Raw genomic sequence first — 57,278 nt, forward strand, 5'->3', positions numbered from 1 at the left:
ATTACGACTTTCATGTGACAACAATGAAGCTCGTTCAATTGCTGCTAAAAAGACCGATGCATTTAGTTCAACCGTCGTATCAGAAGTATCGGGAATCAAGCGCGTTGTGTCCGGATAGTTTCCTTCCAATAAGCGTGAATAAAAGAGGGTGTCGCCTAATAAGAATAAGACTTGATTGTCAGCAATGCGTAATTGAATTTCTTTACGATTATCATCAATCATTCTTGATAATTCTTGTAAACTCTTACCAGGAATAATGACATTATAAGTTTGCGAAACTGCGGTTGGGAGATTAATTTTTCGTTGTGCTAATCGATGACTATCAGTAGCGACCGCCACTAATTGATTTTCACTAAGAATTAAATGAATCCCCGTTAAGATAGGACGACTTTCTTGAGTTGATACAGCTAAGACGGTTTGCCCAATCACTTCTTTTAAGACATCACCAGCTAAACTAATCGTATTTTCGCTATCAATTTCTGGTAAATGTGGGTAGTTGTTGGCATCTTGACCATTAATGGTAAATGAAGCAGTCCCGGAAGTAATTTGGGTTTGGAACCCATCGGTAACTTCAATGGTGACTTGCTTGTCCGGTAATTTTTTAATAATTTCACTGAAGAAACGAGCTGGTAAGACAATTGAGCCGGCAGAAGCAATTTCTAATTCCATTTTTTCATCAGAATTACTTAATACTGATTCAATTGTAATATCAGCATCACTACCAGTTAGGGTTACATCTTCATCAGAAACTACTAGTTTAATTCCAGTTAATATTGGAATCGTAGTCTTTGATGAAATAGCTCGTAAAACATCATTTAACTTATTGATAAAGGTGGCACGGTTAATTGTGAATTTCATGAATTCTAATCCTCGTCAGTCTATATATAATTATATTTAAAAACAGTAGAAGTAGTAGGCCCTGTTCATACTGTGGAAAAGTAAGGATGGGCTTGTTAAATCAAGTGAAAAAGCTTGTTGATAACCTGTGGATAACTACCTGCGTATTCCACAAGTTTTCCACAATTACGGCTTAAGCTCTATTTTAAGGTTTTGTACGTCTTCTTGCAAATTAGCGTTGGTTTTAATTTCGGCTTCAATTTTATCAATTGAATGTAAAACGGTGGAATGATCCTTACCACCAAAGGCATCACCAATTTTAGGGAGTGAATAATCGGTTAAATCACGGGCTAAAAACATGGCAATTTGGCGAGGAACAACGATTTGTTTAACCCGTTTTTTACCACGTAAATCAGCAACCGATAAACTATAGTAGGCAGCAACTTTTTCTTGAATTACTTCAACGGTTAAGGTTTGGACCCCTTCTAGTTTTAAAGCCTTTAGTGAGTTTGCCGCTAATTCAGTGGTAATACTTTTTTTCATTAAGTGGGAATAAGCTTGAACCCGTGATAAAGCCCCTTCAAGTTCACGAACATTGGAATCAACTTGGGACGCAATGTAAGTCAAGGTATCACTGGGAATATCGATATGATCAGCTTGGGCCTTACTACGTAAAATCGCAATTCGGGTTTCTAAATCGGGGGTGGTAATATCAACCGATAGGCCCCATTTAAAGCGGGAAACTAGTCGATCTTGCAATTTCGGAATTTCATTGGGTAAGCGATCCGAAGTTAGTACAATTTGTTTGTTTTCTTCATATAAGGCATTAAAGGTATGGAAGAATTCTTCTTGCGTTCCTTCTTTATCAGCGAAGAATTGAATGTCATCGACTAATAGGAGATCTAATTGACGATATTCTTGGCGAAATTGTTCTTGTTGTCCGGTTTGAATGGCATTGATGAAGTCGTTCGTAAAGGCTTCACTGGTGACGTATTTGACGCGCGTATTGCTATTGGCTTCCATCATTTTGTTACCAATGGCGTGCATCAAATGAGTTTTTCCTAAACCAACCCCACCATAAAAGAACAGTGGATTATACATTTTACCAGGTTCTTCTGAAACCACTAAAGCGGCGGCATGAGCCATTTGATTACCTTTACCAATCACGTAGGTATCAAAGGTATAACGTGGATTTAACGCGGTATCGACCTTAAAGGAGCGGGTATCTTTAGATGGAACATGGTTAGTTGGTTGATCACTTTCTACTATGTAATAGGGAGTGACATTCTTTCCAATTTCTTTAAAAGTATACTGTTGAACTTTGGGGGTTAATGATTTTACCCAATAATCTTTGTGGAACGTCGATGGTAATTCAATCGTTAAAAGATCGTCGTCAAAAGAAATAATTTTAGCGGGGTCAATTAAATTGTTATAAGTCACACTAGTGACGTCATTCTTAAAAGATTCTTTAATTTTGTTCCAAAATGACTCTAAATCAGTCAAGGCAAGCCCTCCAGTTATAAAAATACTCTATTTAGTTTAGCATGCACGGAGCGAGTTTTCCACAGGGATGTTGAAATCTTTTTGTAATAATGAACAACGCTGTGTGTAAAATGTCCACAAGGATGTGGAAAAGCGAAAAGAAACGGGGCGTTTTCAGGTTATCCACAAAAAGTAAGTGGAAAAAGAGGTAGATATTTAAAGGGTTTAGGGCACTTATCCACAAGCAAAAACCAAATGTGGATAACTTTATTGACAAGCTGTGGATATGTGGAAAAATAAGGGATAACCCTGTGGAAAACCCAAAAGTATCCACAGATTGAAAAGCAACGCTGTGGATTATTTGTGGAAAATGAAGGTAAATAAATATTTTTTCTTCTAATTTGGGTGTTTCTTCTGTTTTAACTTTGTGATAAAATTGTAGGGTATTGTTTGGAAAGGTCGATTCGATCGACTAAATATATAAAAATAACATCCTAATAAGGAGGTGCTAAATTATGAAAAGAACATTCCAACCAAAGAAACGCCATCGCCAACGCGTACATGGCTTCCGTCAACGTATGAGTACAAGTAACGGCCGCAGTGTATTAGCACGTAGACGTCAAAAAGGTAGAAAAGTATTGTCTGCATAAGAAGGCCACTATCAAGTGGTCTTTTTTTCTGAAATAAATTTGAGGAAGATCTAATGAAAAAATCGTACCGTGTGAAGAAGGAATTGGACTTCCAAAAAGTCTTTGAAACACACAACTCGGTCGCCAATCGAAAATTTATTATCTATCAATTAGAGAAACCAGGACAAAAGCATTTCCGGGTTGGTATCTCAGTAGGTAAGAAAATTGGGAATGCGGTCCATCGTGTTTGGGTTAAACGGAGAATGCGACAAGCCTTGTTGGAATTGAAACCACAGATTAAATCTGAAGTTGATTTTATCATCATTGCGCGACCATCAACGGACCAAATATCAATGGATGAAGCAAAGAAGCATCTGACGCACGTGTTAAAACTAGCACAATTAATCGATGATGAAGTGGAGGACTAAAGAGTGAAGAAGAGGTTTCGAAAATATTTAGCCTTAATCAGTGTCTTGGGATTGACTGTCTTTTTGGCAGCGTGTTCTAATGCCCCGGTTACTAGTAAAAGTACGGGTTTGTGGGATCATTGGATTGTTTATAATTTCTCACGAGTTATTATTTGGTTATCACACCATTTTGGTGGTTACGGTTTTGGGATCATTATTTTTACCATTATTGTAAGAATTATTATCCTCCCATTGATGATTTACCAAACAAAATCAATGCGGAAAACGCAAGAAATTCAACCTAAGATGAAGGCGCTGCAAAAGAAATATTCATCAAAGGATATGGAGACGGTTCAGAAATTACAAGAAGAACAAAAGAAATTGTATTCTGAAGCTGGGGTTAACCCATTTGCGTCAATGTTACCGTTACTAGTTCAGATGCCAGTTATTTATGCTTTGTATGCTGCTATTTGGCGGACTGATGCATTGAAGCATGGATCATTTTTATGGCTTGAATTAGGTGATAAAGATCCATATTTCATTTTGCCAATTTTGGCTGCCGTCTTTACGTTTATGAGTTCATGGTTATCAATGGCCTCAATGCCGGAGAAAAATGGAATGACTTCAATGATGACTTATGTAATGCCAATCTTTATTTTCTTTATGGCTGTGAATATGTCATCAGCGATTTCGTTGTACTGGAGTGTGACCAATGCATTCCAAGTAGGCCAAACGTTGGTTATTCAAAATCCATTTAAGATAAATCGTGAACGAGCCGAAAAAGTTGCCGAAGAAAAAGCGAAGAAAAAAGCGATTGAAAAGGCCAAACGAAAAGCGGTTAAGGGTAAAAGATAACAAGTAAATTATTAATTAAGGATTGATATTATCTGTAGTTTGGATAAAATCGATCTTTTTTTGTAATGAAAAACCGGCAATAATGCGAAAAATTTTGAGCATGATATAATTAGTTGTGAAGCTAAACAAGGAGGCCAGCAAACAATGGCAATATTTACTGGTAAGACGGTTGCAGAAGCAATTGAAAATGGGTTAATTACCCTTAAATTAACCAAAAGTGAAGCAAATATCAAGGTTTTAAATGGGCCTAAACAAGGCTTATTTGGCCGTGTGCGAAAAGAAGCGGAAGTTGAAGTTCTACCGATTAATTCCCGCTATCATGCGATTGGTACTGATTTAATGAGTGAAGATGAAAGCGAAGTGTCAATCGAATCACTGCCGGAATCAGGGGAAATGACTAATGAGCAAGTTCGGGCGATGCTAGTTTCTAGTCTGTCGCGCGCAACGGCAGAATACGTTAAAGAACTAGCGGCAAAAAAAGATATTATTCTTTCATATGAAATTAAAATTAATCATGATGACTGGGTAATCAATTTAAAAACGAATAATGAAACGAAATTAATTGGAATTAAAGGTGCAACCATCAATGAATTTCAAGATTTAGCTAATCAATACGTCAGAGAAGCCCGCCTAGATGATATTGAAGTCATGCTGGATACGAATGATTATCGAGCCAAACGAAGTAAAATTTTGAAAAAAGTGGCCAAGCAAGCCGTTAACGAGGTAATTAAGTCTGAAGAAGTTGTGGTGTTTGATCCGATGCCGGAAGGTGAACGGGCACAAATTCATGAATTTTTAAAAGATAACCAGCAAGTTCGCTCATATTCCGAAGGTAAAGGAAAGCAACGAGTGGTTGTCGTTGCCCCACGCACCAAACTAAATGATTGACATTCTGGTGAATCCATTTTAAAATATCGTAGTTAGAAATAAATCAGATAGTAGGCATTTACGTTAGTTTAAGTAGCGTAAACGAAAGACTTATTATTAAATTAAATAGGGTAAAAGTAGTGAAAGTACTTTACCACGTCTGCAAATTGTAGGCGTGGAGTAGGTGCTTTTTTTGTTTGTCGGAAAGGGGTATTAACTTGGCAAATTCAGAATTTGATACAATTGCAGCAATTTCGACACCAGCTGGTGAAGGTGGAATTTCAATTATTCGCATTAGTGGTGAACAGGCCTTGCCAATTGCACAAGTAATTTTTAAAGGGAAGTCGTTAGCATCGGTCGCTTCGCATACGATTAACTATGGACATGTAATTGATCCAATTTCGCGAGCAGAAGTTGATGAAGTGATGGCTTCAGTTATGTTAGCCCCAAAAACCTATACTAAAGAAGATATTGTCGAAATTAATTGTCATGGTGGGTTAGTGGCGACCAATCAAATTTTACAATTACTATTGAGTAATGGCGCACGGTTAGCCGAACCAGGTGAATTTACCAAGCGCGCTTTCTTAAATGGGCGCATTGATTTGTCACAAGCGGAAGCCGTGATGGATTTAATTCGCGCCAAAACTGATAAATCAATGAAAGTGGCACTTAATCAACTTGATGGTAATTTGTCACGCTTAATTAAACAATTACGGCAAGATATTTTAGATGTGTTAGCCCAAGTCGAAGTGAATATTGATTACCCTGAATATGATGCGGTTGAAGAAATGACAACCAAGTTATTACAAGAAAAAGCAGCTGAACTACAACAAATTATTAAACAATTATTAAAGAGTGCCAAGCAAGGGAAGGTCTTACGTGAAGGATTAGCGACTGCCATTATTGGTCGCCCTAACGTTGGTAAATCAAGTTTATTAAATAACTTATTACATGAAGACAAGGCAATTGTCACCGATATTGCGGGAACGACGCGGGACGTGATTGAAGATTATGTCAATGTAAATGGAGTTCCATTGAAGTTAATTGATACAGCGGGAATTCGAGAAACAACGGATCAAATTGAAGCAATTGGGGTTGAACGAAGTCGTAAAGCAATTGCAACGGCCGATTTAGTTTTACTATTATTGAATAATAATGAAGCCTTAACTGATGAGGATCGTGGCTTAATTGACGATACTAAGGATGTTAAGCGGATCGTTATTTTAAATAAAACCGATTTACCAACTAAATTAGATCATGCTGAACTGACTGACTTAGTGGATGCTGCAGATATTATTGAAACCTCGATTGTGAATGATGATGGCATGGATCAATTGGCTAACCGCATTAGTGACTTATTTTTCGGTGAAGGAATCGAAACTAATTCTAATAGTGTGATGGTTACCAATGCCCGCCACATTGGGTTGCTAAATCAAGCCGATGCCGCTTTAAGTGATGTGCAACAAGGAATTGCGGCTGGGTTACCAGTTGACCTAGTTCAAATTGATATGACACGTAGTTGGGAATTACTTGGTGAAATTACCGGTGATAGTTATCAAGATGAATTATTGGATCAACTATTCAGCCAATTTTGTTTAGGAAAATAAATTAAGTTAAAAAGTGTTATAAGGAGAACAAATTATGGAACAAGCCTTACCATATACAGGAAAAGAATATGATGTAATTGTTGTTGGCGCGGGGCATGCTGGTAGTGAAGCTGCTTTGGCTGCTGCCCGGATGGGAAATAAAACCTTATTAATGACGATTAATTTAGATATGGTTGCATTTATGCCTTGTAATCCTTCGGTTGGGGGCCCAGCCAAAGGGATTGTAGTGCGTGAATTAGACGCACTTGGTGGCCAAATGGGTCGCAATATTGATAAAACATATGTCCAAATGCGGATGCTTAATACTGGTAAAGGACCAGCTGTCCGTGCTTTAAGAGCGCAAGCTGATAAGCATGCCTATCATGCCGAAATGAAGCACACGATTGAAAATGAACCGAATTTGACGTTACGGCAGGGAATGGTTGATGACTTAATCGTTGAAGATGGTGTTTGTAAGGGTGTAATTACCAGTACTGGTGCACATTATGCCGCTAAAAGTGTTGTATTAACCGTGGGAACCGCGGCCCGTGGAAAGATTATTATTGGTGAATTACAATATGAATCCGGTCCAAATAATTCTCAAGCAGCCATGAAGCTCACGAAAAATTTAGCTGATTTAGGCTTTGAAATTGAACGCTTTAAAACGGGAACCCCACCACGGGTGGATGGAACTACGATTGATTATAGTCAGACCGAAGAACAACCCGGTGATGAAGCGCCTAATCACTTCAGTTTTACAACGCCGGATAGCCAATATTTACTACTTAAAGATCAACTTTCATGTTGGTTAACTTATACGAACGAATCAACACATAAAATCATTCGGGAAAACTTAGATCGGGCACCCATGTTTTCAGGCACCATTGAAGGCGTTGGACCACGATATTGTCCATCGATTGAAGATAAAATTGTGCGTTTTGCTGACAAACCGCGCCACCAACTATTCTTAGAACCAGAAGGTCGCAAGACGGAAGAATGGTACGTACAAGGCTTATCAACGTCAATGCCGGAAGAAGTTCAACAAAAGATTTTACACTCCATCAAGGGCCTAGAAAATGCGGAATTAATGCGTCCGGGATATGCGATTGAATATGATATCGTATCGCCTTACCAATTAAAGCCCACGCTCGAAACTAAGTTAATCAAGAACTTATATACGGCGGGTCAAACTAACGGAACCTCTGGCTATGAAGAAGCGGCGGGACAAGGAATGATTGCCGGTATTAATGCCGGATTACGGGCATTAGATCGTGGCCAGTTTACCTTGAAGCGTTCCGATGCTTATATCGGGGTAATGATTGATGATTTGGTCACTAAAGGAACGACGGAACCATATCGTCTATTAACTAGTCGGGCCGAATATCGTCTAATTTTACGCCATGATAATGCTGATTTACGTCTGACGGAAATGGGTCATGAGCTTGGCTTAATTGATGAGACCCGGTTTGCCGCCTTTGAAAATAAGCAAGCGGCCGTTAAAGCAGAATTAAAGCGATTAGATACCATTCGAATTAAACCAAATGATGAGATTGATGCCTTTTTAGTGGCGCGTGGTGAAAAGCCATTGAAAGATTCATTGTTGGCGAGTGAATTTTTACGGCGCCCACAAGTTAACTATGCGGATGTCCTTAAATTTATTGCTGCTCCAGCTGAACCATTAGATCGCCAAGTAATTGAGCAAATTGAAATTACCATCAAATATGCCGGTTATATCAAAAAGGCGGAAGCACGGGTTGAACGCCTTAAAAAGATGGAAGCCAAAAAAATTCCAGATCGACTAGATTATGATGATATTGATAGTTTAGCTACGGAAGCACGGCAAAAATTAAAGAAAATTCAACCAGAAACGATTGCGCAAGCAACCCGAATTAGCGGGGTTAACCCAGCGGATATTGCAATTTTAAGTGTCTATATTCAGCGTGGTCGAATTGCTAAAATTTAATGATATTGGTAAAAACTTTTAGTAGTGATGATGTTTTGGCCGATATTTAACGTAATCAGAATATTTATTTGTTGATTGAGCGACTCATATTTAAAATATGGGTCTTTTTTTTGTATAAATATGAATAATTTAACAAATTATTTTAAAATCGTTCGTGTTTATTTCTTATATTTATATCTTGACCATCTATAACTACTCAATTAATATTAAATTACGAACTTTGGTAATGTTGCTGGTAAAAGAGAGGGAGTTCATCTTGAAATTAAATAAGTATACAGTCGCTACGGCCGGCGTCACGTTTCATTTAATGTTGGGTTCAGTTTATGCTTGGAGTGTTTATGTCACTGCAATTGCGACCAAAACACATTGGGCAGAATCAGCCATTACCTTTGCATTTAGTTTAGCCATCTTTTTTCTTGGAATGTCGGCGGCGTTTATGGGTCGCTTAGTTGAAAAATTTGGTCCCCGCGTGACGGGAACAATTTCTAGTTTTTGTTATGGGATTGGGACAATTATGACCGGATTGGCAGTTCATTCAAATCAACTTTGGCTATTGTATTTGGCCTATGGAGTGATTGGTGGAATTGGGTTAGGTTCCGGATATGTCACCCCAGTTTCAACCATTATCAAATGGTTTCCAACGCGGCGGGGATTTGCAACCGGCTGCGCCATCATGGGCTTTGGATTTGCGGCAATGATTACAAGTCCAATTGCCCAACAATTAATTAGTACGGTGGGAATTGAACGAACTTTTTACATTTTAGGCATTTTCTATTTTATCGTGATGGTAACGGCAGCCCAATTTATCAAGCCACCAAAGAGAATTGAAACGGTCGATGAATCGTTACAACCAGGAGTAAGTTTAACTAGTGGTCGTCAAATGACCGCCAATCAAGCGGTTAAAACGCCTGAATTTAAGATGTTATGGGTGATGCTATTTATCAATATCACCTGTGGAATTGGCTTGGTTTCAGCCGCGTCACCAATGGCGCAAGAGCTTACCCATATGACGGTGGTTAAAGCCGCTTGGATGGTTGGGGTGGTTGGGATTTTTAATGGCGCGGGTCGCTTAGCCTGGGCTAGTATTTCAGATTATATTGGTCGCCCTAATACCTTTAGCTTAGTGTTTATCATGGAAGGTTTACTGTTGTTTGGTCTATTAGGAGTTAATTCAACGTCGGTTTTTACCGTGGTAATGTGTGTGATTATTTCAGGTTACGGTGCTGGGTTTTCAGTAATTCCAGCTTATCTCAGTGATGTGTTTGGCACCAAAGAATTAGGGGCAATTCATGGTTACGTGTTAACTGCTTGGGGTCTAGCCGGTCTGGTTGGCCCATTAGTGTTATCAATGTCCCATCAGATTTTACAAAGCTATAATCTGACCTTAATTTTCTTTGGTATTTTAGAATTATTAGCATTAGTAGTTTCATTCGCAATTCGTAAACGATTCAAAGTTGTACAAACTAAATTAGAACAAGAATAAAAAATAACCGATCATAACTGAATTTTTTTCAGCCATGGTCGGTTATTTTGTGGTTCAGGGTAATTACCATAAATATTTAACGGTTGCTTCAAAATATTTTTGATAAACGTCTTGGCAAATTACCATTTGGTCAGGAGTTAGGGCTGGTAGTTCAGCCGCCTCAGTATTGGCATTAATTTGATTGGCGTTGCTAGCGCCCGGAATGATTGTTGAAACGGCATCAAACATCAAAATCCAGCGGAGTGCCGTTTGAGCTAACTGATCAGTACCTAAACGTTGTGTTAATTCAGTGGCGGCTTTCACGCCAGTTTCATAGTCAACACCGGCAAAAGTTTCACCTTTATCAAAGGCTTCACCGTGACGATTGAAATTACGATGATCATTTTTACCAAATTTAGTGCCGAGCGTATATTTACCCGTCAGTAAACCACTAGCTAATGGAACGCGGACAATGACACCCACGTTATGTGCTTTGGCTAATTTGAAAAATAAATCAGCTGGTTTTTGGCGGAAAATATTAAAAATAATTTCAACGGCTGAAATATCATAGTCCATGGCTTTAATGGCTTCTTCAATGCGTTCAACGCTGACACCATAATGTTTAATACGACCGTCAGCTTTCATTGCATCTAAAGTATCAAAAATTTCTTTATGATAATAAGCATCAGTTGGTGGGCAATGTAATAAAATTAAATCTAAACTGTCAGTTTTTAAATTTTTAAGCGATTTATCGACAAAGGCTTCCAAATTTTCTTTGGTATAACTATCAATTGTATGTGGATCAAGGGCCCGGCCCATTTTTGTCGAGACGGTAATTTTTCGTTCGGGATGAGCGGCTAAAAATTCGCCGATGGCTTTTTCACTTTCCCCATCTTGATAAATATCAGCAGTATCGAAGAAGTTAACCCCCGCTTGATAGGCCGCTTCAAGTGTATCTTGGGCTGCTTGTTGATTAAATGGATCACCCCATTTAGAGCCTAATTGCCATGTACCTAATGAAATTTCACTAATTTTGTAACCAGTTTTACCCAAAATACGATATTCCATGATTGACCTCCAAAGTGTCTTTAATAATGAAATCTTAACACTAAAGTTATCGGATAAGAAGTTGTTAGATATTTCTCCTTTGATATCGGGTGAATAAGTATTAAAATGGGATTATCAACGTTGAGAGGATATTATGGAAATGAAAGCAATGAAAGAGATTCTTAGTTGGATAGTTCCAATTGTAATTGGGTTATTGGTTGCTTTATTAATTAAGCAATTTGTATTTCAATTAGTTCGGGTTGATGGTCCTTCGATGGATCCCAATTTGAGTGATAATGAACGGGTAGTGGTTCTTAAGCAAGCAACGATTCACCGTGGGAGTGTAGTCGTGTTCCAAGCTCAAGGAGTTGATCCAACTGCAACTACCAAAACAGATTATGTTAAACGGGTAATTGCATTACCAGGTGATACGGTTAAGTCAGAAGATGGTAATATTTACGTTAATGGTAAAAAAGTTAAACAAAATTATATTAGTTCTGATGAACGAACCACGGGGACAGGTAATTGGACCTTGGCGAGTCTTTCAAATGACCATGCGTGGTTAAAAAATACTGATGCGACTAAGGTGCCAAAAGGTAAATATTTTGTCCTTGGTGATCATCGTAGCGTTTCAAATGATGGCCGTTATTGGGGCTTTGTGCCAAAGAGTAAAATCTTAGGGGTAGTTAAAGTGCCATTCTGGGGATCAGATAAAACCGCTAAGAAAAACATTAACACGGAATGGAAAAATTATTTCGAATAATTAAAAGCGAGTAAACAAAAATTAATTTTTGTTTACTCGCTTTTTTAATGATGTAATTTATTTATTAAGGGCTCGTTTAATGGTGTTATCAACCAAAATAGACTGGGCATCCGCAACCAAAAAATTGTGATCGGGCGCTTTTTCTTGGGCCAGTGAAAGTTCAGTACAGCCAAGAATGGTAATATCAACCTGTAATTCGTCGTGCATTTGCTGCAAAATATGATGATAACGATCATGGTTAACGATTCCATCACCCTTAATATCGTCAAAAATTAATTTATTGGTTTCAGCTAATATTTTAGTTGTGGGATGAACTACTTCATAATTATGGGTAGTTAAAAATTGATCATAAATCCCAGTAGTTAAAGTTCCTGGAGTACCCAAAATTCCAACTCGTTGGGCGGTGGGATTAATTTTGGCAATTGCTTCAACCGTTAATTTTGGCATATGTAAAATTGGAATGGAAGTATTGGCTTGCATTTTATCGTAAAAATAATGGGCCGAGTTACAAGTTAAAACAAAAAAAGCGGGCTGTAATTGACTAAATTGTTTAACATCATCAACGAGCTTTGAGGTTGGATCAGCTTTGGTATGATCCAAAATATACGCTGACCGATCGGGAATTGAGGCATGGTTAACAACGATGTAATCTAAGTAATCTTGATCACGATTAGTTGGTGTTCGTTCGTTTAATAGGCGGACAAAACTTTCGGTTGCTAGAGATCCCATGCCACCAAGGATTGTAAAAAAATGATTCATATTGAAACCTCCTCAAGTTAATTAGTCATATGATAACACTAAAGTTGGCAAACCGGTGGGCGGACCTGTTTCACGTGAAACAAAAAGAGCTGAACAGTAAGTTCAACTCTTTAATAATGAAGTGCTGCATAATCAGACTATGCTTTTTTTAACCAATCTTTTCCTTCAACAATCCGAGCAACTAACATGCCAGATGTAGTGTTAGATGATGAATTCAATAAGGTTGCGGGAATATCAATAATTTCACTAATGATTAAAATTAATGGTAGCGCGCTCATTGGGAAACCAAAAACGGTAATAATCACGGTTTCAGCTACAAAACCACCACCAGGAATGGCGCTCATAACAACACCGACTAAGAAACCAACACAGATGATAAGCACTGCATCTTGTAGCGTATTAATGGGCTTACCGAATAATACGAATAAGAACGTGGCTTTTAAGATCCCACCAACAACGGAACCATCTTTATGAATATTGGCACCCAATGGAATCACGGTTTCAGCGATATCATCAGTAACGCCCATTTTTTTAGTATATTCAATATTTACGGGAATTGATGCGGCTGATGAACTAGTGGCAATGGCTGTGATTGCAGGAGCGCTAATATTTTTCCAAAAGATTTTAAAACCAGCTTTACCACCGGCAATAAAGGCATAGCCACTCATAATAATAAAGAAATAGAAGATTGCGAAACCAATATAAACTAATAATGTTCGAAGATAAGTCGAGGCCATTTCAGCGCCTAAGTTACCAATTACCGTGGCGAAGTAACAACCAAGTCCGATGGGAGCATAATACATAATGTATTTAACGATTTTCATGGTTACCACGTTACCAGCGGCTAAAACTTTAGCGAATGGTTCGGCCGCTTTACCAGAAGTCGAAGTAGCAATTCCCGTTAAAATGGCGACGATGATTAATGATAACATGTGATTCTTAGTCAAAATTTTATTAAAATCGTCAACGGTAAAGGTGCTAACTAATTGTGAAAGCCAAGAATCTCCAGAAGCGCCCGCACCCTTAACGGTCCCCATCAAATGTTTAATACTAGTCATATCAAAACTGTTAATTGGATTGAAAATTAACACAGCTAGATAACCAAAAATGGCAGCAATTAGTGAAGTTCCAAGGAAAACCATAATTGTTGTTCCCAGAATTTTGCCTAATCGCGTAACATTGGTCATACCAGAGATGGCCGATGAAATGCTGAAAAAGACTAAGGGAATTAAAACCATATACATGAGGTTTAAAAATAAGTCCCCAAGTGGTTTGACAACATCGACTTTAGTACCGAAAAAGGCGCCACAAAGACCACCAATGATTAAACCGGCTAATAAAAATATTGGACCGCGATAATTTTTCCAAACTGTTTTCAAGATACTGCTCCTTTTCTCTTATGTGTGAATGACACACTACCTACTAATTAATCTGTTAATTGCTGTTAAAGTAAGTCCCCGTATTTAAAATATTTATTTTTCAAAAAAATCATTAACGATTTCGACATCATCTAAATGATGTTTAGTGGTACCAATAATTTGGTAATCTTCGTGACCTTTACCGGCAATTAAAACAACATCGCCAGCAACGGCTTGTGATAAGGCGTAATTGATGGCTTCGCGACGGTCGATTTGACGAACATATTGATCAGCGTTCAAGTTGACAACCATATCATCAAGAATCATTTCGGGATCTTCAGTCCGTGGATTATCAGAGGTGAAGACTGGGTTGGTGGAATAATCAGTCGCAATTTGTGCCATGATTGGTCGCTTAAGGGCATCACGATCGCCACCACAGCCAACCACACAATAAACTTTACCTTTCGCAAAAGCGTTGATCGTTTCAAGGACATTTTGCAGGCCATCAGGGGTATGGGCGTAATCGACAATGGCCGTAACATCGGCATCATTAGGAACAACTTCAAAACGTCCACGGACCCCTTTAACGGTTTCTAATGATTGAATAATTTGTTCAGGGTCAATCCCATTAACATAGGCAGCTCCAAACGCTGCAAGGGAATTATAAACGTTAAAATCACCCATTAGTTGGAGTTTAACGGGGTAAGTTTGGTTATCAATCGAAAGGTCATATTCAGTGCCGTGAGAAGTGACGCGGATGTTAGCGGCTTGAAGTAAGCCTTTGCCATGGGTTCCATAAGTTAAAATGTTGGCTGCGGTTTTATCTAATAATTTTACGCCCGCGGGATCATCAATATTAATGACCGCATTTTTGGCCCATTGACCATCTGCAAAACTATTCCCTAGTTGAGAAAAGAGAAGGGTTTTAGCTGCAAAATAATTTTCAAAGGTTTTGTGATAATCTAAATGATCTTCGGTTAGATTAGTAAAAATGGCGGTGTCGAAATCAACACCCCAAACGCGACCTTGGACTAATGCGATTGAAGAAACTTCCATTGCGACCGAATTCACGTCAGCAGTAACCATTTCACTAAGAATGGATTGGACAGTGTGTGGATCAGGCGTGGTATTAATGGTGGGAATCTTAGTATCACCAATTTTGTTATACATGGTGCCAATAATCCCGGTTTTTTGACCAGCATCTTCCATAATTTGGCTGATCAAATGAGTAATGGTGGTTTTGCCATTCGTTCCAGTAACGCCAAAAGTAGTCAGCTTGGAACTAGGATTGCCATAAAAGCGAGTACTAATTTGAGCCAAGGCTTTATAAGTGTTGGGAACCATGATTACCCGGCTATGATCAGAAATTTCAACCGGTTTTTCAATCACAATTAATGCTGCCCCCGCATCAAGTGCTGCCTGGACGTGCTGATGACCATCAAAGTGACCACCAGAAATAGCGACAAAACAGCACCCAGGTGTAATTGCACGCGTATCATTAACGACTTCATTGATATCAATGTGTTCTAGTTTTTCACTATCACAACGATTGATTTGTAATAAATTAACTAAATTAGATGCTTGCATCTGTATATTCTTCCTTCGATAAATAAATTTTCAATAATAATGATAATTTTAGCATGGTTGCCCCAGCTTATAAAGACCAACCGGGATTAGATAGATTAAGTTTACCTTAATTTCAGGCAGATAATTTTAAGTGGATTTAGGATAGGCGTTATTATGTAAATAATATCAGATCTTTAATGCTCGTTTAATGACAGCGTTAATGAAAACCAGTATAATATAAGCATTGATTAAAAATTAGGAGAATATTATTATGTGCGGTTTTGTTGGTGCAATTCATCAAAATAACAGTGGTTCACAATTAGAAGATATTAAAGTTATGAATCAAGTGATTACTCATCGTGGTCCTGATGATGAAGGATATTTTGAAAATGAGGATGTTACGTTAGGTTTTCGTCGCCTCAGTATCATCGACTTGAGCCATGGTGGACAACCATTATCTTATGACGAACAACGCTATTGGATTGTGTTTAATGGTGAAGTTTATAACTACGTTGAACTACGCGATGAACTTAAAGCGGATGGCTATGAGTTTAAGACAAGCAGTGATACCGAAGTTATTTTAGGAATGTATAAAAAATATGGTGTCGAAACGGCCGCTAAGTTACGCGGGATGTTTGCATTTGTCATTATTGATACGCAAACGCATGAAGTCTATGGTGCTCGCGATCATTTTGGAATTAAACCATTTCATTATGCGGAACAAGATGGTCAAGTTTATTTTGCGTCGGAAAAGAAATCAATTGTTAAACTATTAAATGATAAATCAGTTGATGATGCCGCGTTGCAACATTACATGACATTTCAATATGTTCCAGATCCATATACGATGAGTACGAACATTAAACGTCTTACACCAGGGCATTATTTTATTAAGCGTCCCGGCGAAGAGATGAAAATCACTAAATATTTTGAACCTAAGTTTACTCCTAAACCAGTTCAAGATGAAAATAAACTAGCTGAAAAAATTGCCGAATCACTACATGATAGTGTTGCCAAACATATGCGAGCTGACGTAACCGTTGGATCATTCTTATCGGGGGGCGTTGATTCATCGATCATTGTTGCGCTTGCGCGTCAGATGAGCCCAAACATCAAAACATTTTCGGTTGGTTTTGCGCGTGAAGGCTATAGCGAAATTGATGTTGCTGAAGAAACCGCACAACGTCTAGATGTTGAAAATATTAGTAAAGTAATTACGCCAGAAGAGTTTGTTAAGGAATTTCCAAACTTTATGTACCATATGGATGATCCATTGGCTGATCCAGCCGCCGTGCCACAATTTTTCCTTGCTAAGTTAGCCCGTCAATATTGTAAAGTTGCATTAACTGGTGAAGGTGCTGATGAATTATTTGGTGGTTATACGATTTATAACGAACCTAATTCATTAAAAATGTTTGATTATTTCCCTAAGCCATTAAATGGGGCTATCAACAGTCTTGCTAGTAAATTACCAGCCGGTATGCGTGGTAAGAGCTTTTTAGAACGGGGGACAACTCCACTTGAGAAACGATTTGTTGGAAATGCTAAAATCTTCATGGAAGATGAAAAAGCCCAACTATTGAAACGTTATAATCCAGCGAATCCATATACCGTAATCACAAAACCATTTTATGATGCGACAACGAACTTAGATCCAATTAATCGAATGGAAGATGTTGATATGCATACTTGGTTAATCGGTGATTTATTATTAAACGCTGATCGGACCACGATGGCTGCTAGTTTGGAATTAAGGACCCCATTTATTGATAAGGAAGTCTTTAAGGTTGCCTCAACCATTCCAGCCGATATGAAAATAGCGCATAATACCACTAAGTACATTTTACGTAAGGCAGCAGAATCATTTACCCCAGATAATGTGCTTTATCGTAAAAAGCTTGGTTTCCCAGTACCAATTCGTTTTTGGTTGAAAAATGAATTACATGATTGGGCAGTCCAAACAATTAATGAATCTGAAGTTGATGATTATATTAATAAAGATTTTGTTTTGAAATTACTTGCAGACCATACAAATGGCGTTCGAGACAATTCACGTAAAATTTGGACGGTCCTAACGTTTATGGTTTGGCATCAAGTTTATATTGAAGGTAAATTTCCTAATTTAGTTTAGATAATTCTGATTGAGATTTACTTAGCAAACCTTTCAAAATTTTATCGCGACTCGTTCACAATTTCTTCACATGATCGCGGTATAGTTACATCATACCAATTAAACCAAACCTCTTTCATTTACTCCTCCAAAGTAATGAAGACAGTAGCTGGCAAGCAGCTACAATCCTACTCCTAAAAGTCGATTAGCTTACCCGAGCTAATCGACTTTTTTATTAATATTAAGTTGATTATGCTAGATTTGATGCAATATATTAAAAGTACATAAAGTTATTGTAAATTTGGGAGCTAATGGGTTGATATGATAGAAATTGACTTGAATTATTGTTAAAATTAGATACTGATAAAAGTAAGTTGTATTAAAGAGGATACCAATGAACAAAAAAGTTAAACAATTAACAGGAATAACAATTATTTTATTTTTGGCAATGATTTTGATTGTCACTTTTAGCGTACATGAAACTGAGTATGCGGCAACGACAAATAATACCAATAAGACTGAAAAATCAACTACAACGAAAAGTTCAGTTATGAATAAAGTTAACTGGAAAAAATCGTCAGAAAAAGTTGCTTATCCTGATTTAAGTAAATATCCGAATGCGTGGATTCACGTTTCGCTGGCTAAAAATCGAACCTACATTATGAATGGCAATGATGTTTTATATACTATGTATTGTTCAACCGGTAGCGGTGGGGATAATGCAACCCCAACGGGTACGTATTATATTCAAGCAGAACGGGGAACATCATTTTATAGTGCCAAGGGTGGCGAAGGTGCCAATTATTGGGTCAGTTGGAAAGATCATGGTGTTTACTTATTCCATACGGTTCCGGTAGACGAAAATGGTAATTATATCTTAAGTGAAGCCAAAGAATTAGGAAAAGAATCTAATTCGCATGGTTGCGTTCGGTTATCAGTACCTGATGCTAAATGGATTTATAATAATGTTCCTGAGGGTATGAAAGTATCCATTACAAAAAATTAGATTCTTTACTAATTGATGATAATAACTTCATAATTTCTTCACAAGAAGTGGCTATGATTGCATCATACCAATTAAACTTCTTTTCACTTACTCCTCCAAAGTAATGAAAAGCGTAACTGATTTATCGGTTACAATCTCACTTAACTGAAAGTCGATTAGTTTCCCCAAGCTAATCGGCTTTTGTATGTTTCGTTGAAAGTGTATAATTGTCGATATAACAGATAACTATTAGAGGTGATATTGTGAATAATCAAGACCCCAATACCCGTGTAGGGCGACATTCCAAAGCAACAGAACCATCAAAAAAGTCTACGCCTAAAAGTCCCTTTTATGGTGAAAGTCGAGCAGCACGAAAAGCTGACAAGGCTGATCGAAAAAAGAAAGGTTCGAAAAAGCCACATAAAAAATTAAAACCAATTAAAATTATTTTATTATCATTAGTTGCGATCTTGGTAATCATGATTGTTGTGTTTGCAATTAAACAACGCGATCCAATTTCAACAACTCGTGAATCAGACGTTGTATCAAGTTCTAGTTCAAAAAAGAAAGTAAGTAGTTCGAAAAAGAAAGTAAGTAGTTCGAAAAAGAAGACAAGCAGTGTTAAGAGTAGTAGCAAGACAAGTAGTTCAACTAATTATCAAGCACAATACTCGACTAATGCCGCTGCTTCTAGTTCCCGTGCGGCTGCACAATCAGCTTATAATCAGTCAGTTGCTAATTCGCAAGCGGCGAGTTCCAAGGCAGCAGCTGACTCACAGTCTGCAGCCGAAGCTTCTCGAAAAAATCAAGAAGCTCAAGAGTCTTCACTCGCAGCTGCGCAATCATCAGCCGAAGCGTCATCTAATGCCCAGACACAGACAAGTAAGCCATAATAATATTTATATTTTTGCTCCATTGAAAATTCAATTAATTGAATTTTCAATGGATTTTTTTTATTTAAAAAATAATTAAATAGTTTCAATTTGTGATATTTATTCATAATTATCTTTAATTACATGATTAAAATGCTGTGATAATATCTTTTAAAGAAAGCGCTTTCTAAGAAATGATTAGGAGTTATTATTTTGGAAATTAAAAATCAAGCAACTTTTTTGTATGGAGGAGATTATAATCCAGAACAATGGCCAGAAGAAACGTGGCAACTGGATATCGATAAATTAAAAACCGCAAAAATAAATGTAGCAACAATAAATGTATTTTCTTGGGCTATTTTGGAATATGCAGAAGGAAAATATAATTTCACAATGCTGGATAAAATTATTAAACTTTTATCCGATAATGATATTAAAATTATTTTAGCAACATCGACAGCCGCGATGCCAGCTTGGATGATAAAAAAATATCCTGACATTTCAAGGGTTAATACAAATGGCATTCGTCAAAAACATGGTAAAAGACATAATGCATGTCCTAATAGTTTGAATTATAAAAGACTATCCCTGGGATTGGTTGCTGAATTAGCTAAGCGATATTATAACTTAGATAACATGGTCTGTTGGCACGTATCTAATGAATATGAAGGATATTGTTACTGTGATAATTGTGCAAGAAAATTTAGAATTTGGTTAAAAAGTAAATACAAAGATATCACTAATCTAAATCAAAAGTGGAATAGTAATTTTTGGAGTCATACATATTATGACTGGGATGAAATTAATCCACCGATGAAAATTTCAGATTTATTTGATAATGGTAAACCAGTATTAAGTGGTGCAGCGCTTGATTATCAAAGATTTCAGTCGGACAGCTTATTAAATAATTACTGTGTTGAAAGAGATTGTATTAAAAAATATGATCAAAATCATGCAATAACGACTAATTTAATGGGCTCTAAAAAAGATCTGGATTACTTTAAGTGGGCAAAAGAGATGGACATCGTTTCATGGGATAATTACCCGGAATCTAAAGAACCAATTAGTAATACTGCAATGCAACATGATCTTATGCGCGGTCTTAAACAGGCGCCTTTTTTGCTAATGGAACAAACTCCAAATCAGCAAAACTGGTATCCATATAATGCATTAAAAAAGCCTGGTGAAATGAGGATGCTAAGCTATCAAGCAATTGCACATGGAGCTAGTAGTGTTCAGTTTTTTCAGCTTAAACAAGCTAAAAGTGGTGCAGAAAAGTTTCATGGTTCTGTGTTAACACATAGTAATAGTGTTAATACTCGTACTTTTAAAGAAGTAAAGAATTTAGGTAATGAATTGTCTAAATTATCAGGCTCAATGCAACATGCACGTAACATTGCCAAAGTTGCGATAGTTTTTGATTGGGAAAGTTATTGGGGGATTGAAAATTCAATTGGTCCTTTGGAAAACTTGAGTTATGTTAATGAAATTCAAAGATTTTATAAAGCGTTTTATGATTGTGGAATTTCAGTTGATATTATTTCACAAAACGATAATTTACAAGATTATTCAGTAGTGGTAGCTCCAGTTTTATATATGATGAAACCTAGTTTTATTAGTGAAATAACTGGATTTGTTGAAAATGGTGGTAGGTTTGTTACATCGTATCTTTCGTGTTTAGCTGATGAAAATGACAACATCTATAGTGGTGGATATTTGGAACCATTAAGAGAAGTTCTTGGAATTCAAGTTGATGAAAGAGATGCACGATCAGCAGATGAAGAAATAAATATATTAGATGATTGTAATAATGAAATAGGTACTACAGATGGTGTATGTGATTTAGTCGTAGCTGATCATGCAGATGTTTGGGCTAAATATTCAGGTAATATTTTTTATGACAATACACCGGTAATTACTAAAAATAACTATGGTAAAGGTCAAGCGATATATTGTGGATCAATGATTGATGAAAAAGGAATGTACAGCTTAGTAAAACGTATTTGTAGCGGAACTGATGTGATTATTAAGCAAGCGAATGAAGTTGAAATATCTATTAGATCAACAAAAAATGAAAACTTTTATTTCATTATTAATACGAGTGATAGTGAAATAAAGATTGATAATCCATGTATTTCTGCTGAAGTTTTACTTTCAGATTTAAAGGTTGGAAAACAAATAAATTTAAAGAGTTTTGGTGTAGTAATTTTACGGGAATCAAAATAGAAATGGAGAAGTAAGATGGATAAATCACAAATTCAAAATACGGATAAACATTCAGTAATGATGAAAGTTTCATTATTGTCAATTTCAATTATTTTAACATCGGGTACTGCAATCGCGGCTACAATACCAAGCTGGTTAAAAGCATTTCCTGACGTAGCTAGGTCTAATGTAGAATTGTTGCAGACGTTACCATCGATTTCTGTTGTTTTTGCAACATTATTTAGTTCATGGTTGGCTAAATGGATTGGTGTTAAAAGAACGGTTATTTTAGGATTATTGATTGCTGGTTTTGCCGGAACTGCTCCAGCTTGGACAACTAATTATTCCGTATTTTTTGGTTCAAGATTGTTATTGGGAGTTGGTTTTGGTTTAGTTAATTCATATGCAGTCAGTTTAATAGGTATGTTTTTTAATGGTCAAGAAAAAGCTAATATGATGGGATTTAGAGGATCTTGTGAAAAATTAGGGAGTTCAATTACTACTTTTGTTGCTTCTGAATTATTAATTGCTTTTAATTGGCACGCTTCGTTTTGGGTCTATGGTTTAGCATTTATTATGACAATTTTATTTGCTTTAAATGTACCGGAGCCTGATGAAGATATGAAAAATGTTCAAGTTGATCACGAAAAGAAAAAGCAAAAAGTTAATGGTAAAGTTATTTTTTGGACGATGTTTTGTGTTTTATATTTAATTCCAATTATTGCATCATACACTCGAATTACAGAATTAGTTACAACTAATGGATATATAACGATTGGAAAAGTTGCAATTATCTTGAGTTTAGCGCAATTTGGTGGAGTATTAACTGGAGTGATCTTTGGTGAATTATTAAAATTATTAAAATATACATTTTTGCCAATTACATTAGCATTTACTGGAGTAAGTCAATTAATGATAGCTATGTCTTCAAACGCAATTGTAATTGGTGCAGGAGTTATTTTAACTAGTACGATTTCGGGAATTGTTGTGACATATGTATTTAATATTGGGGCTGAAATTACGCCGAAGAATTCTTTGAACTTAACTACATCATTGATGATTGTTGGCTGTAACATTGGATCATTTATTACGCCATTAATTTTAGGATGGATTGGAATGTTTCATCCAAGTAGTGATTTAGCGTTTACTTTCTATTTCTTTGGTTGGCTATTAGTAGTTGCGGGAATTTTAATGTTCTTTGTAGTTAAGCCATTGTCTGTAAAAAGTGAAAAATAGCGGAGGAAATAATAATGAATTATATTGAAATTAAACAAGATAAAATGTTTTTTAATGGTGAACAACTGATTCTTAGGGGTTTAGGAATTGGAACGTGGCTGAATATTGAACATTTTATGATTGGAATGCCAGGACCACAAAGTGTTATTTTGAATAGTATTGACCGAGTATACGGTGAAGGTAAGGGTAAAGAATTCCAAAATTATTTTATTGATAAATTTATTGATGAGAATGATTTTAAATTTATGAAAAAGATTAACATTAACTTCTTAAGAGTACCAATAAATTATCGTAATTTTATTGATGATAATACTTTAGAATTTAAAAAGGATGGGTTAGAAAAACTTAAACGATTATTAGATTATTGTGAAAAATATCAAATTTTTTGTATGCTTGATATGCACACTTCGCCAGGTGGTCAAAATCCAGATTGGCATAGTGATAATCGAACGGGAGTACCACAATTTTGGGAGTTTAAAAGTTTAAGAAATCAACTAGTTGAAGTTTGGGGAAAAATAGCTAGTGAACTTGCAAATCAGTATAGTTATTTATTAGGTTATGATTTATTAAATGAACCTGCAATGGCTGATATGGATACTTTAAATAGTTTTTATAATGAGACAATCGATATTATTAGAAAAAGTGATACCAATCATGCTGTGATTGTTGAAGGTGATCATTTTGCAATGGATATGTCAGAGTTAGATATAAAAAAAGATTCAAAAATGATTATCAGTTTCCATTACTATCCTACGGTGTGGAAAGAAAATTTATTAGATCGAAATTTAGATCGAGCTGAACGAAAAAAAGAATTTGATTTGGGATTAATTGATGTTTTAAATACAATTAAAGGCTTAAATGTACCATTGATTTGTGGTGAAGCTGGATATGATATAAAAGAAGATGATATCGATTTTAGTATGGAATTGTTAGAAGATACTATTGATATATTTGAATCTAGAAATATTTCGTGGTGTTTGTGGGCGTATAAAGATGCTTGCTTTATGGGGTTAACGCATCCTAAAAAGGATTCAGATTGGATGAAATTGGTTGATGAAGTTCATACAAAGTGGACTCATTATGATGAAATGAGTCAAGCAAATAAAATTACTCATAAAATGGCGCAAGAATTTAATTTGGATGATAAAGATTTGGAATATGAGTTACAATTTAGAGTACGAGGAATACTTTATCGTTATCAACAAGAAGGAATATTAATTCCATTATTGGAAAAAATTAGTTGGCAAGATTTTATCAGCAAACTGGATAGCTTTAGTTTCGATAATTGTGACTATTACGATAAATATGAAAAGTTATTGATGAAATATACAAGTTAATTTTGTTTGCAAAAGGGGGTAATGAATTTGAGATATAGTTTTGGAATTATTGATTATTCATTACCGTTGTATGCTGATAGTGTTAGTAATGAATGGAATCAAGAAAATGTAAATAGAGATTTGGGATATCCGTTTGTTCATTGGTTGCAAACAATATCAGGGGCGGGTGTTATTCAAATAGATGGAAAGTTAATTGAACTTAGTACAGGCCAGGGAATTTTAATTGATAAAGATATACCACATTCATATAAAAGTAAGTCTAGTGATTGGAATACTGCTTATTTTACGTTTGGCGGAGAATTAATTTCAGAAATGTTGGATTCGTTAAAATTTAAAAAATACATCCACATTTCTAATCCAAATTGTCAATTACTACAGTTTGTAGATAACTACTATGAAAATGTAAAAGCAAATAAAATTGATGAATATGAATCCTCGGTTTTAGTATATAAATTTTTATTGCTAATTAAAAAGAATCAAGTTAGTAATAATATTGATCCAAAGGCACAAGAGTTTATTATTGAACCGATTATTAACTTAATTGAAAAGCAATATATGTTAGATTTAAAAAATGATGATTTTGTTAGAGTTACCAATTATAGTTTGCAGTATATTCTCGAAATATTTCGCGAAAATTTAAGTAGTTCGCCACATAAAATATTGATAAATTATCGAGTTAAGAAAGCAAAAGAGTTATTGATAAATCAAGCAAATATGAGTGTTGAGGAAATTGGCCAACGAGTAGGGTTTAATACTAATAGTTATTTTATTAGTACTTTTAAAAAGAAAGAAAAAGTTACGCCGAACCGATTTAGACAGTATTTTTAAAAATAAACCATTAGCTTAAAAGCTTTCAGATTGAAATAATAGTCTGAAAGTTTTTTTATTTTAAAAGATAATTTAGTTAGATTAATATGATTATTGTTAATGAATTTAATTTGTGCGAGTTAGGAAGTATAATTATCTAACTTGACTAAAATTAAGTATTATCATGATAAATTAATTTTAGAAAATAAAATAAATTTAAGCTAATATATGAGTAGCTATTGGTATAGATCACACTTATTTTAAAAAGACAAATGTATTATAAAAACGCTTATATAGTGGCGATTAATCGAATTCGCGATGCTTGTAATTTAGCTGTATTATGAGTATTTGATAATTAAAAGATTAGATAAATACTAAAAAAAATATTGACAAATGTAACCGATTACAATACGATACCAGTTAGGAAATTGAATTTATTATGGTTGTCTAATTTAGTTTATGGAGAGGTGCTAGTTATGGATCAAAAAGTTTCAAATTCTGACGTTGTTCCACAGAAGCCTAAAAATATGGTTCCGTGGAATGAGCGTTTTTCATATAGTTTAAGTGATTTTGCATGTAATTTATCATTCCAAATGGTTGGTACATACTTAATGATTTTTTATACCGATACATTTGGTATTAGTGCGGCAGCTGTTGGTACGTTATTTTTTGTTGCTCGCTTCTTTGACGCCGTTGATGGACCAATTTGGGGTATTTTAATTGATCACACGCACACTAAGTTTGGTAAGAGTCGTCCGTATTGGCTGTGGTTCTCAATACCATTTGCAATTTTCTGTGTGCTAGTTTTTACCACACCAAACTTAGGTTTAACTGGTAAGTTAATTTGGGCATATATTACTTATATTGGTGTTGATGTTTTGTATTCCGCAGTTAACATTCCAATTACTTCGATTTTGCCATCATTAACAAGTAACCCACAAGAACGTGTTGTTCTTTCGACAATACGCCAATTTATGGGAACTGCTGGTGCTGCAATTATTACTGGGATTACATTAACTATGGTTGCAAAATTTGGTGGAGGCTCAACTACTAGTGCTCGTGGCTGGTTTGTCTGGGCATTAATTGTTGCTATTATTGTTGTGATTTTATTTGCAATCGTTTTCAAAAACACTAAAGAACGTGTGCAAACTAAGAGTTCTCGGAAATCGATTCCAATTAAAAAATCACTTAAGGCATTGCGTCGCAATTGGCCATGGGTAATTATTATTTTTATTAACTTTATTTATTGGTTGGGTATGCAAACTCGTTCTCAAGTTACGGTATATTTTTTCAAATACAATATGCATAATATGGGATTGGCATCATTAGTGCTTAGTCTTCAATTTGTTTCTTTAATAGCCGTAGTTTTGACACCGCTTACAGCTAGATTAATTGGTAAACGTAATACTATGCTTGGTGGTATGATTCTTGCCTGTGTAGGTCAATTACTTTTGGGACTAGGTGCTGCACATCTTAGTGTTCCAATTATTATTGGTGCAACGTTAGTTGGTTATATTGGAACTGGATTCGTTTCTGGATTAATAGCCGTTATGTTAGCTGATGCTGTTGATTACGGTGAATGGAAAAATGGAGTTCGTGCCGAAGGAATTGTTACATCATTTTCAAGCTTTAGTGCTAAATTAGGTATGGGTTTTGGTGGTGTAATTACAGGTTGGATTTTATCAGCAACCGGTTACGCTGCTAACCATGCACAAAATGCAACCGCTTTACATGGTATAGAGTTGAACTATATTTGGGTTCCATTGATCGGCTTTGCTCTTTCAGGGCTTGCATTAGCCTTTTATAAGGTTGATGGAATTGAAAAGCAAATGTTAAGCGATTTGTCTGTTAAGCATGAACGTGAAAATGCTGAAGACTAAGATTAAAAATTAAGATTTAATCATAATTAAATTAAAAATAACCTGTAACAATCCTTTAGTGGGTTTGTTACAGGTTATTTTTTATGCAATAAAGTGATTTTTAAATTAATAATTAGTACTTTGTATGAGTAATATTTGATATATTATGCTATTCCTTGATTGCATCTGGATAAGTTGTTATAAAATCAACTGCGGCACCACGTAGATTTGCAGCGTCGGTATATTTACAAACGACGAGGTTGGGTGTAATGACACCAATCTTGCTTTGTTGCTGGCATAATTCAATTTCACGATTTAGGTTACTAATTAAGTGATCGTTGTTGGATATTCCACCACCAATAATAATTTTTTCGGGATCAAAACTGTATTGTAAGTTAAAAATAACTCGAGCCAGTGTACGATAAAAGTAATCAACTTCTTTTTTTGCAAGCAGATCTCCTTGCTCAGCTAAATCAAAAACTTCTTTTCCTTCATAAACCTGTCCGTTATTTTTTTCCTTAGTAAATTTTTGCCCAACTTTAACTGGTGAACCAACATCACTTAATATATGTGAATTATCAACTAGCATATAGCCAAATTCTCCGCCTAATAAGTGTTTTCCGTGCCAAATGTGATTGTCAAAGATAACAGCACCGCCAACGCCAGTCCCAAGGACAATGAACAGTAAATTATTAACATCTTTACCGGCACCGTCTGTTACTTCAGCAAGTGCAGCACAATTTGCATCATTTTCTATTGTTACTGATAAACCGAGTTGTCGTTCTAATTCGGCTTTGATATTAAAATAATGAATATAATTAAGCGCACTAGTGCCCTCAATTTGGCCAGTTTGTTTATTAACAGCACCTGGTATGCTAATGCCAACTCCAACAATTTGGGCCTGGTCTCTTAGTGATGCAACGTGAATTTTTAAAACTTTGTAAAAATCTTCAAGGTTATCAGGAGTTGCTTCAGAATTATATTTTTTTAAATTAGTTCCATCCCACGTACCGAATTTAATACTTGTACCACCTACGTCAATCAAAGCAATTTTTTTCATTTAGTTTCGCCTCCAAATGTTTGTGAAGAATGGAAGTAGAGGTTGAAATTACGGTCGAAAAACTTGGTTGTTGAAATAACGAAAGCGATATTGTTACCATGATAGTTGATTTGGGTTAGTGCCAGTAATGTTTCCGTGGTAGTAATTCCAGTTAATGCAAGCTCTTGCTCAGTGAGATTGGCAACTTTAACATAATTTTCTGCACTATTAACTGTTAAGTTGTAATCACGCTTAATGGCTGAAAAAATTGATTTTTCGGCATCCTTGACGGTGATCTGAGGGATCTGACTTTTTAAATAATAACTATCCTCAAGACAATAATTTGTGCCATCTAATTTACGTAAACGAAGAATATGGGTAAGCGGCTCGCCGATTTCAATGTGCAAATGTTCGGCTTGAAATTGGTCGGCTGTCGTAACTTCAAAAATAAGAACTTTTGAAGTTAAATTTGCGTTGATGGCTTTCATTGCTTTTCCCGCACCAAGTGATAAGTTAACAACAGGTACTTCATCATCTATGGTAATTTGATTCACGAAGTAGCCGCTGCCTTTAATACGGCGCAGCAAACCTTGTTGACAAACTTCATCAATTGCCTTTCGAACTGTATTACGACTTACACTGTAGTGATCTGTTAATTTAGCTTCACTGGGAAGCTTGTCAGTATACACGTGGTTATTGATTTGTTGAATAATATCTTCGGCGATATCATGATACATATTTCTCAACTCCTAATAGATTAAGTTAAAAGCACGCTTGTCAAACTTGTACCTACAAGTTATAATAGCACATAATGAAAGCGGTTAACATATGGAGGCTAAAACTAATGAAACAAATACAAGGATACCAGATGCCAAAAGACTTTTTATGGGGTGGCGCCGTCGCTGCTCATCAATTAGAAGGTGCGTGGCAAGCTGACGGAAAAGGCGTCAGCATTGCCGATGTCATGACCGGTGGTAATAAAGAACAAGCACGTCAAGTTACTAAAACAGTTGAAAAAGGTAAGGTATATCCTAATCACTGGGGAATTGATTTTTATCATCAGTATCCACAAGATATCAAGTTGTTTGCTGAAATGGGTCTGAATTGTTTCAGAACTTCAATTGCATGGACTCGTATTTTTCCAAATGGCGATGAAAGTGAGCCAAATGAAGCTGGTTTAAAGTTTTATGAAAACTTGTTTGATGAATGTTTAAAAAATGGAATTCAGCCTGTGATTACTTTGTCACATTTTGAAATGCCTTATCATCTAGTTAAAGAATATGGTGGTTGGCGCAATCGCGAGGTAATTGACTTTTTTACACGTTTTGCAGAAGTCTGTTTTAAACGATTCCATAATCAAGTGAAGTACTGGATGACGTTTAATGAAATTAACAACCAAACTAGTTGGGCTGATCCGCATCACTTGCTTCAAAACTCTGGCTTGATTTTAAATGATGATGAAAATTTGGAAGAAGCAATGTTCCAGGCAGCACATAACGAATTTATTGCGAGTGCTAAAGCCGTCAAAATCGCCCATGAAATTGACAATAATTTACAAGTTGGAGCGATGGTTGCCATGAGCCCAATCTACCCAATGACAGCTAAACCAGCTGATATTTTAGAAGCTCAACGAGCCATGCAAACACGATATTATTACGGGGATGTTCAGGCGCTTGGAGAATATCCAGCGTGGTTAATTAAGTATTGGGATCGTCACGATTATCATATTGAAATTAGTGATTTAGACCGTCAAATATTACGTGAGGGTACAGTTGACTATATGGGCTTCAGTTATTATATGTCTTTCGCTACTAAAGATAACGGTGATGAAGAATTGCATTTCAATGAAAATACTGACCTGGTTGATAATCCATATCTTGAGAAGTCTGATTGGGGATGGCAAATTGATGCCAAAGGTCTTCGCTATGGGATGAATTGGATGAATGATCGTTGGCATAAGCCTCAATTTATTGTTGAAAATGGGTTTGGTGCTTATGACAAATTAACCGATGACGGAAAAATACATGATGATTATCGAATTAAATATTTCCATGATCATATTCTAGAAATGGAAAAAGCCGTCGCAGAAGACGGCATTGATTTGATTGGTTATACTCCCTGGGGTCATATTGATTTAATTTCGGCTAGTACTGGGGAAATGAAAAAACGCTACGGTATGATTTATGTCGATCAAGACGATGAAGGGAATGGTAGCTTAAAGCGTTTGAAAAAAGATTCATTTTACTGGTATCAACAAGTAATTGCATCACGTGGTGAAAATTTAAATTTTTAATGATGCAAAATTAACCTAATTTGTTCCATGTCTAAAATGTTATGAATAACAAGAGAACATCCACCTAATAATGTTGCAAAATGTACATCTTTTGAGAAAACTAAGGGTGGAACTAATGACATGTTTGATAAATTAAGCTGGATGATTCGGAGTAAGTCAGGTAGTTCATTGATGATTTTTGAGTTGAAGAAAATCATTTGTGGATCAAATGCGATAATTAGGTGATTCACGATTAATGAAATGTGGTAACAAAAATCATCTAAAATTTGACTGACTTCTGGATTCTGCTGGCTATATGCGAGCGCCATATCTTTTAAAGTAAACTTCTTGCCTAAAACGGCTTGAAGTTTTTCTTTTACTCTTTGTTCGGACCATTCATCCTCAATTGGTTTAAGTTGAGATAAGGGTACGTTTTCGCGATCTTCTTTGAAAATCATGTGACCAACATCACCGGCACGGCCAAAGTATCCTTTATATAATTGGCGATTAATTAAAATACCAGCACCAATGTGTTTGCCAATTGTTAAAGAAACAATATTAACTAGTTCTTGTTGGCTAAAATCTTGTTCAAAAATTGCTGATAGATTGGAGGCATTTTCAATTACAACGGGAACGTCAAATTTTTCTTGAAGGGCATTTTGCAAATTGAAATTACCAGCTGACTCAAAAGGTGAATCAATTATATTGCCACGATAGACGTAGCCTGGAATGGCAATCGAGATTCCGCATAAACCATTTTCAGTTTCGAAGTCGGGTAACTCAGCTAAGTTATCACTGATGTTTTCGAATAATTCTTCGAGTGTTGTTGCATTTACTTTATTAACCGTGTATTCAAGTGTTCGTCCATCAAATTTGTTAGCCATTGTTTCGATTTGATCATCCGTGACGCTGAAGTTTGCAACAAAACCAAATTTGGCGTTTAGTTGGACTAATTCTGGACGACGGCCACCACTAGTAGTGCTTTGACCTTCACCAATGCTAGAAATGAAATTATCTTTCATTAAATCGTTAATGATATTGGAAACAGTCACTTTATTTAGTCCTAATTCTTGTGAGACTTCATTACGAGAAATAGGTCCTTTATTGATAATTGTTTGAAAAACAGATCGGTTGTTGGCATTTTTCATGGTGTCTTTTTTAATGACCATTAAATTTTGCTCCTTTAAAAATTAAGTAATCAAAGCGCGAAATGCCACAATTGATTGTTAGCAGTATTATAGCCTAAATAAATACTGCATGAAAGGAAAGTTATATTAATAAAAAATAAATGTAAGCGTTGACAATTAATAATAACCCAGTTATTATATAAGCATAGTTTGAAAATAAACTTTTCAAACTAATTTGAAAGGTGGACATTAGAATGAAATTTACAGATGGTTATTGGTTAACTCGACCACAATACGAAATCAATTCTCCACAAGAAGTTTTTGAATACAAAGTTGATGGTAAAGAGTTAACCGCCTATGCACCATATAATAAAATTAAAGTTCGAAATGATGAGTTGAACTTGGGTATGACGACTGTTAAGTTGTCTTCACCAATTGAAGGAGTAGTTGGTGTTAAGTTAATTCACTTTGACCAACCAACTCAAGGACCTAGTTACGAATTATCTAATGAAGATCCAGACGTTAACATTAAAACCAGTGATGAAGAAATTTCATTAACTTCTGGTCCTTTAACCGCTAAAATGCCTGTTCGTGGCGATTTCAAGATTGAATTTGAAGCGGATGGTCAAGTGTTTACAGCTTCAGAGCCTAGTGCTGAAGGTGAGGTTACTGATAATAAAGAAAAGAAACATTACATGCGTGAAAAGTTATCAATCGACGTAGATGAATTAATCTATGGAATGGGTGAACGTTTTACACCGTTTGTTAAAAATGGTCAAACAGTTGATATCATTCAAAAAGATGGTGGTACCGGTAGTGAGCAAGCTTACAAAAATATTCCATTTTATTTGAGTAATAAAGGTTATGGGGTATTTGTTAATCAACCTGAAACGGTTTCGTTTGAAGTCGCTTCCGAAGATGTTGATAAGGTTCAATTTAGTGTCGAAGGACAATCAATTGAATATTACGTTATTTATGGTCCAACACCAAAAGAGGTTTTGAATCGCTATACACGTTTAACAGGTAAAGTTACATTACCTCCAGCATGGTCATTTGGTTTATGGCTTTCGACATCATTTACCACTGATTACAGTGAAAAAACTGTTATGGGTTATATTGATGGTATGCAAGAACGTCACATTCCGTTGGATGTGTTCCATTTTGACTGTTTCTGGCAAAAAGGTTTTGAGTGGTGTAATTTTGAATGGGATAAAGATATGTTCCCAGATCCAGAAGGTTTGATTAAGAAGATTCATGATAAGGGCGTTAAAGTTTGTCTTTGGATCAACTCTTATATCGGTCAAAAATCACCGTTATTTAAAGAAGCTAAAGAAAAAGGTTACTTTATTAAACGTGAAGATGGCAATGTTTGGCAATGGGATCTTTGGCAAGCCGGGTTAGGAACAATTGATTTTACCAATCCTGATGCTGTTAAATGGTATCAAAGTAAGTTGAAAGTATTACTTGATATGGGTGTTGATTGCTTTAAGACAGATTTTGGTGAACGAATTCCAGTTGAAGATGCTGTTTACTACGATGGATCTGATCCAAAACGTATCCATAATTATTATACCTACCTATATAATAAGACTGTTTTTGATTTATTAGTTGAAGAAAAAGGTAAAGATGAAGCTGTCTTGTTTGCCCGTTCAGCAACAGTAGGGTCACAAAAATTCCCAGTTCACTGGGGTGGAGATAACTTATCACGTTACAAATCAATGGCTGATTCATTACGCGGTGGTTTATCATTCTTACTTTCTGGATTTGGATTCTGGAGTCATGATATTGGAGGATTTGAAGAATCAGCAACGCCAGATATTTATAAACGCTGGACCCAATTTGGCTTGTTGTCATCACACAGCCGTTATCATGGTAGTATTGAAGCTCGTGTTCCTTGGAACTTTGATGAAGAAGCAGTTGATGTTACTCGTAAGTTTGTTGATTTCAAGCTTTCGATTATGCCATATCTGTATACTGAAGCTGTTAATACTTCAGAAACTGGTACTCCATTAATGCGTCCGGTCTTTATGGAATACTTGGAAGATAATAACGCATATCATTTGGATAAAGAATATATGCTGGGTAGCAAGTTGTTAGTTGCCCCAATCTTCAATGATAAGGGCACCGTTAACTATTACTTACCAACTGGCAAGTGGACTAATGTCTTGACTGAACAATACTATGACGTTACTGAAGGTGGTAACTGGTTTACTGAAACTTACGATCACCTGAACTTACCATTATTAGCACGTGAAAACAGTATCCTAGTTCGTAATGAAGCAGCTGTTCACGCTGATTATGATTACACTAAGGATGTTACAATTCATCTTTACAATATGGCTGAAGGAACGACTGAGCAAAAAGTTGTTGATAATCATGGTAAAGATGCGGCTAAGGTAACTGTTACTCGTTCTGGTAATCACTTTACGGTAAAAACTGATGGTCTTAGCAGCGTTAAGGTTAGTGTTCATGAGGCTGGTAAAATAATTGAAGAAAAAATTGGTGAATTTGATATTTAGCTCAATTTTATTAAAATAATGGATTATATAAAAAGCCTGCAAATTTGCAGGCTTTTTTGTTCGATAAGTGTCAAACCTCTGTTAAAATTGTAGTTACATTTAAATTTGGAGGAGACCATGGCGCGTAGACGAAAGCGAAGAAAAATAAAGGTATCGGTCACAACGATAATTATTGCATTAGCCATCGCAATTTTTGGTGGTTACACGCAAATGAACAATCAATCGACCGAAACAACTAAAACAACGACTAGTGTTTCAAAGGAAAATTTACAGAAATTAGATTATGATGGCCAACAGGTTGTAAACGTAAATAACGGGAAACCAACCTTTACTAAGGATGATTTAAGTATTGCGCATGGTAGCTGGCAGATGTTTAGCGACTTAGATTCACTAAATCGAGTTGGAACAGCGAATGCCATTTTGGGTAAAGAGTTGATGCCCACTAGGGAACGTGATCCTTTGTATATTCAACCAACTGGCTGGCATAACAAACAAGTTAATTCAGATGGTAATCGAATTTGGTTATACAATCGTAGTCATATTATTGGCTTTCAATTAACGGGTGAAAATAATAATCCGAAGAACTTAATGACGGGGACGGCGAGCATGAATGCTCCGGGAATGGAAGAGTATGAAAGTCGGGTGGCTAAGTATATTAAGGCAACCAAGCATCATGTTCGTTATCAAGTTGAACCAATCTTCCGCGACAATGAATTGTTAGCTCGTGGGGTTCACATGCAGGCACAATCAATTGAAGATGATCAAATATCATTTAATATCTATATTTTTAATATTCAAAAAGATGTCACGTTAAATTATAATGATGGGACCAGTGTTCAAAATTAAATAATCTTCAATTAGACATAATGGTTGAAAAATAATTCACGCTTGTAACCATCTAAATCGGTTAATTACAATAAATGGCTTCATTCCAGATAAATACAGGAATGAAGCCATTTAATAACATATATTAAATTTTATACACTTTTGCTTCATAAGGTCGCAAGGTTGAACCTAAATCTTCAGTGTAGTTCGAGATTAACAGTGTTTTTTTAATTGGTAATTGATAATTTCTGGTAATTGTTTGATTGGTGAAGTTTAATATGATGACTAACTTAGTATCAGCATTTTCACGGATATAGGTAAAAACATCTTCGTCCAATTCATTACCATCTATTAATTGATAGCGACCGTCTGTGATAACTGGCATAGTATGACGTAATTTAATTAATTTTTGATAGTAGTGAAAAACCGAGTTCTCATCTGCTAATTCAGTTTTGACGTTAATTTCTGGATAATTAGGATTGACGGCTAACCAAGGTTGTTGTTGGCTGAATCCAGCATTGGTACTATTATCCCATTGCATGGGGGTTCGAGCATTATCACGTGAGTGAAGCTTAATATAATTCATCATGGTTGTTGATGAGACTAATTGTTCATCATTAACAAGTTGCTGATAGATATTAAGAGTTTCTAGATCTTTATAGTCAGTTAAATTATCGAAATTAGCATTAGTCATTCCTAATTCTTCACCTTGATAGATATAAGGGGTACCTTGCATAAAGTGCAACATGGTTGCTAGCATTTTAGCTGAAACAACACGATATTCAGGACAATCATTACCAAAACGAGAAACGACTCTAGGCTGGTCGTGATTATTCCAGTAGAGCGAATTCCATGCTTTATTAGTTAATGCTAATTGCCATTTTGTTAGATTAGCTCTTAATTCACTAAGTGTTGTACGTCGGTCCCCCCATTTACCCAAGGCTGGATTTTTATTTGCATCTAAAGACATATGTTCAAATTGGAAAACCATATTTAATTCTGTACTGTCTAGATTAGCATATTTTTTAGCATCATCAGGAGAAGCAGCGGGTGTTTCACCAACAGTTACGAGGTTATGATGCTTCATAACATTTTTGTTCATTTCTTGTAAGTATTGATGGATTTTATGACCGTTGCTAACAATTGGTTCAACATCTGCGTATGTTTCGCCGAGATCGACGGAACCATCTTGAAATTTAGCTGGTTTTGATATTAGGTTAATGACATCCATTCGGAAGCCATCAACACCTTTATCAGCCCACCAGTTCATCATGTCATAAACAGAATGTCTCATTTGAGGGCTTTCCCAATTCAAGTCAGGTTGTTCCTTAGCAAACAGATGAAGATAATATTGACCGGATGTTTTGTCTAAAGTCCAAGTAGATCCTGAAAAATAAGAACCCCAATTAGTTGGTTCATGACCATCGACTGGATCGCGCCAAATATAAAAATCACGTTTAGAATTGTTCTTACCTTGGCGACTAGCCTTGAACCATTCGTGTTCATCAGATGAATGATTGACGACTAAATCCATCATAATTTTCATATTTTTTTGATGAATTTTATCTAACAACTCTTGAAAATCAGCCATTGATCCAAAGTCAGGTTGGATAGCTTGATAGTCACTAATATCATAACCATTGTCAACGTTTGGTGAGCGATAGATTGGATTGAGCCAAATAATATCAACACCAAGTTCTTTGATGTAATCTAGACGATTGATGATACCACGTAAATCACCAATACCATCGTTATTACTATCTTGAAAACTTTTAGGATAAATTTGATAAACAATTGATTTTTGCCACCAGTTATTAGTAGTCATGAGATTTCCTCCAGCTTTTACGCAAACGTTTGCGTAAAATTATAAAAAATTAATCAGTAGTTTTACCACTGATTTGTAATCGCTTACAAAGACACTGTAATTCATTTTATTATTCTTGTCAATTGCTGATATAATATTAATTAATGGGGGATGGCATGAAAACAATTAAAGATATTGCAAAAGTCGCTGCGGTTTCACCTTCTACGGTTTCACGAGTTTTAAATAACAGTGGTGGATACAGTGAAAAAACTAAACAAAGGATATTAACCATTTCAAAGCAGCTTAATTATCAAAAAAATGAGTATGCTTCAAGCTTAGTATCGACTCAAAAAGTAAATGTTATTGGAGTTATTGTTACTAATGCTAAATCAAGTTTTTCAACAAAAATTATTGAAGGCGTTGAAGATTTTGGGTATCAAAAAGATGCTCGTATTTTATTAGCGCATTGTGGTATGTCAGATAATGAACGATTACGAAAATGTATCGATTTAATGTTGAGACAGAATGTAACTGGGATTATTTCGATTTCAGTTCAGTTTGATGAAGATAATTTAGCGTACCTTAATAAATTTGATATGCCATTAATTTCGATTAATGTGGTTGTTCCGGGTTATCCATCGATTACGATTAATAATTACCAAGCAGCTTATCAAGCGACACAGTTCATAATTGAACATGGTCATCGACAAATTGCACTAGTAGGAGTTAAGAAAGATGATCTACAAACTGGTTATAATCGTATTGATGGTTATTCAAAAGCGCTAATGGATCATAAAATTACGATTGATCAGAATCTAATTATTGATGGTGATTTTTCATTTGATTCAGGGCGTAAATCTTTTGAAACTCTTCTGAAATTACCCAAAATGCCAACAGCAGTCTTTGCCGCGAGTGATGATACAGCGGCGGGGATTATATCCGGGGCTTATGAACATGACTATAACATTGCCGGTGAATTATCGATTATGGGATTTGATAATTCGAAAATTTCAGAAATGATTACACCACAATTGACAACGGTCGTGCAACCATTTTATGAAATGGGTGAATTAGCTGTCAAAGAAATTTTAGATAGTAAACCGGAAGCAAGCGTGGTATTACCAGTCAATATTATTGATCGTGGTTCAGTATTTAAAACAATCTCAAAGTACACAAGTAATAATTAATTTAGTACTTGTGTACTTTGAGATTGTTTTATTGTACAAACCTATTCTTATTAGAATGCATTAAGTAAGATATTAATTTTATGGTATGTAGAGGGGTTACTTATTAAATTATTTTCGATATTTAAAATAAAATGCCAAGGCAATTAGCAATAGTAAGACACAAATTGTGAGGCCGGGGTTTTCTTTTAGTAACATATGAAGTGCATGGTATTGGCCAATTCCGATAGGTAGTGTAAAATGCATATAATAATCACCTTTCTAGTAAGAGGAAATGATAAGAGGGAATGTTTAATGGTTTTGGAAAGTTTATGGATGATAAATTGGTTCATTATTAAGAATGCGATAGTGTTGATTGTGGTATTGAATATTGTTTTTTCAGTCTTTACGGTTTTCCGGGAAAAACGTGATATTTCAGCAACTTGGGCATGGCTATTAGTCTTGATTTTATTACCAGTCGTTGGGCTAATTATCTATTCAATTATTGGCCGAAAGTTACCACAGAAGCGATTAAGCCGATTACAGGTAGATGAAGAAAAAAATATCAAGGCAGCAATTGAGGCCCAAAAAGTAGAGATTGAAGCCAATCAAATGACTGCTAAACGATTAGAAGAATCTGAATATCGGTTAGTAACTTTCTTTCAAAATACAGATGATGCTTTTTTATCAAAGGAAAAACAAGTTTCGTTATTTACCGATGGGACGCGCCTTTTTGAGACGATGATTAATGATATTCGGGCAGCAACCAAGCATATTCATATTGAGTTTTATACATTTTACAATGACCGAATTGGAAATGCAATTTTAAAAGAATTAGAAAAGAAAGCTCTTGAAGGTGTTGAAGTTCGTGTGTTGTATGACTCATGGGGTTCAATGGGCACCACGCGTAAGTTTTTTAGTCAATTACGTGCTAATGGTGGTTTTGCTGAACAATTTTTGGGTGTTGGATCAAACATTTTAAACTTGCGATTAAACTTTCGTAATCATAGAAAAATTGTGGTTATTGATGGTGAAATTGGTTATATCGGTGGCTTTAATATTGGTGATCAATATTTGGGTCGGGATAAAAAGTTTGGTTATTGGCGAGATACGCATTTACGAATTGAAGGTAAAATATTATCGTTACAATCGCGATTCTTACGGGATTGGAGCGCTACGAGTAACAAAATTAAAATTACGGATTACTCTAAATATATTCAAATCAATCGGCCGAATGGTGATCGACAGTTACAAATTGTTTCAAGTGGTCCAGAACATGATTTAGAGAAAATTAAATTGGGATATATTAAATTAATTAATATGTCACAAGAAAAATTATGGATTCAATCACCATATTTAATCCCAGATGACAGTGTGTTGGACGCTTTAAAATTATCGATTAAATCAGGGGTTGATGTCCGAATTATGATTCCGAATAAGCCGGATCATCCATTTGTCTATCGAGCTTCACAATATTATGCTCGCGAATTAGCTATTGCGGGGGCCAAAATTTATTTTTATGAAAACGGGTTTATGCATGCAAAAACGATGGTTGTTGATGGAAAAGTTGCATCAGTCGGTTCGGCAAATATGGATTTTCGTAGTTTCAAACTAAATTTCGAAGTGAATGCCTTCTTATATGATCGTCAAATGGCAGATGAACTAGAAGATGCCTTTTTGGATGATATTAAAGTTAGCAAAATGATGACGCCAAAAGATTTTGAAGAACAATCATTTGGCTTACGAGTGAAGCAAACTTTATCACGGCTGTTAGCGCCAATTTTATAACCTAATTAAAAGATATCCATCAGACTATTTTAGTCAGATGGATATCTTTTATGAGTTAATTTTGAAAAAAATGGTACGTTAACTAGTGTTAAGTAATTCTTAATTAGTTTTAAATCCTTGATAGATAAGGGTTAAGAGCTATGGATAATAAAAGTAGAAGCATATCATTGCAAACGCTTACACAACGTGTTATATTATTGGTGAGGAAGAACATAAGAGTTCTTGAAACGAATTGATGAGGAATTGATTCGAGAGAACAACCTCACCGATATCAAGAAGTGTGTTTCTGGTAACCGAAAATTAGTAGGTCAGAAGCAGCGTAAGTATGGCTCATAATATCAAATAATTTGTAAAAATTTAGCCATCAGCGTGCACTAGGAACTAATCGGAGTAATGCAAGAAGATTGCAATTACAGACCGTTCTTCCGTTAGCATCTATCAGGGTGAAAGACTGATAGGTGCTTTTTTGTTTGTAATTTAGTTTTAAAGTAATTACATAAATACGCCAGTTAGTTACCAGACCATGTTTTTTAATTCGTCAGGTAATTTAATTTTATCTTGCTGGAAGTCATTAAAAACTTCTTCCAAAATCGTGAAGACTTGGTCAAGTTGAGCGCGTGTAATTACAAGCGGTGGCTGAAAACGCAACACATTACCAGCAAGTTTAACGAGAATTAAGCCTTTTTGGAATGCTCGGAAAATAATTTGTGCGGCAGCATTATTATCTGGGGTTTTAGAGATTTTATCTTTAACAATTTCGATACCGCCGTTTAGACCAAACATTCGCACGTCGCCAATAAAGTCGAAACGAGCTTGCAACTTGAGAAATTGTTCTTTCGCATATTCACCATCGGTTACAGACTTTTCGGGTAATTTTTCATCAGCAATGATATCTAATACGGCAGATGAAGCAGCTGCACAAACTGGGTTGCCGGCAGTTGTAAAGACGTGGGCTGAGGTTCCAAGCGCGTCCATAATGTCAGCTTTACCAATAACAGCGCTTAGTGGCATTCCGGCTGCAATTGATTTACCGGTAGCAATCAAGTCAGGTTCAATTCCAAAATGCTCAATTGACCACATTTTACCTGATCGTCCCAGCCCTTGATTAATTTCATCAACTGCAAATAAAATACCATTTGCTTGACAGAAAGTATGAATTGCTTGGATGTATTCATCGGGTGGTTTAATGATTCCAGCATCTCCTTGAATAGGTTCAATCAAGACGCAGGCCACTTCATCGGCGGGTAAATAAGTATTAAATGGTCGCATGAAGTCGGCTAGGTAGCGCATAGAAATTTCGTGGACGGTTTCATTAGGATAATGGCGATATAAATCAGGAAATGGAACATGTACAATATTTGGAACTAGTGGTCCAATTTTACGTACCATGTTGACGTCACAAGCACCTGCCGATATTGCACCAAAAGTGGTTCCGTGATAGCCACCTTCAAATGAAATGATATATGAACGACCAGTAGCTGCGCGCGCAAATTTAATAATTCCATCATTAGCATCAGATCCTGAAGTTCCGAAAGCAACTTTATATTTTTGGTCACCAGGAGCTAATTTAGTTAAGCGTTCAGCAAGTTTCATACTAGTGGGATTAGTGAAATAGCCAGCATCGTAGCTTACTAATTCATCAATTTGTTGTTTCATAGCTGCGACAACGTGGGGATGGTTATGACCCACATTCATCGCTGAGGCACTACCTAAAAGGTCGATGTATTGTTTACCCTCAACATCTGTTACTTCAGCACCTTGGGCTGATTTAATCACAAGATTGTAGTATTGAACAATTCCGGTTGGGGCTACATTATTCATATTTTCGTGAAACAGTTGGTCACCCAAATCATTTTCCCAAGCCATATAGTTTCCTCATTTCTTTTTAATGTAAATTATGTATTAGCATACCCATTTTGATTTTTTTATTCAACTGTTCAATGCTAAAATGGTGAGGATAAGTAATAAAAATAAGCTGCAAGTTTATATGCAAACTTAAAAAAGAGGAATGCCACATGAGCTTAGGATTTATTTTGGGAACCGCCGCAATGGATCATCAGCAAGCAATGGTTGAGCGATTGTCCGCTGATATGAAGCAATATCCAGACGATCAGTTCTACTATTTAGTACCTAATCATATTAAATTTGAATCTGAATTAGATGTTTTATCACGGTTGGGAAAGCTGACTAGTGATGAAACCCATTTGTATGCCCAATCAAAATTACAGGTATTATCATTTAGCCGCCTTGCTTGGTTCTTTTTACGTAATTCGGCCAGCTATCAAGTTCCACGCATTTCAACTAATGGTTTGAATATGTTGGTTTTCCAAATTATGAAAAAACACCAAGGCGAGTTAAAACTGTATGCAGGTGAGGCTGATCAAGCTGGGTTTGTTGGTGAAGTGACACGGCAGTTAGAGGAACTTAAGCAAGCTAATATTAATGCGGATGATTTAGCTAATTTAGCTGATGAAATGCCACGAAATAACCAAACCTTGACGGCTAAATTGCATGATTTGGTAATTATTTATCGTGAATATGAAATGTCGATTGCTGGTGAATATTTAGGTAATTCAGAGATGTACCAGCAGTTAACGGATTACATAAACAGTAATGATTTTAGTCATGTCCATATTTATTTAGATCGTTTTTCACAATTTACAGCTAGCGAACAAAATATTGCAACTGCATTAATTAGACAGGCTAAATCAGTTGTGATGTCACTAATTTTAGATCAACCAGCCGCGCATAAATTACCAGACACTAACGATATGTTTATTGAAGCCGGTAAGTTATATCATCGCTTATATAACGTAGCGGATACTTATCAAATTCACCATGAATTTGATGTATATGCCAAAGTTTCACGTGTAACATCAGATTTACAAGTCGTTGAAAAATTACTAATTGCAGATGCTAAAATGGCACAAATTCCAGCTACGACACTTGAAAATAAAAATTCATTAAAGATCTTTACGGCAGATAGTCGCCTAACTGAACTGCGCCAAGTGGCCCGGCAAATTCGCCAATTAGTTGCCACCGGTGAATATCGTTATCGTGATTTTCTAATTTTAACGAAGCATATGGATGTTTATAGTTCAGCAATTATCCCAACCTTTAAACAATTTAATATTCCAATTTTTGATGATCATGAAAAGTTGATGAATGATCATCCGTTAGTTGCGTTATTGAATGCATTATTTACAGTAAAAACCCATTATTATCGGCATAGTGATGTGATGCAGTTATTAAAGACGGATCTCTTAATTCCTCAAATAGACAATGAAGCAATACCGGTTGATCAATTTCAAGATGCATTATCAATTACTGAAAATTGGTTATTAAAAACTGGTTTCCATGGTGATGCTTGGTTTAGAAAAGCTGATTGGCAGTACTTTCAGTTTCGTGATTCAGATCAAGGGATTAAATCAGATAAAGTTGAACGGGCAACTGACCAAATTAATTTAATTCGAAACTATGTTAAAAATATTTTGCCACCATTTTATAAAAAATTAGACAAAGCAACGTCAGGTCAAGAAGCGGCGACTGTTTTATATCAATTTTTGGTTGCAGCGGGTGTAGATGAACAATTAACGCAGTGGTATCAAGAACAAAATGAGGCAGGCAATTTAGAAATTGCTGATCAAGCGCAACAAGTTTGGCAGACTTTTTGTGGAATTTTAGATGAATATGTTGCTATTTTAGGTGACCAACCATTTGATGCTGATGATTTTAGTAACTTGATGCAAGCTGGTTTTGATTCAGCCACCTACTCACAAATTCCATCAACCTTGGATCAAGTGGTCATGTCTGAAATCGGAATTGTACAAAGTCAAAAAAAGCGGGTAGTCTTTATCGTCGGGGCAACCGACCAAGTAATGCCAGAAGCTAGTAGTACCCAGTTATTGTTATCGGATCAAGATAAAACAGCTTTTAATGGTTTGCTAGATGACCATCAATTCCTACCAACGGACAATATCGAACAACTGATTAATGAATCATTCGTTAACTACTTAGCATTTATGAATGGTAGTGAACGTTTGATTATTTCGTGTGCGACAATGGATGATGACGGGCATGACTACAAAATGTCGCCATATAGTTTGTCGATGATTAATCAGTTTGGCTTACACGTCGATGAGTATCAAAGTGTACCACCAATTGACGAATCACCAATTTATCAGTATGTGGGTACCGCAGCTTCGACATTAAGTTCATTAGTACGAGTTGAGCGGTTAGCAATTGATCTAAAGACCATTAAAAATGGCGCTTGGCGGTACATTGATAATTATTTAAAGCAACAACCTGAATTTGCTGGACGCTATCAACAATCAATGGGTGGTTTAAATTATAAAAATCAACCAATTGTCTTAAAACCAGTGATTGTCGAAGGTTTGTATGGTGATACAATTCGGACTTCAGTTTCAAAATTAGAAGAATTTTACCAAAATGAGTATGCGTATTTCTTGAAATTTGGCTTAAAACTCCAAGAGCGTGACGAATTTGAATTAACCGCGGCAGACTCTGGAGAGTTATTTCATTCAGTTTTGGACGCCTTCTTAAAGGAACTCGCTAATCAACACCAAACAATTCGAACGATTACAGTGGATCAGATTAATGAAATGATTCCACAAATTACCCAGGAAATGATGCAACAGCCACAATTTATGATTTTAAATAGTTCACAGCGCATGAACTATATTGGACGACAACTACAAGCGACTTTGTTGCAAGTTGCTCAAATATTGAAGCAGCAGTCGACTCGTTCACGAATGGATCCATATCAAACTGAAGTGATGTTTGGTGATATGCAGGGACAAACGGGCATTCCCGGGCTTAATTTTGATCTTGAAAATGGTAAACAGGTGCGAGTTCGGGGCAAAATTGATCGGATTGATACAATGATGACTAATCAACAACAGTATGCAGGAATCGTTGATTATAAGTCAGGTCAAAAGACGATTAAGTTTGCGGAAGTGTATGCTGGGTTAGCGATGCAAATGATGACTTATTTGAACGTCTTAAAAAGTGATGCAAGCCAATTGAAGTTGAAAGATAGTCGTTTGGCGAGTGCATTATATCTGCATATTCAAAATCCAACCTTTAAATTACAGGATATGAAGGATGACCTTGAAACTGAGATGCTAAAAGCCAATAAGTATAAAGGAATTTTAGTTAGTGATCGTGAATTATTGTCTGATATCGATATGTCGATGGATGACGAAACGATTGGTTCATCAAGTGTATTTCCATTTGGTTTGAAAAAAGCAGATAAAAATGGCAATAACTATCGGGCCGATAGTAGTTTAGTCACCACTGATGAATTACAAATTTTATTAGATCGTAATGAGGAGCGAATTGTTAATGCGGCCAATCGGATTTTTGCTGGGTCAGTTGAATTGAATCCGGCACGTTATAATCAAAAGCAAACTGCCTTACAGTATTCACCATACAAAGATATTTTCCAGTTTGATGCCATGTTACCGGATAATAATTATCATGAAATTAAATTGATTAGTAATAATAAATTTTTTGATTCACTTAAGGAAGGTGGAAAATAATGGCAACTCATTTTACTGATCACCAGCAACAAGCAATTGATGATGGTCATCAAAATATTTTAGTTTCTGCCTCAGCGGGTTCTGGTAAGACTTCAGTCTTAGTTGAACGGGTGATTCAAAAATTACTCCATCAAGAAAATATTGATGAATTATTGGTCGTAACTTTTACTGATGCGGCCGCCAAAGGCATGCGCGATCGAATTGCAAAGGCATTACGTAAAGCAATTGATAGTACCGATGATGAACAATTAAAAGCACATCTTAAAATTCAGATTAATCGATTAGCGGTGGCAGATATTAGCACACTGCATTCATTTTGTTTACATTTAATTAAGCAATATTACTACGTGATTGATTTGGATCCACAATTTCGATTAATGACCGATGACACAGAAAAGCAACTACTGCGTGAAGGGGTTTGGGATGATGTTCGCGAAGAATTTTATGCCCAAAATAATGACGTGTTTGAACGGTTAACGCAGAACTTTTCTAATGACCGCAGTGATGACGGCTTAACCGAAGTAGTTCAAAAAGTTGACGAATTTGCTAACTCCACACCAGATCCTGAAAAGTGGTTAAACGGATTAGTTAAATCATATCAATTAGATGCAGCCATGTTAGCTGAAACTAGTTTATATCAACAACAACTGTTGCCGATCTTTTTAGAAACTTTAAATCAAGCCCAAACTGATTTGGAAGCGGCAATCGCAACGACTGCTGGTGATGAGGCGTTTGATAAAGTTGAGCTAATCTTAACGACTGAATTAGATCATGTAAAAGCAGTAATTGATGCTGTCCAAACTAAGTCATGGGATACAACTTTCAAGTTATTACATGAGTTTGAATATGTTACGTTTAGAGGTCCAAGTAAAACTAAATATCCAGAAGCGAGCGAAGAATTTCTGGCGATTAAAAAAGCTCGCAACGATGCGAAGGATGCCGTAGTTAAATTAACTGAGACATATTTTCTGCAACTAGAAGCCGATGCTAAAAATGTTACACGTGAAACAGAAATTTTAATCGCTAAATTAGTGGAAGTTGTGAAGGCTTATCGGGTGGCCTTTGCTGCCGAAAAGCGCTTGAAACACACACTTGATTTTAATGACTTAGAACATTTTGCTTATCAGATTTTAACTGATCCATCACCAGAAGGACAGGCCGTCGTTGAACAATTAAAAGCACACTATACTGAAGTGATGGTTGATGAGTATCAAGATACTAATCAATTACAAGAAAGTATTTTGCAACAAATTGTCTCAGATAATCCGGGCAATATGTTTATGGTTGGGGATGTTAAACAGTCGATTTATCAATTTCGACAAGCAGATCCTAGTCTGTTTATGGGTAAATATAATCAGTATCGACAAGCTGAAAATCCGGATGGTGAAGCAATTGTTTTGGCTGAAAATTTTCGTTCGGTTGGGAATGTAATTAATTTTACTAACTTAATCTTTGAACAATTAATGGATTCACAAGTTGGTGAAATGGAATATGACGATGATGCGCATTTAAAGTTCGGTGCGAAAGCTGATTACGATACTAACAAAGATGCCTCGACGGAAATTTTATTTTATGAGTCTGATGCAATTAAAGTGGATGCTGAACATCAAGGAGATGAATCTGAACCAGCAGACTTAACTGAGGAAAACTTAGATAAATCGATTGGTGAAGCCGTCATGGTTGGTCAGCGAATTCAACAGATGGTTCAACAACATGAAACGGTTATTGATCGAGCATCGGGTGAAGATCGGCAAATTCAATATGGAGATATTGCGATTTTGGTTTCTTCACGAACTAATAATCCAATTATTGAAGAACAGTTCGCTTTACTAGGAATCCCGGTAACATTAAGTGGTTCCGAAAATTATTTTCAAGCGACGGAAGTCCGAATCATGATGTCATTAATGCGCATTATTGATAATCCATATCAAGATATTCCCTTAGTGGCGGTTTTGCGGTCGCCGATTGTTGGTTTAGATGAAAATGAATTAGCTTATTTAAGAATTCAAAATAAAACTGATCAGTATTATCAAGCAATTCAAGAATTTGCGCAAAGAACGGATGTTACTGATGATTTTGGTCAACAGCTACATGAAAAGATAACTAAGTTCTTGGAACAACTCGCTAAATTTAAACAAATTGCTAAGCAGAATCGGTTAGTTGATTTAATTTGGACCATTTTTGAAGATACTGGTTTTCTTGATTATGTTGGTGGTATGCCGGGCGGTCGTCAACGACAAGCCAATTTACACGCGTTATATAACCGCGCTCATGATTATGAAAAAAGTAGTTTTAAAGGAATTTTTCAATTTGTGCGCTTTATCAACCAAATGCAAAAAAATGATCAAGATTTAGCTGAAGCCCAAACGCAAGTTGATACCAATACGGTTAATGTAATGACGATTCACGGGAGTAAAGGATTGGAATTTCCGGTGGTTATTATGATGAATGCTACGGGTCAGTTTAATAAGAGTGACTTTCAAAAATCACCCTTTATTCTTGATTTGTATAACGGGATTGGGGTAACGTATCTTAATCCACAGCGGATTAAAGTTGATACAATCCAAAAACAATTATTGAAAGATGATAAAAATCGTAAAAATCAATCCGAAGAAATGCGATTATTATATGTGGCGATGACGCGCGCCGAGCAACGGTTGATTATCACTGGTAAAGGTCGGAGTGGCGCTAAGAAAATCGAAAGTTGGGAAAAGGCCTTTCAAGCGACTAATTTGCCACTGCCACCAACGTTGCGCTTACAGGCGAATAACTTTATGCAATGGATTGGGATGGCCTTAGTCCGACACCCGAAGTTTGATCAAAGCTTGTTATCAGGTCTCCCAGCCCTACCGGAGTTGAAGAATGATCCGGCGAAGTTTACTTTCCGGATTGTGACCGAAGCTGATTTGGGAATTAATGAATCACCAGTAACAGCAGAAATTAAGCCTGAACCAGTAGCCAAAGTGCCGGTTAATTTAACAGCTGAACAACAAACGATGATTAAGCAGTTATTGAATTATCAGTATCCATATCAAGCAGCCACCAAAACCACGGCTTATCAATCGGTATCTGAGATTAAACGATTATTTGATGATCCAGATAATCATGAATTAATTCAATTGGACTTAGGTGATGCGGATAAACAACAAGGTCGGTATACGCAAATTGAATTAGGTAAACCACAGTTTCTACGTGGTGATAAAGCACCATCAGCAGCGGAAATTGGGACCGCGACCCATTTAATTTTTCAATTATTGGACTTAAATCATTCACCTTCAATTGAAGATGTAGAACGATTAATTCAACAATTAACAATTGCCAAAACGATTCCGGAAGTGATTGCGAATAAAATTAATCGAGAAGCCGTGGTTGAATTTTATCAATCTGATTTTGGTCAGCAAGTCATTGCTAATCAGCAACAGTTGCAGCGAGAAACTCCATTTTCGTTGTTATTACCTGCTAGTCAGCTATTTGAAGATTTAAAAGATTCGGATGAAGAAATTTTGATTCATGGGATTATTGATGGTTACTTTAAGACTGATGACGGACTAACAATTTTTGATTATAAAACTGATGATGTTCATGATAATATCGATGAAATTATTGAAAAATATCGGGGACAAGTTAATTTGTATTCAGAAGCTTTATCAAGGATTGAACAATCACCAGTAGTTCATAAATATTTGTATTTATTGTCAATTAATCAATTAGTCGAACTATAATTGATGATATTCAAAAGGTCACGTGCATTTGCACGTGACCTTTTTTGAACATAATTTAGTTAGTCATCACCATTGGTAATTGAATTTTTAACCACTACGTAGTCAACTTTACGAATCGATTCAAGGTCACGGCCACCAGCATAAGAGATTGATGATTGGAGATCTTCTTGCATTTCATCAAGGGTATCTTGAATGCTACCGCGGAAAGGTACTAACATTTGTTTACCCTCAACATTACGGTAAGCACCTTTTTGGGTTTCAGAAGCTGAACCCCAATATTGTTTGAAAGTTTTACCTTCGATTTTAATCATGTTACCAGGTGATTCTTCATGACCAGCCATGAGAGAACCAATCATCACCATGGAAGCGCCAAAGCGCACCGATTTAGCAATATCACCATTATGACGAATTCCGCCATCAGCGATTAGTGGTTTACGAGCGGCTTTGCTGCAAAGACGAAGGGCAGCTAGTTGCCAACCGCCAGTTCCAAAGCCAGTTTTTAATTTAGTAATACAAGCTTTACCCGGTCCGACACCAACTTTAGTTGCATCGGCACCGGCATTTTCTAATTCACGAACTGCTTCCGGCGTTGCCACGTTGCCAGCAATTACGAAACTACTAGGAAGTGTTTGTTTAATATATTGAATCATTTTAATGACATAGTCAGAGTGACCGTGAGCAACATCAATCGTGATGTATTCAGGTTCTAAGTTGGCTGCTTTTAAGTCGTCGATGAATTGGTATTCCGTGGCTTTAATACCAACGGAGATTGAGGCAAAAAGGCCACGTTGTTGTAAATCATGGACAAATTCAAGTCGTTTTTCCGGAGTAAACCGGTGCATTACGTAGAAATAATTATGTTCAGCCATCCAAATTGCGAGTGATTCATCAATCACGCTAGCCATATTGGCAGGAACGACTGGAATAGCAAATTTACGTGGTCCAAATTGAATACTGGTATCGGCGTCGTGGCGGCTTTCAATAATACATTTGCTAGGAATTAGTTGAATATCATCATAATCGAAGGTTTCCATAGTTATCTCTCCTTAAAATAGTTCGTCTTTTATAACCAACTAAAGAATATACGCATTTCATGATTCAAAGTCAATAATAAAAACGTATATTAATTAAAAACAAGTAATTAAAGTTCGTGTTTTGCTATTGACCAGATAGATTGGACTTGTTACACTATAATAGTGACGAAAAGCCGGTTAAAGTATAACTAAACGGCTAAAAATGAGACGATAAAACAAGACGTGGTTTTGTAATCGGGTTCAATATATGAGGTGGCAAAATGTCAGCAGTAGTTATTGTAGGTAGTCAATGGGGCGATGAAGGTAAGGGAAAGATGACTGATTATCTCAGTCAGGATGCCAGTATGGTGGTCCGTTACCAAGGTGGAAATAATGCCGGACACACAATTGTGTTTGGCGGTGAAACTTATAAGTTACATTTGATTCCATCTGGAATTTTCTTTTCAGATAAATTGAGTGTCATCGGTAACGGTGTCGTAGTCAATCCGAAAGCAATTGTCGAAGAACTCACGTATTTGAATGATAAAGGTGTTGATGTTAGTGGCCTCCGAATTTCTAGTCGCAGCCATGTCACCTTGCCATATCATATTCTATTAGATGAATGCCAAGAAACGGCCAAGGGAGAACTAAAGGTCGGCACAACGAATAAGGGAATTGGTCCAACTTACATGGATAAAGCCGCTCGGGTAGGAATCCGAATTGCTGATTTATTGGATAAAGATATTTTTGAAGCCAAATTAAAGTCCAACTTAAAAGAAAAAAATCAATTATTTGAAAAAATTTACAATGTTACACCGCTTCAATTTGATGATATTTTTGAAGAATTTTATGAATATGGTCAACAAATTAAAAAATACGTGACTGATACTTCCGTGTTAGTGAATGATGCCTTAGATAATGGCGAAAACGTCTTATTTGAAGGCGCTCAAGGCGTCATGCTCGATATTGATCACGGTACTTATCCATATGTGACTTCTTCAAATCCAATTGCTGGTGGGATCACTACTGGGGTTGGAATTGGTCCTAACAAAGTTGAAACGATTTTGGGAATTAGTAAGGCATACTCAACGCGGGTTGGGGATGGACCTTTCCCAACGGAATTAAATGACGAAATTGGTGATTATATCCGAGAAACTGGCCATGAATATGGGACGGTTACCAAACGCCCTCGTCGAATTGGTTGGTTTGATACCGTGGCGATGCGTCATGCTCGTCGCGTTTCTGGAATTACTTGTCTTAGCTTAAATTTACTTGATGTTTTGACTAATTTAAAAACCATCAAAATTTGTACTTCTTATCTAGTAGATGGTAAAGAAGTTGATTACTATCCAGCTAGCTTAACGGAATTGGCTAAATGTGAACCCGTTTATGAAGAAATGCCAGGATGGAATGAAGACATTACCGGGATTGCTGAATTTTCAAAATTACCAATTAATGCTCAAAATTATTTAAATCGATTAGTTGAATTAACTGGCATTCCGCTCGCAACAATTTCTGTTGGTCCGGATCGTTTACAAACGATGATTTTAGAAAACCCTTGGGGACAAAAGGAGACTATTAAATAATGTTAGATCGCTATTCAAGACCCGAAATGGCTCAGATTTGGTCAGATGAAAATAAATATGGTGCATGGCTTAAAGTTGAAATTGCCGCTACAAATGCGTGGGTCGAACAAGGTGAAGTTCCGGCGGAAGACGCCCGTAAAATTGCGGAAAATGCGACCTTTACCGCTGCGCGCGTTGCTGAAATTGAAGAAACGACACATCATGATATTGTGGCCTTTACTCGAACGGTTTCCGAATCACTTGGTGACGAAAAAAAATGGGTCCATTATGGTTTAACCAGTACGGATGTCGTCGATACTGCTAATGGTGTGTTGCTCAAACAAGCCAATGATATTTTGCGCCAAGATTTACTAATGTTTAAAGATGTGATTGCTAAGCAAGCCGTGAAATATAAGAACACGGTCATGATGGGTCGGACTCATGGTGTGCACGCCGAACCAACCACGTTTGGCCTTAAATTAGGTCGTTGGTATGCAGAAATCGAACGTGATATTGAACGTTTTGAACATGCGGCTGCCGGGGTTGAAACGGGTAAAATTAGCGGGGCAGTCGGAACATTTGCGAACGTGCCACCTGAAGTAGAAACCAGTGTTGTGACCCAACTTGGATTGAATCAACAACCAATTGCGAGTCAGGTATTACCACGTGATTTACATTCTGAATATATTTCAACGATGGCCTTGATTGCGACCGGTTTAGAAGAATTTGCGACTGAAATTCGTTCACTGCAACGCTCAGAAATTCATGAAGTTGAAGAACGGTTTGCTAAGGGTCAAAAGGGATCATCCGCAATGCCGCATAAGCGTAATCCAATTGGTTCAGAAAATATCTGTGGAATTGCCCGTGTAATTCGGGGACATGCGGTCACGGCTTATGAAAATATTCCATTGTGGCATGAACGTGATATCTCACATTCAGCGGCGGAACGAATTATTTTACCCGATACCACTACTTTATTGGACTATGCAATTAATCGTTTTAGTCGAATTTTAGAAAACCTTACTGTCTTTCCAGAAACGATGTTAAAAAATATGGATCGGACATATGGTTTAATTTATAGTCAACGAATTTTGTTGAAATTAATTGAATCTGGTCTGTCACGTGAAGCGGCATACGATACAGTTCAGCCACTAACAGCCAAGTCATGGGATGAACAAATTCAATTCCGTGATTTGGTTGAAGCTAGTCCAGCTATTAGTGAAAAACTGACGAAGGAAGATATTGCGGATGCCTTCGATTATCATTATCATTTACGATATGTCGATGAAATCTTTGGTAAATTAGGTTTATAATTTTAATTAAGTAAATAATTATTGGTAGCATATTAACTCATATCATTTGGTATTGAAGAGTTAATATGCTACTTTTATATTAGTAAACGTGCTGAATCAATCATAGAGAGGGAAATTATGAAAAAATTTGGTAAATTCTTAAAATGGTTGTTAATAATTATCGTTGGCTTTGTTGCGATCCTTTATTTGGCAACTTTTGTGGGCCATAAGGTGCTGTTTAAACCAGCTACGACGACAACACCAACCGCTAAAGCAGTGGGTACGGGAGATTTTAAATTTGGAGTGCAAACACAAAAACAAGCCAAAACCAGTGCTGAATACGTTAAAGTATTAGCGAAGCAAGTTAAGAACTATAATCAGCGGATTAGTACGTATTGGCCGAATAATCCGGAAACAGATCAATATGTAATTACGCAAGATATTGATACTAATAAGGTGTGGATGATTTCGCCAAAGGGTGAGATTAAGACGATGCCAACCAAGGATTTAAAGAAGTATCATATTGAAACAACAATCAAAACGAATGGTCAATGGTCGCCATTTAAGGGTAATGGTATTTCAGGGGCATTCTTGACGATTGCACCAAAAAGTTTGAATAACTATTATCAATTCCAAAAATATTATCATTTAGGAACCTATGATACCTTTATTACTTATAGCCATGAGTTGTTCCATAGTATTACGCAAGATCGTTGGGCTAAGAGTACATTAGGTAATAAGGATAGCGATGAACGACCAGATGATTCACTTGGACGTCGTTATCGGATGCAATTAATGCAACAATTAGCAAAAGCGATTAGTAGTACTAATGATAGCGATCGTGAAGCCAATACCAAAGCTGCATTAGCTACGTATAAAGCCTATCAGAAAAATGATAAAGCTGATTATAAAGCAACCATGTATTGGGACCGGATGGAAGGAACTGCATATTATTATGAATTAAAGACGTCACTATATGCAGCTTATCCAACTAAAATTAACAGTGATGCGGATGTTTATAAAGCGCTTGGCGTAATCTTGAAAAATGATAATGTGGCTTACCGTGATACTGGTGCAGTTGCTGAAGGTTACAATATTGGCGGATACGCAAGTTTCTTATTAGACATGTTGGCAGTTAAAAACGGTCAAAATGTTGATGATTGGAAGAACCAAATTGAAACTGAAGGTAATACAACCCCATTAACGTTGCTTGAAAAACAATACGAAGGGCAAACTTTACCTAAAGCTGAAAAAATTCCAAGTAAAGCCGAACTTACTAAGTGGATGGCAGCAAAAGATAAAATTTCGCCAGAATCTACGGGCGCCCAAAATATTTTCGGATTACTTTATAGTATGTTATATGGCAAAGAATAATTATAAAAATATTTATAATTTATAAGTATTTAAGTTTATAAAAATATTTATAATGATGGAACAATAAATTACTAAGAAGCGTTTAAATTAGCTTTCTTGGTAATTTTTTATTGGAAATAAGTAAGCTGTTGCTGATTTTCAATTTGTATCATGGTGATTTGCATGGTATCTTATGACCATTATCTTATTTGGAGGAGGTTTCGCGTGTGAAAGAAGACATTGAGTTAAAGCGATCATTAGGATTATGGTCAGCATTAGCATTAGTTGTGGGGACAGTGATTGGTTCCGGAATCTTTTTTAAGCAAGGATCAGTTTTAGACAGTGCTGGATCATCAACAATGGCATTATTAGCTTGGGTAGTCGGTGGGGTGATAACTTTAACCGCGGGGCTGACGATTGCTGAAATTGGGGCACAACTACCATACACTGGTGGACTATACATTTATATGGAAAAAATTTATGGTCGAGTACTTGGTTTTTTGTCAGGGTGGATGCAAATTATTGTCTATGGACCCGCCATTATTGCATCACTAGCTGGGTACTTAGCGCTACTATTAGTTAATTTCTTTGGACTCGGTGAAGCGTGGCTGATTCCACTGGCAATTTTTTCGATGATCTTAATCGGTGGTTTAAATATGTTAGATAATCGATTAGGCGCCGCCTTTGCGATCATTACAACACTCGCTAAATTATTACCGATTGCGGCGATTATCATTTTTGGAATTTTTTATGGTCACCAAGGAGCGATTGGGCAAACAATTACCCAAGTCCATCAAAGCTCAGGAACCTTTGGAGTAGCCGTCTTAGCTACGTTATTTGGTTATGATGGTTGGATTTTAATTGCTAATTTAGGTGGTGAAATTAAAAATCCACAACGAATTTTACCGCGCGCAATTGTGATGGGTCTGGTATTTGTCTTAGTCGTTTATACTGCGGTGACTTTTGGGGTCTTCAATGCTATTCCAGCGAAAATGGTTAGTAAATTAGGTGATAATACCACGATTTATCTAGCACAACAGGCTTTTGGGACCATTGGTGGTCGGTTGCTGAACATTGGGGTAATTATCTCGATTATGGGTTGTATGAATGGGAAAATCATGACATTTCCACGGATTATGTATGCGATGGCCAAGCGAAATGATTTACCATTTTCAAAGCAATTAGCTTATTTAAATCCAAAAACGCATGCGCCAATGATTTCCACAGTGGTAATTTTAGTAATTGCTGCTTTGATGGTAACTTTTTCAAATGCGGATTATCTATCTAATTTATGTATCTTTACCGTATATTGTTTCTATATTGCTGCGTTTATCGGTGTCTTTATTTTAAGACGGCGGGAACATGGTAATGAACGTCCATTTTCAACGCCATTATATCCATTAACCCCAATCATTGCGATTGCCGGTGCGTTGTTTGTTACCATTAGCCAAATTTTTAATGATCCATTGGGCTCGTTTGTCTCATTAGGAATTGTTGCAGTTGGTCTACCGGTTTTTTATTTAGTAAAGAAATATACTAATCAAAGTAATGAAATTTAACTTGTTATAAAAAGGGCTCCAGAGTAATTAGATTTTATCTAACTACTTAGGAGCCCTTTTATTATTGGATAAGGATTTATTAATGTTGTTTTTTAATTTCGATACCTAAGAATGACATGATCATCATTAACATAGATAGACCAGCTACCAACATCAAAGGTGATGATTTTTCACCTGTTTGGGGTAGCGTATTGGTAGTTGTGGTAACTACCGGATTAGCAGTAGTTGTAACTGGTGTTACTGTATTTTTTGTAGGCGCAGTTGGAATGACTGCAACGGGTTGAGTAACTGTGGGTTGTTTAGGCGTTACTGATACTTCATCGGTTGTCTTTGGGGTTGTTGTATCAGTGGTAGTCGTGGGTGCATTCTTGGTATAAACCACGGTGTATTCCGCATCAGTATCACCCAATTTAGCGGTTTGATCAGTGGTAGCTTGCGCTGGATTAGTAGTAACAGTATAGCCGTTAATTACGGGGTTAGCTTGATGTCCTAAAATATCATTAGTTGAAGTCGTCGTGGTTTTACCAGTGACGGCATCAGTTGAAGTAGTAAAGTCGGCCTGACTAGTAAAGTCATTAGCTAATTGATTACCGTCAGCATCAACATAATGAATGGTTTTATTAACTGTATCAGTCGTAGTCGTTGGTGTGTTCTTCGTATAAATTACGGTGTATTCAGCATCAGTATCACCCGATTTAACGGTTTGATCAGTGGTTGCTTCCGCTGGGTTAGTAGTAACTGTATACCCAGGAATTTCAGGGTTAACTTGGTGACCTAAAACATCATTAGTTGAACTCGTCGTGGTTTTACCAGTGACGGCATCAGTTGAAGTAGTAAAGTCGGCTGAACTAGTGAAATCATCAGCCAGTTTATTACCGTCAGCATCAACATAGTGAACGGTTTTATTAACCGTGTCAGTGGTAATTATTGGGGCGTTCTTGGTATAAACCACAGTGTATTCCGTATCGGTATCACCTGATTTAACGGTTTGATCAGTGGTTGCTTCCGTTGGATTAGTAGTAATTGTATAGCCGTTAATTACCGGGTTAGCTTGATGACCTAAGACATCATTAGTTGAAGTCGTCGTTGTTTTACCAGTAACGGCATCGGTTGAAGAAGTGAAGTCGGCTGAACTAGTAAAGTCATTAGCTAATTGATTACCATCAGCATCAACGTAATGAACGATCTTATTAACCGTATCAGTCGTAGTCGTTGGGGAATTCTTGGTATAAACCACGGTATATTCCGTATCGGTGTCACCTGATTTAACGGTTTGATCAGTGGTAGCGGCTGCTGGATTAGTAGTAACAGTATAGCCGTTAATTACCGGGTTAGCTTGATGACCTAAGACATCATTAGTTGAAGTCGTCGTGGCTTTACCAGTTACGGCATCAGTTGAAGTAGTAAAGTTGGCTGAACTAGTGAAATCATCAGCCATTTTATTCCCATCAACATCAACGTAATGAACAGTTTTATTAACTGTGTCAGTGGTAATCGTTGGCGAATTTTTGGTATAAACTACGTTGTATTCCGTATCAGTATCACCCAATTTAGCGGTTTGATCAGTAGTAGCTTCAGTTGGATTAGTAGTAACAGTGTAGCCATTAATTACTGGATTAGCTTGATGACCTAAAACATCATTAGTTGAAGTCGTCGTGGTTTTACCAGTAACGGCATCAGTTGA

General features: G+C 36.3%; 40 protein-coding genes (1 of these 40 only partly in view). 27 read left to right on the top strand and 13 right to left on the bottom strand.

The genetic code is table 11. The annotated features are described in order from the left end of the window. Positions 1–858: the 5' portion of a DNA polymerase III subunit beta gene (dnaN, locus tag FC70_RS06740; RefSeq protein WP_057890227.1), read on the bottom strand. 282 nt of this gene lie to the left of the window's left edge; only the first 858 of its 1,140 coding nucleotides appear in the window; it begins with the start codon at positions 856–858; the stop codon falls past the left edge of the window. A gap of 165 nt (positions 859–1,023) precedes the next feature. Next, on the bottom strand, positions 1,024–2,340 hold the full coding sequence (dnaA, locus tag FC70_RS06745; protein ID WP_057890228.1) for a chromosomal replication initiator protein DnaA: 1,317 nt from the start codon (positions 2,338–2,340) through the stop codon (positions 1,024–1,026). Positions 2,341–2,834: 494 nt separating this feature from the next. Here dnaA and rpmH point away from each other — a divergent pair, with 494 nt between their 5' ends. From rpmH to FC70_RS06780, 7 genes are all read left to right on the top strand, one after another. Then, on the top strand, positions 2,835–2,969 hold the full coding sequence (rpmH, locus tag FC70_RS06750) for a 50S ribosomal protein L34 (protein WP_057890229.1): 135 nt from the start codon (positions 2,835–2,837) through the stop codon (positions 2,967–2,969). 53 nt (positions 2,970–3,022) lie between these two features. Continuing rightward, the gene (rnpA, locus tag FC70_RS06755) at positions 3,023–3,376 is read left to right on the top strand and encodes a ribonuclease P protein component (RefSeq protein ID WP_057890230.1); all 354 of its coding nucleotides are present in this window, start codon (positions 3,023–3,025) and stop codon (positions 3,374–3,376) included. A 3-nt stretch (positions 3,377–3,379) separates the two neighbouring features. Continuing rightward, positions 3,380–4,210, top strand: a complete 831-nt coding sequence (gene yidC / locus FC70_RS06760) for a membrane protein insertase YidC (RefSeq protein WP_057890231.1) — start codon at positions 3,380–3,382, stop codon at positions 4,208–4,210. Positions 4,211–4,354: 144 nt separating this feature from the next. Then, a complete protein-coding gene (locus tag FC70_RS06765; RefSeq protein ID WP_057890232.1) occupies positions 4,355–5,098 on the top strand; it encodes a Jag family protein in 744 nt (247 codons plus the stop codon). 197 nt (positions 5,099–5,295) lie between these two features. Continuing rightward, positions 5,296–6,684: a tRNA uridine-5-carboxymethylaminomethyl(34) synthesis GTPase MnmE gene (gene mnmE / locus FC70_RS06770; protein ID WP_057890233.1), complete on the top strand. Its 1,389-nt coding sequence runs from the start codon at positions 5,296–5,298 to the stop codon at positions 6,682–6,684. 34 nt (positions 6,685–6,718) lie between these two features. Beyond that, positions 6,719–8,626: a tRNA uridine-5-carboxymethylaminomethyl(34) synthesis enzyme MnmG gene (gene mnmG / locus FC70_RS06775; protein ID WP_057890234.1), complete on the top strand. Its 1,908-nt coding sequence runs from the start codon at positions 6,719–6,721 to the stop codon at positions 8,624–8,626. A 256-nt stretch (positions 8,627–8,882) separates the two neighbouring features. Next, positions 8,883–10,109, top strand: a complete 1,227-nt coding sequence (locus tag FC70_RS06780) for an L-lactate MFS transporter (protein WP_057890235.1) — start codon at positions 8,883–8,885, stop codon at positions 10,107–10,109. 63 nt (positions 10,110–10,172) lie between these two features. On the opposite strand, the gene FC70_RS06785 is transcribed toward FC70_RS06780, so the two are convergent. Beyond that, a complete protein-coding gene (locus FC70_RS06785; protein ID WP_172457063.1) occupies positions 10,173–11,156 on the bottom strand; it encodes an aldo/keto reductase in 984 nt (327 codons plus the stop codon). Positions 11,157–11,295: 139 nt separating this feature from the next. On the opposite strand from FC70_RS06785, the gene lepB reads away from it, so the two are divergent. After that, positions 11,296–11,898: a signal peptidase I gene (lepB, locus tag FC70_RS06790; protein ID WP_057890305.1), complete on the top strand. Its 603-nt coding sequence runs from the start codon at positions 11,296–11,298 to the stop codon at positions 11,896–11,898. 57 nt (positions 11,899–11,955) lie between these two features. Here the strand turns inward: lepB and FC70_RS06795 are convergent, their stop codons facing one another. The 3 genes from FC70_RS06795 to FC70_RS06805 all read right to left on the bottom strand — a co-directional run bounded on the left by FC70_RS06795 (position 11,956) and on the right by FC70_RS06805 (position 15,602). Continuing rightward, a complete protein-coding gene (locus FC70_RS06795; RefSeq protein WP_057890237.1) occupies positions 11,956–12,657 on the bottom strand; it encodes an aspartate/glutamate racemase family protein in 702 nt (233 codons plus the stop codon). Between the two features lie 137 nt (positions 12,658–12,794). Further along, positions 12,795–14,036 carry a dicarboxylate/amino acid:cation symporter gene (locus FC70_RS06800; RefSeq protein ID WP_083478668.1) on the bottom strand — a complete coding sequence of 414 codons (1,242 nt, stop codon included), beginning with the start codon at positions 14,034–14,036 and terminating at the stop codon, positions 12,795–12,797. Between the two features lie 93 nt (positions 14,037–14,129). Further along, positions 14,130–15,602 (bottom strand): UDP-N-acetylmuramoyl-L-alanyl-D-glutamate--2,6-diaminopimelate ligase, encoded by a 1,473-nt coding sequence (locus FC70_RS06805; protein WP_057890239.1) that lies wholly within the window; start codon positions 15,600–15,602, stop codon positions 14,130–14,132. 250 nt (positions 15,603–15,852) lie between these two features. On the opposite strand from FC70_RS06805, the gene asnB reads away from it, so the two are divergent. From asnB to FC70_RS06845, 8 genes are all read left to right on the top strand, one after another. Then, positions 15,853–17,712 carry an asparagine synthase (glutamine-hydrolyzing) gene (asnB, locus tag FC70_RS06810; protein ID WP_057890240.1) on the top strand — a complete coding sequence of 620 codons (1,860 nt, stop codon included), beginning with the start codon at positions 15,853–15,855 and terminating at the stop codon, positions 17,710–17,712. Positions 17,713–18,085: 373 nt separating this feature from the next. Next, positions 18,086–18,697, top strand: coding sequence for a L,D-transpeptidase (locus FC70_RS06815; RefSeq protein ID WP_057890241.1), 612 nt, complete (start codon positions 18,086–18,088; stop codon positions 18,695–18,697). A 242-nt stretch (positions 18,698–18,939) separates the two neighbouring features. Further along, positions 18,940–19,569: a hypothetical protein gene (locus FC70_RS06820; protein ID WP_057890242.1), complete on the top strand. Its 630-nt coding sequence runs from the start codon at positions 18,940–18,942 to the stop codon at positions 19,567–19,569. A gap of 192 nt (positions 19,570–19,761) precedes the next feature. Then, positions 19,762–21,774 (top strand): beta-galactosidase, encoded by a 2,013-nt coding sequence (locus tag FC70_RS06825; RefSeq protein WP_057890243.1) that lies wholly within the window; start codon positions 19,762–19,764, stop codon positions 21,772–21,774. A 15-nt stretch (positions 21,775–21,789) separates the two neighbouring features. Further along, the gene (locus tag FC70_RS06830) at positions 21,790–22,989 is read left to right on the top strand and encodes an MFS transporter (RefSeq protein WP_057890244.1); all 1,200 of its coding nucleotides are present in this window, start codon (positions 21,790–21,792) and stop codon (positions 22,987–22,989) included. A 14-nt stretch (positions 22,990–23,003) separates the two neighbouring features. After that, positions 23,004–24,326: a glycoside hydrolase family 5 protein gene (locus tag FC70_RS06835; RefSeq protein WP_057890245.1), complete on the top strand. Its 1,323-nt coding sequence runs from the start codon at positions 23,004–23,006 to the stop codon at positions 24,324–24,326. Positions 24,327–24,353: 27 nt separating this feature from the next. Further along, positions 24,354–25,154 (top strand): AraC family transcriptional regulator, encoded by an 801-nt coding sequence (locus tag FC70_RS06840; protein ID WP_057890246.1) that lies wholly within the window; start codon positions 24,354–24,356, stop codon positions 25,152–25,154. A 455-nt stretch (positions 25,155–25,609) separates the two neighbouring features. Beyond that, on the top strand, positions 25,610–27,013 hold the full coding sequence (locus tag FC70_RS06845; RefSeq protein ID WP_057890247.1) for a glycoside-pentoside-hexuronide (GPH):cation symporter: 1,404 nt from the start codon (positions 25,610–25,612) through the stop codon (positions 27,011–27,013). 148 nt (positions 27,014–27,161) lie between these two features. On the opposite strand, the gene FC70_RS06850 is transcribed toward FC70_RS06845, so the two are convergent. After that, entirely contained in the window at positions 27,162–28,052 is an 891-nt protein-coding gene (locus FC70_RS06850) for an ROK family protein (protein ID WP_057890248.1), read from the bottom strand. After that, positions 28,049–28,768 (bottom strand): GntR family transcriptional regulator, encoded by a 720-nt coding sequence (locus FC70_RS06855; protein WP_057890249.1) that lies wholly within the window; start codon positions 28,766–28,768, stop codon positions 28,049–28,051. Before FC70_RS06855 ends, FC70_RS06850 begins: the two co-directional genes overlap by 4 nt. A gap of 107 nt (positions 28,769–28,875) precedes the next feature. Here FC70_RS06855 and FC70_RS06860 point away from each other — a divergent pair, with 107 nt between their 5' ends. Next, positions 28,876–30,324: a 6-phospho-beta-glucosidase gene (locus FC70_RS06860; RefSeq protein ID WP_057890250.1), complete on the top strand. Its 1,449-nt coding sequence runs from the start codon at positions 28,876–28,878 to the stop codon at positions 30,322–30,324. On the opposite strand, the gene FC70_RS06865 is transcribed toward FC70_RS06860, so the two are convergent. Beyond that, on the bottom strand, positions 30,321–31,472 hold the full coding sequence (locus FC70_RS06865) for an ROK family transcriptional regulator (RefSeq protein ID WP_057890251.1): 1,152 nt from the start codon (positions 31,470–31,472) through the stop codon (positions 30,321–30,323). The genes FC70_RS06860 and FC70_RS06865 overlap by 4 nt on opposite strands. A 212-nt stretch (positions 31,473–31,684) precedes the next feature. Here FC70_RS06865 and yicI point away from each other — a divergent pair, with 212 nt between their 5' ends. Together yicI and FC70_RS06875 are read left to right on the top strand one after the other, a co-directional pair. Continuing rightward, positions 31,685–33,949, top strand: coding sequence for an alpha-xylosidase (gene yicI, locus FC70_RS06870; RefSeq protein WP_057890252.1), 2,265 nt, complete (start codon positions 31,685–31,687; stop codon positions 33,947–33,949). A 117-nt stretch (positions 33,950–34,066) separates the two neighbouring features. Further along, entirely contained in the window at positions 34,067–34,795 is a 729-nt protein-coding gene (locus tag FC70_RS06875; RefSeq protein ID WP_083478670.1) for a DNA/RNA non-specific endonuclease, read from the top strand. A 124-nt stretch (positions 34,796–34,919) separates the two neighbouring features. Here FC70_RS06875 and FC70_RS06880 read toward each other — a convergent pair whose 3' ends face one another. Beyond that, positions 34,920–36,599, bottom strand: a complete 1,680-nt coding sequence (locus FC70_RS06880; protein ID WP_057890253.1) for an alpha,alpha-phosphotrehalase — start codon at positions 36,597–36,599, stop codon at positions 34,920–34,922. A gap of 155 nt (positions 36,600–36,754) precedes the next feature. Here FC70_RS06880 and FC70_RS06885 point away from each other — a divergent pair, with 155 nt between their 5' ends. Next, a complete protein-coding gene (locus FC70_RS06885; protein WP_057890254.1) occupies positions 36,755–37,765 on the top strand; it encodes a substrate-binding domain-containing protein in 1,011 nt (336 codons plus the stop codon). A 291-nt stretch (positions 37,766–38,056) separates the two neighbouring features. After that, positions 38,057–39,529, top strand: coding sequence for a cardiolipin synthase (gene cls / locus FC70_RS06890; RefSeq protein WP_235804084.1), 1,473 nt, complete (start codon positions 38,057–38,059; stop codon positions 39,527–39,529). A 513-nt stretch (positions 39,530–40,042) separates the two neighbouring features. Here the strand turns inward: cls and FC70_RS06895 are convergent. Next, positions 40,043–41,395, bottom strand: a complete 1,353-nt coding sequence (locus tag FC70_RS06895) for an aspartate aminotransferase family protein (RefSeq protein ID WP_057890255.1) — start codon at positions 41,393–41,395, stop codon at positions 40,043–40,045. Between the two features lie 149 nt (positions 41,396–41,544). On the opposite strand from FC70_RS06895, the gene FC70_RS06900 reads away from it, so the two are divergent. Both FC70_RS06900 and addA read left to right on the top strand, forming a co-directional pair. Further along, the gene (locus tag FC70_RS06900) at positions 41,545–45,090 is read left to right on the top strand and encodes a PD-(D/E)XK nuclease family protein (protein WP_057890256.1); all 3,546 of its coding nucleotides are present in this window, start codon (positions 41,545–41,547) and stop codon (positions 45,088–45,090) included. Continuing rightward, the gene (gene addA, locus FC70_RS06905; RefSeq protein ID WP_057890257.1) at positions 45,090–48,812 is read left to right on the top strand and encodes a helicase-exonuclease AddAB subunit AddA; all 3,723 of its coding nucleotides are present in this window, start codon (positions 45,090–45,092) and stop codon (positions 48,810–48,812) included. Before FC70_RS06900 ends, addA begins: the two co-directional genes overlap by 1 nt. Positions 48,813–48,871: 59 nt before the next feature. Here the strand turns inward: addA and FC70_RS06910 are convergent, their stop codons facing one another. Further along, the gene (locus FC70_RS06910) at positions 48,872–49,846 is read right to left on the bottom strand and encodes a GMP reductase (RefSeq protein ID WP_057890258.1); all 975 of its coding nucleotides are present in this window, start codon (positions 49,844–49,846) and stop codon (positions 48,872–48,874) included. 260 nt (positions 49,847–50,106) lie between these two features. On the opposite strand from FC70_RS06910, the gene FC70_RS06915 reads away from it, so the two are divergent. The 4 genes from FC70_RS06915 (at position 50,107) to FC70_RS06930 (ending at position 55,594) form a co-directional block, all read left to right on the top strand. Further along, positions 50,107–51,411, top strand: coding sequence for an adenylosuccinate synthase (locus FC70_RS06915; RefSeq protein WP_057890259.1), 1,305 nt, complete (start codon positions 50,107–50,109; stop codon positions 51,409–51,411). After that, positions 51,411–52,703 (top strand): adenylosuccinate lyase, encoded by a 1,293-nt coding sequence (gene purB, locus FC70_RS06920; RefSeq protein ID WP_057890260.1) that lies wholly within the window; start codon positions 51,411–51,413, stop codon positions 52,701–52,703. Before FC70_RS06915 ends, purB begins: the two co-directional genes overlap by 1 nt. A 117-nt stretch (positions 52,704–52,820) precedes the next feature. Further along, the gene (locus tag FC70_RS06925) at positions 52,821–54,056 is read left to right on the top strand and encodes a hypothetical protein (RefSeq protein ID WP_057890261.1); all 1,236 of its coding nucleotides are present in this window, start codon (positions 52,821–52,823) and stop codon (positions 54,054–54,056) included. Positions 54,057–54,262: 206 nt separating this feature from the next. After that, positions 54,263–55,594 (top strand): APC family permease, encoded by a 1,332-nt coding sequence (locus FC70_RS06930; protein WP_145980474.1) that lies wholly within the window; start codon positions 54,263–54,265, stop codon positions 55,592–55,594. 79 nt (positions 55,595–55,673) lie between these two features. Here FC70_RS06930 and FC70_RS06935 read toward each other — a convergent pair. Continuing rightward, positions 55,674–57,278: LPXTG cell wall anchor domain-containing protein (locus FC70_RS06935; RefSeq protein ID WP_162253446.1), on the bottom strand; the 1,605-nt coding region annotated here is incomplete at its 5' end.

The sequence above is a fragment of the Paucilactobacillus oligofermentans DSM 15707 = LMG 22743 genome, assembly GCF_001434315.1.
Classification (GTDB): Bacteria; Bacillota; Bacilli; order Lactobacillales; family Lactobacillaceae; genus Paucilactobacillus; species Paucilactobacillus oligofermentans.

Bases quoted from the DNA above. Each gene is read 5' to 3' on its own strand.
- FC70_RS06805 (WP_057890239.1), bottom strand. From the start codon at position 15,602: ATGCAAGCATCTAATTTAGTTAATTTATTACAAATCAATCGTTGTGAT.
- FC70_RS06845 (WP_057890247.1), top strand. From the start codon at position 25,610: ATGGATCAAAAAGTTTCAAATTCTGACGTTGTTCCACAGAAGCCTAAA.
- FC70_RS06830 (WP_057890244.1), top strand. From the start codon at position 21,790: ATGGATAAATCACAAATTCAAAATACGGATAAACATTCAGTAATGATG.
- addA (WP_057890257.1), top strand. From the start codon at position 45,090: ATGGCAACTCATTTTACTGATCACCAGCAACAAGCAATTGATGATGGT.
- FC70_RS06875 (WP_083478670.1), top strand. From the start codon at position 34,067: ATGGCGCGTAGACGAAAGCGAAGAAAAATAAAGGTATCGGTCACAACG.
- FC70_RS06860 (WP_057890250.1), top strand. From the start codon at position 28,876: ATGAAACAAATACAAGGATACCAGATGCCAAAAGACTTTTTATGGGGT.
- FC70_RS06835 (WP_057890245.1), top strand. From the start codon at position 23,004: ATGAATTATATTGAAATTAAACAAGATAAAATGTTTTTTAATGGTGAA.
- yicI (WP_057890252.1), top strand. From the start codon at position 31,685: ATGAAATTTACAGATGGTTATTGGTTAACTCGACCACAATACGAAATC.
- FC70_RS06900 (WP_057890256.1), top strand. From the start codon at position 41,545: ATGAGCTTAGGATTTATTTTGGGAACCGCCGCAATGGATCATCAGCAA.
- rpmH (WP_057890229.1), top strand. From the start codon at position 2,835: ATGAAAAGAACATTCCAACCAAAGAAACGCCATCGCCAACGCGTACAT.
- FC70_RS06795 (WP_057890237.1), bottom strand. From the start codon at position 12,657: ATGAATCATTTTTTTACAATCCTTGGTGGCATGGGATCTCTAGCAACC.
- FC70_RS06915 (WP_057890259.1), top strand. From the start codon at position 50,107: ATGTCAGCAGTAGTTATTGTAGGTAGTCAATGGGGCGATGAAGGTAAG.
- lepB (WP_057890305.1), top strand. From the start codon at position 11,296: ATGAAAGCAATGAAAGAGATTCTTAGTTGGATAGTTCCAATTGTAATT.
- cls (WP_235804084.1), top strand. From the start codon at position 38,057: ATGGTTTTGGAAAGTTTATGGATGATAAATTGGTTCATTATTAAGAAT.
- FC70_RS06855 (WP_057890249.1), bottom strand. From the start codon at position 28,768: ATGTATCATGATATCGCCGAAGATATTATTCAACAAATCAATAACCAC.
- FC70_RS06925 (WP_057890261.1), top strand. From the start codon at position 52,821: ATGAAAAAATTTGGTAAATTCTTAAAATGGTTGTTAATAATTATCGTT.
- FC70_RS06865 (WP_057890251.1), bottom strand. From the start codon at position 31,472: ATGGTCATTAAAAAAGACACCATGAAAAATGCCAACAACCGATCTGTT.
- FC70_RS06785 (WP_172457063.1), bottom strand. From the start codon at position 11,156: ATGGAATATCGTATTTTGGGTAAAACTGGTTACAAAATTAGTGAAATT.
- FC70_RS06895 (WP_057890255.1), bottom strand. From the start codon at position 41,395: ATGGCTTGGGAAAATGATTTGGGTGACCAACTGTTTCACGAAAATATG.
- FC70_RS06885 (WP_057890254.1), top strand. From the start codon at position 36,755: ATGAAAACAATTAAAGATATTGCAAAAGTCGCTGCGGTTTCACCTTCT.
- FC70_RS06910 (WP_057890258.1), bottom strand. From the start codon at position 49,846: ATGGAAACCTTCGATTATGATGATATTCAACTAATTCCTAGCAAATGT.
- FC70_RS06880 (WP_057890253.1), bottom strand. From the start codon at position 36,599: ATGACTACTAATAACTGGTGGCAAAAATCAATTGTTTATCAAATTTAT.
- asnB (WP_057890240.1), top strand. From the start codon at position 15,853: ATGTGCGGTTTTGTTGGTGCAATTCATCAAAATAACAGTGGTTCACAA.
- mnmG (WP_057890234.1), top strand. From the start codon at position 6,719: ATGGAACAAGCCTTACCATATACAGGAAAAGAATATGATGTAATTGTT.
- rnpA (WP_057890230.1), top strand. From the start codon at position 3,023: ATGAAAAAATCGTACCGTGTGAAGAAGGAATTGGACTTCCAAAAAGTC.
- FC70_RS06765 (WP_057890232.1), top strand. From the start codon at position 4,355: ATGGCAATATTTACTGGTAAGACGGTTGCAGAAGCAATTGAAAATGGG.
- FC70_RS06815 (WP_057890241.1), top strand. From the start codon at position 18,086: ATGAACAAAAAAGTTAAACAATTAACAGGAATAACAATTATTTTATTT.
- purB (WP_057890260.1), top strand. From the start codon at position 51,411: ATGTTAGATCGCTATTCAAGACCCGAAATGGCTCAGATTTGGTCAGAT.
- FC70_RS06850 (WP_057890248.1), bottom strand. From the start codon at position 28,052: ATGAAAAAAATTGCTTTGATTGACGTAGGTGGTACAAGTATTAAATTC.